At 73.8% G+C, this 57,102-nt stretch carries 52 protein-coding genes and 1 pseudogene (2 of these 53 cut by a window edge); 34 read left to right on the plus strand and 19 right to left on the minus strand.

All coding sequences use genetic code 11. From position 1 onward, the window contains the following. The 4 genes in view from lepB to EV376_RS11985 are tightly spaced (at most 58 nt apart) and all read left to right on the plus strand, a layout consistent with a single transcriptional unit that may run on beyond the window. Positions 1 to 232 carry the final stretch of a signal peptidase I gene (gene lepB / locus EV376_RS11970; RefSeq protein ID WP_130322684.1) on the plus strand. The gene continues 410 nt to the left of window position 1, outside the view, so only the last 232 of its 642 coding nucleotides appear in the window; its start codon lies off the left edge, out of view; its stop codon occupies positions 230 to 232. Positions 233 to 290: 58 nt separating this feature from the next. Then, positions 291 to 803, plus strand: coding sequence for an NUDIX hydrolase (locus EV376_RS11975; protein ID WP_130322686.1), 513 nt, complete (start codon positions 291 to 293; stop codon positions 801 to 803). Further along, complete coding sequence (locus tag EV376_RS11980; RefSeq protein WP_130322688.1) at positions 797 to 1,609, plus strand: ribonuclease HII; 813 nt, start codon at positions 797 to 799, stop codon at positions 1,607 to 1,609. Before EV376_RS11975 ends, EV376_RS11980 begins: the two co-directional genes overlap by 7 nt. Further along, complete coding sequence (locus tag EV376_RS11985; protein WP_007075222.1) at positions 1,606 to 1,929, plus strand: DUF2469 domain-containing protein; 324 nt, start codon at positions 1,606 to 1,608, stop codon at positions 1,927 to 1,929. Before EV376_RS11980 ends, EV376_RS11985 begins: the two co-directional genes overlap by 4 nt. 63 nt (positions 1,930 to 1,992) lie before the next feature. Here the strand turns inward: EV376_RS11985 and EV376_RS11990 are convergent, their stop codons facing one another. Further along, the gene (locus EV376_RS11990; protein WP_130322690.1) at positions 1,993 to 3,099 is read right to left on the minus strand and encodes a sulfite oxidase; all 1,107 of its coding nucleotides are present in this window, start codon (positions 3,097 to 3,099) and stop codon (positions 1,993 to 1,995) included. A gap of 120 nt (positions 3,100 to 3,219) precedes the next feature. Then, entirely contained in the window at positions 3,220 to 3,849 is a 630-nt protein-coding gene (locus EV376_RS11995) for a methyltransferase domain-containing protein (protein ID WP_130322692.1), read from the minus strand. Positions 3,850 to 4,005: 156 nt separating this feature from the next. On the opposite strand from EV376_RS11995, the gene EV376_RS12000 reads away from it, so the two are divergent. Next, positions 4,006 to 4,665: a M23 family metallopeptidase gene (locus EV376_RS12000; protein WP_130322694.1), complete on the plus strand. Its 660-nt coding sequence runs from the start codon at positions 4,006 to 4,008 to the stop codon at positions 4,663 to 4,665. Positions 4,666 to 4,805: 140 nt separating this feature from the next. On the opposite strand, the gene EV376_RS12005 is transcribed toward EV376_RS12000, so the two are convergent. From EV376_RS12005 to EV376_RS12015, 3 genes are all read right to left on the minus strand, one after another. Next, the gene (locus EV376_RS12005; RefSeq protein WP_130322696.1) at positions 4,806 to 5,987 is read right to left on the minus strand and encodes an aminotransferase class V-fold PLP-dependent enzyme; all 1,182 of its coding nucleotides are present in this window, start codon (positions 5,985 to 5,987) and stop codon (positions 4,806 to 4,808) included. 152 nt (positions 5,988 to 6,139) lie between these two features. Continuing rightward, positions 6,140 to 7,168 (minus strand): tyrosine recombinase XerC, encoded by a 1,029-nt coding sequence (locus EV376_RS12010; RefSeq protein WP_130322698.1) that lies wholly within the window; start codon positions 7,166 to 7,168, stop codon positions 6,140 to 6,142. Next, a complete protein-coding gene (locus EV376_RS12015; RefSeq protein ID WP_130322700.1) occupies positions 7,165 to 7,401 on the minus strand; it encodes a hypothetical protein in 237 nt (78 codons plus the stop codon). Before EV376_RS12015 ends, EV376_RS12010 begins: the two co-directional genes overlap by 4 nt. Before the next feature lie 149 nt (positions 7,402 to 7,550). Here EV376_RS12015 and EV376_RS12020 point away from each other — a divergent pair, with 149 nt between their 5' ends. Then, positions 7,551 to 7,886: a hypothetical protein gene (locus tag EV376_RS12020; RefSeq protein WP_130322702.1), complete on the plus strand. Its 336-nt coding sequence runs from the start codon at positions 7,551 to 7,553 to the stop codon at positions 7,884 to 7,886. 14 nt (positions 7,887 to 7,900) lie between these two features. Here the strand turns inward: EV376_RS12020 and EV376_RS12025 are convergent, their stop codons facing one another. Genes EV376_RS12025 through EV376_RS12035 form a run of 3 tightly spaced genes read right to left on the minus strand, consistent with a single transcriptional unit; the run spans position 7,901 to position 11,096 of the window. After that, the gene (locus tag EV376_RS12025; RefSeq protein ID WP_130322704.1) at positions 7,901 to 9,145 is read right to left on the minus strand and encodes a DNA-protecting protein DprA; all 1,245 of its coding nucleotides are present in this window, start codon (positions 9,143 to 9,145) and stop codon (positions 7,901 to 7,903) included. Between the two features lie 58 nt (positions 9,146 to 9,203). Continuing rightward, a complete protein-coding gene (locus tag EV376_RS12030; RefSeq protein WP_130322706.1) occupies positions 9,204 to 10,724 on the minus strand; it encodes a YifB family Mg chelatase-like AAA ATPase in 1,521 nt (506 codons plus the stop codon). Between the two features lie 15 nt (positions 10,725 to 10,739). Further along, positions 10,740 to 11,096 (minus strand): YraN family protein, encoded by a 357-nt coding sequence (locus EV376_RS12035; RefSeq protein WP_130322708.1) that lies wholly within the window; start codon positions 11,094 to 11,096, stop codon positions 10,740 to 10,742. 318 nt (positions 11,097 to 11,414) lie between these two features. On the opposite strand from EV376_RS12035, the gene EV376_RS12040 reads away from it, so the two are divergent. From EV376_RS12040 to EV376_RS12075, 8 genes are all read left to right on the plus strand, one after another. Next, positions 11,415 to 12,383: a tetraspanin family protein gene (locus EV376_RS12040; RefSeq protein ID WP_130322710.1), complete on the plus strand. Its 969-nt coding sequence runs from the start codon at positions 11,415 to 11,417 to the stop codon at positions 12,381 to 12,383. Between the two features lie 269 nt (positions 12,384 to 12,652). Next, a complete protein-coding gene (rpsB, locus tag EV376_RS12045) occupies positions 12,653 to 13,477 on the plus strand; it encodes a 30S ribosomal protein S2 (protein ID WP_130322712.1) in 825 nt (274 codons plus the stop codon). A 136-nt stretch (positions 13,478 to 13,613) separates the two neighbouring features. Beyond that, positions 13,614 to 14,441, plus strand: a complete 828-nt coding sequence (tsf, locus tag EV376_RS12050; protein WP_130322714.1) for a translation elongation factor Ts — start codon at positions 13,614 to 13,616, stop codon at positions 14,439 to 14,441. 157 nt (positions 14,442 to 14,598) lie between these two features. Then, positions 14,599 to 15,366: a UMP kinase gene (gene pyrH / locus EV376_RS12055; protein ID WP_130322716.1), complete on the plus strand. Its 768-nt coding sequence runs from the start codon at positions 14,599 to 14,601 to the stop codon at positions 15,364 to 15,366. Between the two features lie 68 nt (positions 15,367 to 15,434). Continuing rightward, positions 15,435 to 15,992, plus strand: a complete 558-nt coding sequence (frr, locus tag EV376_RS12060; protein WP_130322718.1) for a ribosome recycling factor — start codon at positions 15,435 to 15,437, stop codon at positions 15,990 to 15,992. 304 nt (positions 15,993 to 16,296) lie between these two features. Next, positions 16,297 to 17,598 (plus strand): phosphatidate cytidylyltransferase, encoded by a 1,302-nt coding sequence (locus EV376_RS12065; RefSeq protein WP_130322720.1) that lies wholly within the window; start codon positions 16,297 to 16,299, stop codon positions 17,596 to 17,598. Between the two features lie 104 nt (positions 17,599 to 17,702). Beyond that, complete coding sequence (gene rlmN, locus EV376_RS12070; protein ID WP_130322722.1) at positions 17,703 to 18,851, plus strand: dual-specificity RNA methyltransferase RlmN; 1,149 nt, start codon at positions 17,703 to 17,705, stop codon at positions 18,849 to 18,851. A 31-nt stretch (positions 18,852 to 18,882) separates the two neighbouring features. Then, complete coding sequence (locus EV376_RS12075) at positions 18,883 to 19,923, plus strand: DivIVA domain-containing protein (protein ID WP_130322724.1); 1,041 nt, start codon at positions 18,883 to 18,885, stop codon at positions 19,921 to 19,923. A gap of 65 nt (positions 19,924 to 19,988) precedes the next feature. Here the strand turns inward: EV376_RS12075 and EV376_RS30845 are convergent, their stop codons facing one another. Further along, on the minus strand, positions 19,989 to 20,210 hold the full coding sequence (locus tag EV376_RS30845) for a DUF2631 domain-containing protein (RefSeq protein ID WP_486482601.1): 222 nt from the start codon (positions 20,208 to 20,210) through the stop codon (positions 19,989 to 19,991). Between the two features lie 92 nt (positions 20,211 to 20,302). Between EV376_RS30845 and EV376_RS12085 the strand changes: the two genes are divergently transcribed. The 3 genes from EV376_RS12085 to EV376_RS12095 all read left to right on the plus strand — a co-directional run bounded on the left by EV376_RS12085 (position 20,303) and on the right by EV376_RS12095 (position 23,586). Then, complete coding sequence (locus EV376_RS12085; protein WP_130322728.1) at positions 20,303 to 21,169, plus strand: tetratricopeptide repeat protein; 867 nt, start codon at positions 20,303 to 20,305, stop codon at positions 21,167 to 21,169. A 112-nt stretch (positions 21,170 to 21,281) separates the two neighbouring features. Continuing rightward, on the plus strand, positions 21,282 to 22,862 hold the full coding sequence (locus tag EV376_RS12090; protein ID WP_130322730.1) for a Rieske 2Fe-2S domain-containing protein: 1,581 nt from the start codon (positions 21,282 to 21,284) through the stop codon (positions 22,860 to 22,862). Positions 22,863 to 22,926: 64 nt separating this feature from the next. Beyond that, positions 22,927 to 23,586 carry a TMEM175 family protein gene (locus EV376_RS12095; protein WP_130328623.1) on the plus strand — a complete coding sequence of 220 codons (660 nt, stop codon included), beginning with the start codon at positions 22,927 to 22,929 and terminating at the stop codon, positions 23,584 to 23,586. A gap of 14 nt (positions 23,587 to 23,600) precedes the next feature. Here EV376_RS12095 and EV376_RS12100 read toward each other — a convergent pair whose 3' ends face one another. Continuing rightward, entirely contained in the window at positions 23,601 to 25,202 is a 1,602-nt protein-coding gene (locus EV376_RS12100; protein WP_130322732.1) for a phytoene desaturase family protein, read from the minus strand. A gap of 136 nt (positions 25,203 to 25,338) precedes the next feature. On the opposite strand from EV376_RS12100, the gene EV376_RS12105 reads away from it, so the two are divergent. Both EV376_RS12105 and EV376_RS12110 read left to right on the plus strand, forming a co-directional pair. Then, positions 25,339 to 27,516, plus strand: a complete 2,178-nt coding sequence (locus EV376_RS12105; RefSeq protein ID WP_486482602.1) for an MMPL family transporter — start codon at positions 25,339 to 25,341, stop codon at positions 27,514 to 27,516. Positions 27,517 to 27,587: 71 nt separating this feature from the next. Further along, on the plus strand, positions 27,588 to 28,745 hold the full coding sequence (locus EV376_RS12110) for an alkaline phosphatase PhoX (RefSeq protein WP_130322734.1): 1,158 nt from the start codon (positions 27,588 to 27,590) through the stop codon (positions 28,743 to 28,745). A gap of 76 nt (positions 28,746 to 28,821) precedes the next feature. Here EV376_RS12110 and EV376_RS12115 read toward each other — a convergent pair whose 3' ends face one another. Beyond that, positions 28,822 to 29,676: a YhjD/YihY/BrkB family envelope integrity protein gene (locus EV376_RS12115; protein WP_130328625.1), complete on the minus strand. Its 855-nt coding sequence runs from the start codon at positions 29,674 to 29,676 to the stop codon at positions 28,822 to 28,824. Positions 29,677 to 29,726: 50 nt separating this feature from the next. On the opposite strand from EV376_RS12115, the gene EV376_RS12120 reads away from it, so the two are divergent. Beyond that, positions 29,727 to 30,275: a GNAT family N-acetyltransferase gene (locus EV376_RS12120; RefSeq protein ID WP_130322736.1), complete on the plus strand. Its 549-nt coding sequence runs from the start codon at positions 29,727 to 29,729 to the stop codon at positions 30,273 to 30,275. Between the two features lie 49 nt (positions 30,276 to 30,324). Here EV376_RS12120 and EV376_RS12125 read toward each other — a convergent pair whose 3' ends face one another. Continuing rightward, complete coding sequence (locus EV376_RS12125; RefSeq protein ID WP_207228136.1) at positions 30,325 to 30,942, minus strand: tyrosine-protein phosphatase; 618 nt, start codon at positions 30,940 to 30,942, stop codon at positions 30,325 to 30,327. A 169-nt stretch (positions 30,943 to 31,111) separates the two neighbouring features. On the opposite strand from EV376_RS12125, the gene EV376_RS12130 reads away from it, so the two are divergent. The 4 genes from EV376_RS12130 (at position 31,112) to ispG (ending at position 35,421) form a co-directional block, all read left to right on the plus strand. After that, a complete protein-coding gene (locus tag EV376_RS12130) occupies positions 31,112 to 31,552 on the plus strand; it encodes an Hsp20/alpha crystallin family protein (RefSeq protein ID WP_130322738.1) in 441 nt (146 codons plus the stop codon). Between the two features lie 225 nt (positions 31,553 to 31,777). Next, positions 31,778 to 32,989, plus strand: coding sequence for a 1-deoxy-D-xylulose-5-phosphate reductoisomerase (dxr, locus tag EV376_RS12135; RefSeq protein WP_130322740.1), 1,212 nt, complete (start codon positions 31,778 to 31,780; stop codon positions 32,987 to 32,989). Beyond that, positions 32,989 to 34,239: a site-2 protease family protein gene (locus EV376_RS12140; protein ID WP_130322742.1), complete on the plus strand. Its 1,251-nt coding sequence runs from the start codon at positions 32,989 to 32,991 to the stop codon at positions 34,237 to 34,239. The genes dxr and EV376_RS12140 overlap by 1 nt, the downstream gene beginning before the upstream one ends. A 9-nt stretch (positions 34,240 to 34,248) precedes the next feature. Beyond that, positions 34,249 to 35,421 carry a flavodoxin-dependent (E)-4-hydroxy-3-methylbut-2-enyl-diphosphate synthase gene (gene ispG, locus EV376_RS12145; RefSeq protein ID WP_130322744.1) on the plus strand — a complete coding sequence of 391 codons (1,173 nt, stop codon included), beginning with the start codon at positions 34,249 to 34,251 and terminating at the stop codon, positions 35,419 to 35,421. An 89-nt stretch (positions 35,422 to 35,510) separates the two neighbouring features. Here the strand turns inward: ispG and EV376_RS12150 are convergent, their stop codons facing one another. Then, on the minus strand, positions 35,511 to 36,071 hold the full coding sequence (locus tag EV376_RS12150; protein WP_130322746.1) for a PadR family transcriptional regulator: 561 nt from the start codon (positions 36,069 to 36,071) through the stop codon (positions 35,511 to 35,513). A gap of 174 nt (positions 36,072 to 36,245) precedes the next feature. On the opposite strand from EV376_RS12150, the gene EV376_RS12155 reads away from it, so the two are divergent. Both EV376_RS12155 and EV376_RS12160 read left to right on the plus strand, forming a co-directional pair. Then, on the plus strand, positions 36,246 to 37,085 hold the full coding sequence (locus EV376_RS12155) for a DUF4081 domain-containing GNAT family N-acetyltransferase (RefSeq protein ID WP_130322748.1): 840 nt from the start codon (positions 36,246 to 36,248) through the stop codon (positions 37,083 to 37,085). Between the two features lie 171 nt (positions 37,086 to 37,256). Next, on the plus strand, positions 37,257 to 40,760 hold the full coding sequence (locus EV376_RS12160; protein WP_130322750.1) for an ABC transporter ATP-binding protein: 3,504 nt from the start codon (positions 37,257 to 37,259) through the stop codon (positions 40,758 to 40,760). Between the two features lie 13 nt (positions 40,761 to 40,773). On the opposite strand, the gene EV376_RS12165 is transcribed toward EV376_RS12160, so the two are convergent. From EV376_RS12165 to EV376_RS12185, 6 genes and pseudogenes are all read right to left on the minus strand, one after another. Beyond that, entirely contained in the window at positions 40,774 to 41,841 is a 1,068-nt protein-coding gene (locus EV376_RS12165; protein WP_130322752.1) for an NADH:flavin oxidoreductase/NADH oxidase, read from the minus strand. A gap of 66 nt (positions 41,842 to 41,907) precedes the next feature. Beyond that, positions 41,908 to 43,203 (minus strand): dicarboxylate/amino acid:cation symporter, encoded by a 1,296-nt coding sequence (locus EV376_RS12170; RefSeq protein WP_130322754.1) that lies wholly within the window; start codon positions 43,201 to 43,203, stop codon positions 41,908 to 41,910. 341 nt (positions 43,204 to 43,544) lie between these two features. Beyond that, entirely contained in the window at positions 43,545 to 44,135 is a 591-nt protein-coding gene (locus EV376_RS30850) for an HNH endonuclease signature motif containing protein (RefSeq protein WP_486482890.1), read from the minus strand. 21 nt (positions 44,136 to 44,156) lie between these two features. Beyond that, positions 44,157 to 45,085: pseudogene (locus EV376_RS30855) on the minus strand (DUF222 domain-containing protein); the annotation flags it as partial. A 389-nt stretch (positions 45,086 to 45,474) separates the two neighbouring features. Then, on the minus strand, positions 45,475 to 46,248 hold the full coding sequence (locus tag EV376_RS12180) for a DUF998 domain-containing protein (RefSeq protein WP_486482603.1): 774 nt from the start codon (positions 46,246 to 46,248) through the stop codon (positions 45,475 to 45,477). Further along, on the minus strand, positions 46,241 to 47,206 hold the full coding sequence (locus tag EV376_RS12185) for a glutathione S-transferase C-terminal domain-containing protein (protein WP_130322756.1): 966 nt from the start codon (positions 47,204 to 47,206) through the stop codon (positions 46,241 to 46,243). Before EV376_RS12185 ends, EV376_RS12180 begins: the two co-directional genes overlap by 8 nt. 107 nt (positions 47,207 to 47,313) lie before the next feature. On the opposite strand from EV376_RS12185, the gene pcaF reads away from it, so the two are divergent. The 8 genes from pcaF to EV376_RS12225 form a co-directional block, all read left to right on the plus strand. Next, a complete protein-coding gene (gene pcaF / locus EV376_RS12190) occupies positions 47,314 to 48,519 on the plus strand; it encodes a 3-oxoadipyl-CoA thiolase (protein WP_130322758.1) in 1,206 nt (401 codons plus the stop codon). Positions 48,520 to 48,859: 340 nt separating this feature from the next. Next, the gene (locus EV376_RS12195) at positions 48,860 to 49,678 is read left to right on the plus strand and encodes an SAM-dependent methyltransferase (protein ID WP_130322760.1); all 819 of its coding nucleotides are present in this window, start codon (positions 48,860 to 48,862) and stop codon (positions 49,676 to 49,678) included. A 5-nt stretch (positions 49,679 to 49,683) separates the two neighbouring features. Then, positions 49,684 to 51,846 (plus strand): EAL domain-containing protein, encoded by a 2,163-nt coding sequence (locus EV376_RS12200; RefSeq protein WP_130322762.1) that lies wholly within the window; start codon positions 49,684 to 49,686, stop codon positions 51,844 to 51,846. A gap of 52 nt (positions 51,847 to 51,898) precedes the next feature. Further along, a complete protein-coding gene (locus tag EV376_RS12205; protein WP_130322764.1) occupies positions 51,899 to 52,399 on the plus strand; it encodes a DUF456 domain-containing protein in 501 nt (166 codons plus the stop codon). Positions 52,400 to 52,752: 353 nt separating this feature from the next. Continuing rightward, positions 52,753 to 54,324 carry an amino acid permease gene (locus EV376_RS12210; protein WP_130322766.1) on the plus strand — a complete coding sequence of 524 codons (1,572 nt, stop codon included), beginning with the start codon at positions 52,753 to 52,755 and terminating at the stop codon, positions 54,322 to 54,324. A 60-nt stretch (positions 54,325 to 54,384) separates the two neighbouring features. Continuing rightward, on the plus strand, positions 54,385 to 55,293 hold the full coding sequence (locus EV376_RS12215) for an FCD domain-containing protein (RefSeq protein ID WP_207228138.1): 909 nt from the start codon (positions 54,385 to 54,387) through the stop codon (positions 55,291 to 55,293). Between the two features lie 57 nt (positions 55,294 to 55,350). Further along, the gene (locus tag EV376_RS12220; protein ID WP_130322768.1) at positions 55,351 to 56,715 is read left to right on the plus strand and encodes a glutamine synthetase family protein; all 1,365 of its coding nucleotides are present in this window, start codon (positions 55,351 to 55,353) and stop codon (positions 56,713 to 56,715) included. 105 nt (positions 56,716 to 56,820) lie between these two features. Further along, positions 56,821 to 57,102 carry the beginning of an aldehyde dehydrogenase family protein gene (locus EV376_RS12225; protein WP_130322770.1) on the plus strand. The gene runs 1,074 nt beyond the window's last position, so only the first 282 of its 1,356 coding nucleotides appear in the window; its start codon is at positions 56,821 to 56,823; the stop codon falls past the right edge of the window.

Consider the following 57,102-nt stretch of genomic DNA (forward strand, 5'->3'; position numbering starts at 1 on the left):
GGACTTCGACGTCACCGTGCCGCCGGGCCGGCTCTGGGTGATGGGCGACCACCGGTCCGCCTCGGGCGACTCGCTGCAGCACTGGCAGCAGTCCGGGCAGGACGTCAACGAGGCGACGATCCCCGAGGACGACGTCGTCGGGCGTGCCTTCACCGTCTTCTGGCCGCTGAACCGCGCGCGCTGGCTGAGCGTGCCCGAGCAGTACGACGGCATTCCCGAGCCGCGGTCCTGAGCCGGCCGGCCGCGATGGGGGCGTGGGCGTTGTCGGCGGCGTCTGGCAGGCTGTCACGGTGACCGTCTACACCCCTCGTCGCGCCGCCCGGGTGCTGCTCGTGGACGCCGCCGGCCGCATCCTCCTCTTCGAGGGCACCGACCCGGCCCGTCCCGGTCACCGGTACTGGTTCACGCCGGGGGGCGGGCTCGACCCGGGCGAGAGCCCGGCGGCCGGGGCCGCCCGGGAGCTCGCCGAGGAGACCGGCCTGCGGCTGAGCCCGGCCGATCTCGGCGCACCGGTGTGGTCGGAGACGGTCGAGTTCCCGTTCGACGGCGTCTGGTACCGGCAGGAGCAGGAGTTCTTCCTGGTCCGGGTGGCCGGGTGGGAGGTCGACACGACCGGCTTCAACGCTGTCGAGCGGGCCAGTGTCGCCGGGCACCGCTGGTGGTCGCCGGCCGAGCTGGCGGCCAGCGGCCAGCGCTACTATCCGCCGGATCTGCCCGCGGTGCTGGCCCACGCTCTGGCCGCCGCACCACCGGCGGCCGGTCCCGCCGCGCTGCCCACCACGGACGGCGGTGCGCCGTGCTGACGCCGCCGCGCACCGTCGTGCGCCGCGACGGTGGCCTCTACGCGCTGGAGCGCGCCCTGCAACGGCGCGGCTTCCGGCACGTGGCGGGCGCCGACGAGGCCGGCCGGGGTGCCTGCGCCGGCCCGCTGGTGGCCGCCGCCGCGATCCTGCCGGAGGGGCGGCGCGGTGAGATCGACGGCCTCGCCGATTCGAAGCTGCTCACCCCGGGCAACCGGGAGCGGGTGTACGAGGAGGTCGTGGCCCGCGCCCTGGCGTACGCGGTGGTGGTGATCCCGGCGGACGAGGTCGACGCCCGCGGCCTGCACGTGTGCAACCTCGCCGCGCTGCGGCGGGCGCTGGCGTCGCTGGGCACCCCGCCCGAGTACGTGCTCACCGACGGCTTCGGCGTGGACGGCCTCGACGTGCCGGGGCTGGCGGTGTGGAAGGGTGACCGGGTGGCGGCCTGCGTGGCCGCGGCGAGCGTGCTGGCCAAGGTCACCCGGGACCGGATCATGGTCGAGCTGGACGAGGCGTTCCCCGGCTACGGGTTCGCGGAGCACAAGGGCTACATCACCCCGGAGCACTCGGCGGCGTTGCGGGAGCTGGGCCCGTGCCCGGAGCACCGTTTCTCGTACGTCAATGTCGCTACCGTGTCGGGCCGGCACGAGGTCCCGCGCCGGGCCCGTCGGCCGCTGGGTGCAAGGCCGGACGAGCCGATGGAGCGCTCCGGCGCGCCAGAGGGTACCGTCGGCGTGGCGTTGGGCGAGCCGCCTCGGCCCTCGACGCCGGTGGGGGAAGATGTGGTCATGGAAGGCGGAGTGGGATGAGCGCGGAAGATCTCGAAAAGTACGAGACAGAGATGGAGCTGCAGCTCTACCGGGAGTACCGCGACATCGTCCGCCAGTTCTCCTACGTGGTGGAGACCGAGCGCCGCTTCTACCTGGCGAACCAGGTCGACCTGCACGTGCGCAACTCGGACGGCGAGGTCTACTTCGAGGTCGAGATGCACGACGCCTGGGTATGGGACATGTACCGCCCTGCCCGGTTCGTCAAGAACGTCCGCGTGATGACGTTCAAGGACGTCAACGTCGAGGAGTTGGAGAAGCCGGACATCTCACTGCCCGCCGACTCAGGCTTCGGCGGCTGATCCCTTCGCCCGGCCGGCGGCCCGCCGCCGGCGCGCGGACACCACGGTCCCCCACCGTGCCCGTCAGCCCCCCAGCACCACCACCTCGACCCGCTGGACGAGGTTGTTCGCGAAACCGCCCCGGTTCCACGGCTGCTCCACGGGCTGCGTCCGGCCCGAGGCGTCCGTGGCGCGGGCGCTCAGCACGTACCGGCCTGGCGTCGCCGCCCAGGTGTGGCGCCAGCGTCGCCACGCGTACGGGCCGTCCGGGTCCCCGTCCAGGTCCGCCGCCGTCCAGGTCTCGCCCCCGTCGGTCGTCACCTCCACCGAGACCACCGGGGCGTGGCCGGACCAGGCGCGGCCGTCCAGGGTGCACGGGCCCGGGCGGAGTACCCGGGTGCGGGACATGAAGTCCGGGAAGCCGGGCGGGCGGACCAGGGCACGCGGCTCGATCCGGGTCACCGGCACGCCGGGATCCTCGGCGTCCTGCCGCAGCCGGTAGGCCACCGCGTTCTGGTAGCCGGTGAACTCCTCGGTCAGCACGCTGACCGTCCGCAGCCACTTGACGTGCGCCATCCCGTACCAGCCGGGCACGATCAGCCGCAGCGGCGCGCCGTGCTGCGGCAGCAGCGGGGCGCCGTTCATCTCGTACGCGAGCAGCACCTCCTCGCGCAGCGCCTCCGCCACCGGTAGCGCCCGCTGGTAGTCCTGCTCGACGCCGCGCTCCACCCCGTGGTCGGCGCCGGTGAAGACCACGTCCACGGCGTCGGCCGGCAGCCCCGCCTCCCGCAGCAACGGCGCGAGCGGCGTACCCGTCCACTCCGCGTTGCCGACCGCCTCCACCAGCCACGGCTGGCTGACCGGCCGCGGCTGCAGCAGGGCCCGCCCGTTGCCGGCGCACTCCAGCGTCACCCGGTGGCTGACCCGGGGCCGGGCCCGCAACTCGGCCAGGTCGACCGTCAGCGGCCGGTCGACCGCACCGTCCACGGTCAGGACATGGGTCGCCGGGTCGACGTCCGGGATGTCGTAGTGGATCAACAGGTAGTGCAGACCAGCCGGGGTGACGTCGTAGCGCAGCGCCTCGAGCGGGATCCCGTGGTTGCGGGCGGCGAGCTGGAGCTCCTCGACGCTGATCGCCTCGTCCGGCTCGGCCAGCCGCGACGGACGGCTGACATCATCCACTGTGGTCATCCACTCTCCCCGACCCGGACGGCGGCGTTCCCGCCGTGACCGGACCCAGCCTAGAGCCGCCCGGTCCGACCGTCATGGCTGCTCCTGCCGCCCCGGTCAGGGCTGCTCCCGCCGCCCCGGCTACCGGTCGAACCCGAACATCGTCACGCCCGCCGGCAGGGGACGCGACGCGGTGCGGAGACGGTGCACACCCACGCCCACCCGCTCCGCCGGTGTGCTGACCGCCACCTGCTCGAACCCGGCCTCCGCGAACCAGTCGCAGATCGCCGGCACCAGGTCGGGAGTGCCCCGGTGCCGGGTCCAGATCACCGTGCCACCGGCGGCGCAGAGGGCCGCGCAGTGCCCGACGGTGGCGCGGATGTCGGCCTCCGGGACGTTGCCGAAGACCCCGCAGACCAGGACCAGGTCGGCCGGGGTGAGATCGGCGTACGCGTCGGTGCGTGCGGCATCACCGACGACCACCTCGACCGCCGGCAGCCCGGCCGCCGCCGCGGCCGAGCGGGCGACCTCGGCGTTGCGGGGATCCAACTCCACCAGCCGGGCGGTCACGTCCGGCCCGCGGCGATGCCCCGCGAGGACGGGCACGAGATCCCGCCCCTGACCGGCGCAGAGGCTGATCGCCCGCAGCGGGCCGGGCGGGGCCTGGTCCAGCGCGTCGGCGACGCGGCGGCGCACCTCCACTAGCCGGCGGGACAGCGGTGAGCCGGGATCGTCGTAGTCCGCGTGCCAGTCGTACCAGTCCTTGGTCATCCGGCCAGCCTAGGCAGCAGGCCGCGGCGCCGCTGTCCCCGGCAACCGCATAGCAGATCAAATCCGCCCGCGGGGTCTGTCCACAGGGCGGCCGTCGTCCACAGGTCGCCGCCCACGGGGTGGCGGCCGGGCGGCACGACCGGAAAGGGTGCCGGCATGGAACCCTCGCCGATCCTCGCCGGCGTGCTCGGCGTCGTGCTGGCCGCCGCACCCCCCGCCGCCGTGTCCGTGCCGGTCGTTGTCCGGTCGGGTGCGTCGTCCGCGCCGGGCGTCGCGGTGCGGTCAGTCGTCGTGTCCGTGCCGGTCGTCGTCCGTCCGGGTGCGGCGTCCGCGCCGGCCGTCGCCGTACCGGTGCCGGCTGTCGTGCCGGACGGGGCGAGTGTCGCCGGGTCCGAGTCCTTCCGGTGGCCGCTGCCCACGACGCCACCGGTGGTGCGGCGGTTCGACCCGCCGCCGCAGCCCTGGCTGCCCGGTCATCGGGGCGTCGACCTGGCCGCCGCCCCAGGCACGCCGGTGCTGGCCGCCGGCCCCGGCACCGTCACCTTCGCCGGGGTGGTCGCCGGCCGGCCGGTGGTCGCCGTGGCACACGCCGACGGCCTGCGGACCACCTACGAGCCGGTACGGCCCGGGCTCGCGGTGGGCGCCCAGGTGCCCGCCGGCGCGCCGATCGGCCACCTGCTGGCCGGGCATCCGGGCTGCGCTGCCGCAGCCTGCCTGCACTGGGGGCTGCGCCGAGGCGACCCGTACCTCGACCCGCTGGTGCTGCTCGGCCGCGGGCCGGTGCGGCTGCTGCCGCTCGACGGCGTGCTCCGGTAACGCGGCTCCCGTGCCACGTGGCTGCCGCTCAGCGTGCCGCCACCCGGTGGTGTGTGCTCCGGTGGGCCCACTGCTGGCCGCCGCTCGACGCGCGGCCGGTCGGTGGCATCCGGCGGCGCCGGCTCGCGACGGGCCGCGGCTCAGCGTTGGGCGAGCAGCGGAGGCAGGGACACCGCGAGCCGCTCGTACTCCGCCGCCGAGTTGTACACCTGGCCGCACAGCCGCAGCCAGCCCCGCCCGTCCCAGGTCATCACGGCCACCTCGGCGGCCAGCCGCTCGGCGATCCGGGCGCGCAGGGCCCGCGCCGCCTCCAGCGTGGTGGCGAGCCCCGGTGGCAGCGGAACGATCCGCATGGCGACCCCCGGCCCGCCGGGGTCGGGCAGGTCGGCCGGGCGCACCCCGAGCGCGTCCCCCAGCACCCGTTGGCCGTACGCGGCCAGCGCGGCGTTGTGCGCCCGTACCCGGTCAAGGCCGAGGCTGCGCAGCGTGAACACGCCAACTGGCGCGGCCAGCCACGGGGTGTAGTCCCCGGTCGCCTGCCACTCCACCCGGCCGGGAAAGCCCGACTCCTGCTCCCACGAGACAGCCAGCGGCTCGATGCGCTCCCGCCACGGCGGGGCCACCACGAGCGCGGCGGTGCCGCGCGGCGCGTACGCCCACTTGTGCAGGTTGCCGACCCAGAAGTCGGCGCCGATGCTCGCCACCGGGGTGGGCAGCATGCCCGGTGCGTGCGCCGCGTCGACCAGGACCGCCACCCCCGCCTCCCGGGCGACCCCCGCGATCGCGGCGGCCGGGAGGAGCCGGGCGGTGGGGGAGGTGAGCTGGTCCACCACGAGCAGCCGGGTGCGGCCCGGGCGCAGCCCACCCCGGACGATCTGGAGCACCTCCTCGTCGGTCGCGCCGAGCGGCACTCGCAGCGTCCGGGTGACCGCCCCGGTGCGGCGGCACGCCCGGTCGACGGAGAGGCGCACGGCGCCGTACCCGTGGTCGGTGGTCAGCACCTCGTCGCCCTCGCGAAGGCCGATCGACTGGAGCACCACCGCCACCCCGGTCGTGGCGTTCGGCACCAGCGCGGTGCCGTCCGGGTCCGCACCCAGGAAGCCGGCCAGGTGCCGGCGGGTGTGCGTGATGCGGTCGACCAGCCCGGCGGTGAAGAAACGCAGCGGGTTCGATTCCATCTCGTCGCGCAGCCGCTGCTGGGCGCGCTGCACCCCGATCGGCACAGCACCGAACGACCCGTGGTTGAGGTGGCTCACCGCCGGATCGAGGGAGAACAGCAGGCGCGCGCCCGGGATCGGCTCGGGCGGCTGCACGACACTCACCTGATGATCGTAACCGTCCGTCGATCTCCCGCCGGCGGTCGACGGCGAGCCGGTGCGGTCGTCGTCGGCGGCGGACTGGCGGGGTCGGGCTGGTGCGGTCGTCGGCGGCGGTGGGCTGGCGGGGTCGGCTGGTGCGGTCGCGGGCCCGGCGGTCAGGCGCGGGGATGGGCCTGCCGGTACGCCGCCCGCAGCCGCTCGACCGACACGTGCGTGTAGATCTGGGTGCTGGCCAGCGAGGAGTGGCCGAGCAGCTCCTGCACCGCCCGCAGGTCGGCGCCGCCTTCGAGCAGATGGGTCGCGGCCGAGTGACGCAGCCCGTGCGGGCTGATCCGCGGCAAGCCGGCCGCCTCGGCGTACGCACCGACGATCCGCCGCGCGGTCGTCGGGTTGAGCCGACCACCCCGTGCCCCGAGCAGCAGCGCATCTTTGGAACGCGGCCCGGCCAGGTTCGGGCGGCCGTGCCGGAGCCACGCGTCGAGCGCCCGTTGCGCCGGTACGCCGTACGGCACGGTGCGTTCCCGGCCGCCCTTGCCGAGCACCCGGAGCACCCGCCGGCCCGGGTCCACGTCGGCGACGTCCAGCCCGCACGCCTCACTGACCCGCACCCCGGTCGCGTAGAGCAGTTCCAGCAGCAGCAGATCCCGCAGCCGCACCGGGTCGCCGTCGCCGGTCACCGTTGTCGACCCGGTGCTCGCCGGCGGCGAGCCTCTCCCCGGCGGCGCTCCGCCCGCCGGCCGGTCGCCGGGAGCGCGAGCGGCGGTCGCGAGGAGAGTGGCGGCCTGGTCGCTCCGGAGGACCGCGGGGAGCTCCCGGTGCGCGCGCGGACTGGCCAGCGGCGCGGCGACGTCCGCCGGCAGCAGGCCGCCGCGGTGCGCCCAGGCGCTGAAGGTGCGGGCGGCCGCGGCGCGACGGGCGAGCGTGGTCCGGGCCGCCCCCATCGTCCGTTGCCGGGCGAGCCAGCTGCGGATCACCGTGAGGTCCAGGTCGGCAGGGCTGCGGCCCCCGGCCCGGACGGCGTGGTCGAGCAGGGAAACCACATCCGTGACGTACGCCCGGACGGTGTGGGCGGAGCGGTTGCGGACCTGGGCCAGGTGCGTGGCGAACTCGTCGACCGCCTCGCGCATGGCCGGGGGCAGGGCCGCGTGCAGGACCCGGGTGGCCCGGCTGTCCCGCCGGCTCATCGGTCGACCCCGTTCCAGGCCGACCAGGCCCGGCCGGTGCCGCCCCGGGTGGTGCGGCTGTCCCGCCGGCTCATCGGCCGACTCCGGCCCAGGCCAACCCCGTCGCGGCCGGTGCCGCCCCGGGCAGCCCGGTTCGGGGCGCCGTTGTCCCGGCCGGCCTGGTTCGGGTCGGTGCGGTTCCGGCCGGTCGCCGTGCCCGCTAACGCGGCTGCGGACTGCTTGTCGGCGCGCACCCGTTCAGCTTACGGTCGCTGCAACCGCCGCCGACGGTGCCGGCGGTCGCTGATGGGCGTGCGCCAAGCCGTGCGTCCATCCGGGACCGTGCGGGCACGGCCTGCCGCGCGGTCCGGCGCGAGGTCGGACGCGAGGGGTGGGGGCAGCCGTGGGACTGGATGTGGTTCTCTACCGGGCGTTGCGGGCGAGCAGCCGTCGCGTCTCGTACGTGCCCGTCCAGGTGGTGCCGGACGACGAGGACACGCTGCGCCAACTCCTGGACCGGACCCGGGGCGGCGGGCGCACGCCGCTGCTGGATCGGCTGGATCGGGTCGGCGAACAGGCCTTCGACGCGCAGTCGGCGCCACTCCTCCTCACCGAGCTGTGCAGCCTCGCGGAGGTGGCCGGATCCGAGTCGGAGGCGGCTCACGTCCGCGACGTCGTGGCGCTCGTCCGGCGCTGCCAGCAGGAGGCGGGCACCGAGCTGCGGTTCGAGGGCGACTGACGCCCGGGCTGAGGTCATTCCCCTCCGGCACCCGCCGACGCTGCTCGTGGCCCCGCCTCGCCGCGTGTGCTGAGGAGTGCGTACCCGGTGCCGCGCCGGACCACGAACCCCAGCTCCTCGAGCAGGGCCAGCTTGCGCAGGACCGTCCGTACCGCCACCCCGGACCGGGCGGCGAGCTCGTCCACGCCGGTCACCCCCCGGCGAGGCAGCGACTCCAGCACCGTCGTGGCGTCGTCGTCGAGCCGGTCCCTGGGCCGCTCGGGTCCCCGGGCCGGCGGCGCCAGGTCGCCGCCGATGCGGCCCACCTCCTCCAGCACGTGCGCGACGGACGCGACCAGCCGCGCGTGCGGGTGCTCCCGCAGCAGTTCGTGCGCTCCGACGGACATCGCCGAGGTCACCGGGCCGGGGACCACCATCGCCCGCCGCGCGATCGCCAGGGCCCGGTGCATCGTCTGCGTGGCGCCGCTGCGCGCCGACGCCTCCACCAGCACGCTGCCGCGGGTCGCGGCGGCGATCACCCGGTTGCGGATCAGGAACCGGGGTCGGAGCGGCTCCGCCCCGGGCAGCCACTCGCTGACCAGCAGCCCGGTGTCGGCGATCCGGTCGAAGAGGGCGGCGTTGCCCATCGGGTACGGCCGGTCCAGCCCGCAGGCGAGCACGGCGACGGTGCGGCCGCCCGCGTTGAGCGCCCCCCGGTGCGCGGCGGCGTCGATGCCGAACGCCCCGCCGGAGACCACCGTCCAGTCCCGCTCGGCCAGCCCGTACGCCAGCTCGGTGCCGACGTGGACGCCGTACCCGGTCGCGGCGCGTGCGCCCACCACCGCGACCGACCGGTCCAGCGCCTCGGCCAGTGGCCATCCGCCCCGGACCCAGAAGCAGAGCGGCGGGGCGGTCTCCCGGTCGACCTTGCGGGTCGCGTCGGGAAGGACCAGTCGGCGGAGGCTGTCCACCGAGGCCGGCCACTCCTCGTCGGCCGGCGTCACCAGCCGGGCGCCGAGGCGGTCGGCCCGCTCCAGCGCCTCGGCCGCCGCCGCCAACGGGTCACCGGCCGCCAGCCGCGTCGCCACGGTCTGCCGCAGGGAATCCTCCGGGGCGCCGCCGTCGCGCAGCAGCGCCAGCGTGTGGACCGGGCCGTGCCGCTGGACGAGCTGGAAGACCGACCGGGTGCCCGGCTCGGTGAGCCAGGTCAACGCCACCCGGGCGAGCCGGTCGTCGTCCGCTCCGGCGGCCCGCGGCGGTGGCACGTCGTGGATGGTCATGGCAGCCTCCTCGTGCGGGCCGGTCCGGTTCGCCGCGTGACGCCTTCCCGGAGCCCGGTCACAGCGCCTCCCCGGTGCGCAGGCCGATCGCCTCGCCGACGTCGTCCACGTCGGGACGGTCCCGGCCGTCCAGGTCGGCGATCGTCCACGCGAGCCGGAGGACCCGGTCGAAGCCCCGGGCCGAGAGGGAGCCGCGGTCGAGCCGGCCGCGCAGCTCACGGGTGACCCGGGCGGGAAGGCACCAGGGCGGCCGGCGCAGCACCGGGCCGGGCAGCTCCGCGTTGATCCGTCGGCCAAGACCCGACCAGCGGGCGGCCGCCGCCGCACGGGCCGCCGCCACCCGGGCGGCCACCACGGTGGACGGCTCGGCGCAGCTCGCCACCTCGGTCAGCTCGGCCGCGCGGATCGGCTGCACGGTGACCTGCACGTCGATCCGGTCGAGCAGCGGGCCGGAGAGGCGCCCCAGGTAGCGGCGCCGGGTCAGCGGCGTGCACTCGCAGGAGGCGTCCCCGGACGGCTTCGCGCACGGGCAGGGGTTGGCGGCGAGGACGAGCTGCACCCGGGCCGGATACTCGGTGGAGCCCCGGGCGCGGGCCAAGCGGACCCGGCCGTGTTCGAGCGGCTGTCGCAGGGCGTCCAGGGCGCCCTTGGCGAACTCAGGAGCCTCGTCCAGGAAGAGGACCCCGCGGTGGGCCAGCGAGACCGCGCCCGGACGGGCGAGACCGGAACCGCCACCGACCAGCGCCGGGACCGTTGCGGTGTGGTGCGGCGCCTGGAACGGCGGCCGGCGGATCAGCTGCCCGCCGGGCGGCGTCAGCCCGGCGATCGAGTGCAGGGAACTCACCTCCATCGCCGCGTCGTCGTCGAGCTCTGGCAGCACCGACGGGAGCCGTTCGGCGAGCATCGTCTTGCCCGCGCCGGGCGGCCCGAGGAGTGCCAGGTGGTGCCCGCCGGCGGCGGCCACCTCCAGCGCCCGGCGGCCCAGGGCCTGGCCGGCCACGTCGGCCAGGTCGGGTACGGCGGACGGTGCCACCGGGTCGGGTCGGGGTGGCTCGAGCAGCGGGCTGCCGTCGGTGACGAAGGAGACCAGCCGGTGCAGGGTGTCCACGGCGCGGACGCGTACCCCGGGGATCACGGCGGCCTCGGCGGCGTTGTCGATCGGGACGACCACCCGGTCGTGACCGGCGCGGGCCGCGGCGGCGACCATCGGCAGGACTCCGCGTACGGGGCGGACGGTGCCGTCGAGCCCCAGCTCGCCGAGGACCACCACCTTTTCCAGAGGCGCAAGCGGTAGTTCCCCGGCGCTGCCGAGCACCGCCGCGGCGATGGCCAGGTCGAACGAGGACCCGTACTTGGGGAGGGTCGCGGGGAGGAGGTTGATGGTGATCCGGCGGTTGGGCCAGCTCCGGCCGGAGTTGACGACGGCGGCGCGTACCCGGTCGCGTGCCTCGTGCAGGGCGGTGTCGGGCAGGCCCGTGATCGCCACGGTGGGCAGGCCGGGGGCGAGATCCGCCTCCACCTGCACCACGTGCCCGGTCACCCCGACCAGGCCGACGCAGAACACCCGCGCGTAGCTCACCGGCGCGCTCCCATCTCAGAACGCCCCCTTGACGTGTTCGACCTGCGCCGGTCCGCCGGTGAGCCGGACCGCGAGGACGTCGAACCGCACCTCCGCGGCGGTCGTCCCGGTCTCCGCGAGCCAGCGGGCCGCGAGGCCCCGCAGCCGGCGGGCCTTGGCCCGGACGACCGCCTCGGCGGGGGTGCCGAAGTCGTCGCTGCTGCGGGTCTTCACCTCACAGAAGGCGAGGACCGGACCGTCCCAGGCGATGATGTCGATCTCGCCGCCGGGGCAGCGCCAGTTGCGGGCCACGGGCCGCAGGCCCGCCGCGATCAGGTGCCGAAGGGCGCAGCGCTCCCCGTACGCGCCGACCGCCTGGTTCCGTGTGGTCATGCCCGGCACGGTGCCCCGTTGCCGGAGACCGCCGCCGCCCCGGTCCGTGGCGCTGTGGACAACGAAGGCCCCTGTGGACGACCGGACGATCATGCCCCGCGTGTGCTAGGGAGCGTGCCGTCGTCCCAGGTCGAGTCGATATCGATGCTCGACGACGGATGGCGTCGGCGCGACCGACGCGACGAAAGCCGCCAACGAAGCCGGCACGACGGCCTGCGGGCGGAGGCGGCGGAGTGGATGGGCCGGTTGGCGACGGAGGGTGACGTCCGGCTGAGCACTGTCGAAGGATCGGCCCAGGTTGGCCGGGTCCACCGGTGAATGGCGTGGTTGCGGCCGGTCGCATACGGTGCCCGCGTGGACGAACGACGGAGTTTTCCCGAAGATCAGGAGTCGCGCTGGTACCCCGGTGACCGGGAGCGGGGCTACGGGGAGCCGGCCTGGCGGGCCGCCGGCGAGAGCCGCTACCGCGAGGACGATCTCCGCGTACCCGAGCAGGGCGGCGCGGACGCCCGCTACGGCGACCCGGTGGGCGCCGCACGCCACTTCCCGAACCCGGAGGAGTCCGGTGCGTTCCGGATCGGCGAGGATGATTCGGGGCGTTTCGCCACGTACGGCGATGGTCGGGGCGAGGCGGACGGATATCGGGTGAGCCGGTCCCGACGGGCGGAGACGGACCCGGACGTCTCCGGCGAGCTGCCGGGGCGGCGGTCCCGGGAGGGGCGCGATCCGCTGGCGTCGTCCAGCGCCGACGCGCTGGGCGGGGCCGGTCCGGTCACCGACCCGTCCCGGCCGGTGGGGCTGGGTGGGTACCCGATCGTGGACCCGAGCCGCCCGATCGCGGAGCCCAACCGACCGCCGGCGGAGCCGAACCGGCCGGTCGCGGACGCGCCGAATCCGCTGGAGATGCCGACCGGGCCGATGCCGCCGGTCGGGCCTCGGGGTGACCTGCCGCCCGCGGCGGTGCCGGCTCCGGTGGTGGGCGACGGTGTCTACCGGACCCGTCGTCCGGCGTTGGCCGTGCTCTTCGCCCTGCTGGTGCTGGTCTTCGAGGTGCCGGCGCTGCGGGTGCTGCTCACCGGGGTGACCGGGGATCCGGTGTCGGCGGCGAACGTGGTCGCGGGGATCTTCCTGGTCTGCGGTCTGCCGATCTTCGCGATGGGCCTGTACGGGCTGCGGACCGGCGGGCTGGCGCTGGGCGATGGCGGTCGTGGCTGGCTGCGTCCGCCGACGGCCTACCTGACCGTCGGCCTGGTGCTCTTCGTCGCGGCGGCGCTCGCGGTGGGCTGACAGCTGTCATCAGGGGCCTCTTCTGCAACGCCCGGCGTTGACAAGGGGCCCTTCCTTGCTCCCGGGCACGGGGTGGTCGGGAGGGGGCGTACACTGGTCGACTGGCGACCGCCTCGTGCGGTCGACCTCGCGCGCCTTCTTCATGTTCAGTCGTGGAGCGACGGCCTCCCTGGTCCCGATCTTGGTCGGGCCCACCATGGCCGGCGACCGGGCGCCAGGACGCCCGGCCGCCGGCCGGGCGGGACAACCAGGGACGCAAGGAGTAACCCATGGCCGTCGTGACCATGCGCCAGCTGCTGGAGAGCGGTGTCCACTTCGGGCACCAGACCCGGCGCTGGAACCCGAAGATGAAGCGTTTCATCTTCACCGAGCGCAATGGCATCTACATCATCGACCTGCGCCAGACGCTCGACTACATCGAGAAGGCGTACGACTTCGTGCGCGGGACGGTCGCCGAGGGTGGCTCGATCCTCTTCGTCGGCACCAAGAAGCAGGCCCAGGAGGCGATCGCCGAGCAGGCGACCCGGGTCGGCCAGCCGTACGTGAACCACCGCTGGCTCGGCGGCATGCTGACCAACTTCCAGACGGTGTACAAGCGGCTCCAGCGGATGAAGGAGCTGGAGGCCCTGGGTGACCTGAGCGGCACCACCGCCGGCTACACCAAGAAGGAGACGCTGCAGCTCTCCCGCGAGAAGGAGAAGCTGACCCGCACCCTCGGTGGTCTGCGGGACATGCAGAAGCTCCCGGCCGCGATCTGGGTGGTCGACACCAAGAAGGAGCACATCGCCGTCGACGAGGCCCGCAAGCTGGGCATTCCGGTCATCGCGGTCCTCGACACCAACTGCGACCCGGACGAGGTCGACTACCCGATCCCGGGCAACGACGACGCGATCCGGTCGGCCGAGCTGCTGACCAAGGTCGTGGCCGCCGCCGTCGCCGACGGCCTGATCGCCCGTTCCGGTCGCCGCCGGGGCACCGACGAGAAGCCGGAGGCGGGCGTCGCCTCCGACGAGCCGCTGGCCGAGTGGGAGCGCGAGCTGCTCGAGGAGCCGAAGAAGGGCGACGAGCAGCCGGCGGCCGCCACCGCGGAGTGACCCCGCGCCGCGTTCCCGCCGTCCGGCCCGTCCGGGCGGCGGGGTGCGGCGGACCGGCCGGGCAGATCCGGCCCGGATCCGGGTAACCGGCACCTCAGACCATCCCACCCGCCGTCTCAACACCGAAGAGAGAGCCATGTCCAACTTCACCGCCGCGGACGTCAAGAAGCTCCGCGACCTCACCGGCGCCGGCATGATGGACAGCAAGAAGGCGCTGACCGAGGCCGAGGGCGACTTCGACAAGGCCGTCGAGATCCTGCGCGTCAAGGGCGCCAAGGACGTCGGCAAGCGGGCTGGCCGGACGGCCGCCAACGGCCTCATCGCGCACTCCGGCAAGGCGCTGCTGGAGCTCAACTGCGAGACCGACTTCGTCGCCAAGAACGAGAGCTTCATCGCGCTGGCCCAGCAGCTCGTCGAGCACGGCGAGCGCAGCGGCGTGACGAGCGCCGAGGAGCTGCTCGCGTCGGAGCTCGACGGCAAGACCGTCGCCGACCTGGTCCAGGAGCAGTCGGCCAAGATCGGCGAGAAGCTGGTGCTCAGCCGCTTCGCCAAGCTCGACGGCAACGTCGCGGTCTACCTGCACCGCAAGGCGCAGGACCTGCCGCCGGCCGTCGGCGTGCTGGTGCAGTACGCCGGCACGTCCGACGAGGCGGGCGACGCCGACGCGCGCGGTGCCGCCATGCAGGTCGCCGCCATGCGTCCGCAGTACCTCACCCGGGACGAGGTCCCGGCGGAGGTCGTCGAGTCCGAGCGGCGCATCGCCGAGCAGACCGCCCGCGAGGAGAACAAGCCCGAGGCGGCGCTGCCGAAGATCGTCGAGGGCCGGGTGAACTCCTTCTTCAAGGACTACGTCCTGCTGGAGCAGGCGTCGGTCACCGACAACAAGAAGACGGTGCGGCAGGTGCTGGCCGAGGCCGGCATCGAGGTCACCCGCTTCGTCCGGTTCGAGGTCGGCCAGGCCTGAGCCGCACCGCGGGCGGGCAGCCGTCCGCGGGAGGGAACGTGGACGAGGAGGTCGCCGGTGTACGTGTCAGGCACCGCGGCCTCCTCGTCACATAGGGTCGGTCACGGCAGTTTCGCGGTACGCGGCGCGGGGCGCCGCATGGTGAAGGGCGGGGCGGATGACGCAGGTTGTGAGTGACCGGAGTCTGGCGGCGGACGATCCGACGGCGCCGCCCCCCGGTCGGGCCCGCCGGGTGGTGCTGAAGCTCTCCGGTGAGGTGTTCGGCGGGGGCGCCATCGGCGTCGACCCCGATGTCGTCCAGGCCATCGCCCGGCAGATCGCGACCGTGGTCCGGCGCGGCGTGCAGGTGTCCGTGGTGGTCGGCGGCGGCAACTTCTTCCGCGGCGCCGAGCTGCAGAAACGCGGCATGGACCGGGCCCGGGCCGACTACATGGGCATGCTCGGCACGGTGATGAACTGCCTCGCCCTCCAGGACTTCCTGGAGAAGGAGGGCATCGAGACCCGGGTGCAGAGCGCCATCACGATGGCCCAGGTCGCTGAACCGTACATTCCGCTGCGCGCCATCCGGCACCTCGAGAAGGGCCGGGTGGTGATCTTCGGCGCCGGCGCCGGGATGCCTTACTTCTCCACCGACACCGTCGCCGCCCAGCGCGCGCTGGAGATCCGGGCGGACGTGGTGCTGATGAGCAAGAACGGCGTGGACGGCGTCTACACCGCCGATCCGCGCGTCGATCCGACCGCCAGCAAGTTCGACTCGATCACCTTCTCCGAGGTGCTCCGGCGCAACCTGCGGGTCGCCGACGCCGCCGCCTTCAGCCTCTGCATGGAGAACGGGCTGCCGATGCTGGTCTTCGGCGCCCAGGGCGACGACACCATCATCCGGGCCGTGGGCGGCGACAAGATCGGCACCCTGATCACCACCTGAGCGAGCCGACCTCGACGGTCCTCCGACACGACCAGCCACGACGAGCACAGAAGGAGGCGAGGAGACCGGTGATCGACGACACCCTCCTCGAGGCGGAGGAGAAGATGGAGCGTGCCATCGAGCACGCCAAGGAGGAGTTCGGCGCCATCCGTACGGGTCGCGCCAACGCCGCCATGTTCTCCAAGATCATAATCGACTACTACGGCAGCCCGACCCCGCTGCCGCAGATGGCGTCCATCGGCGTGCCCGAGCCGCGCATGGTCATCATCAAGCCGTACGACAACTCGCAGACCAACGCCATGGAAAAGGCGATCCGCGACTCCGACCTCGGCGTGAACCCGAACAACGAGGGCAACCAGCTGCGCATCCTGCTCCCGCAGATGACCGAGGAGCGGCGCCGCGAGATGATCAAGGTTGCCCGGCACAAGGGCGAGGAGGGCAAGGTGGCGGTCCGCAACATCCGCCGCAAGGCCAAGGAGGAGCTGGACCGGCTGGTCAAGAACGGCGAGGTCGGCGAGGACGAGGGGCGTCGCGCCGAGAAGGAGCTGGACGACCTGACCCAGCGCTTCGTCGCGACCATCGACGAGCTGGTCAAGCACAAAGAGGCCGAGCTGCTCGAGGTCTGACCTCGACGCCCGACCGCTGGCGCGGCACCGGTCCACGGCCCCTCGTCGGGGGCGTGCGCCGGTGCCGCCCTCGTATCCGCCCCGTTGTCGCGCGCTCCGTACGGGGGCGCGGTCGTCCCGCCAACGGTCCCGGGTGGGCCGGCGGTGGGTGCAGTAGGCTCGGCACGATTCCCGGGCCACCCGGCGGTGAACGGCGGGGATCGACCGGCCGACGGGCCGGTGAACCGGAGGAGAGTCACTCGGGTAGGGGAATGGTCTTGGTTGTGCGTCTGGTCGGTTCCATGTCACGCCCCGCCGGTGCGTGATGTCCTCCGTCGACCCCTACGGCAGCGCCGAACCCCGCAACTGGGACCGACCGGACCGGCCCGCACCCGCCCTGCCCTGGCCTGACCGGGACGTTGAGCCCGGAGCCTGGACCACCGGTTCCGCTGTCGCCCCCGACCACTACGCCGACCCGCGCGCCCGGCCGCCCGCCGACCTCGGCGCGGCGTACCCGGGGTATGACGACCGCGGCGGCGCGGGACCGATCCGCGAGCCGGGCCGCCCGGGCGACCCGGCCTACCGGCGGGCGCCGGCGAACGGGCGCAACGGCCACCGCGGCCCCGACGACGCGGCGGACTACCCCACCGCGCAGCTGGAACCGGTCCGGGACGACCCGGCCGGGGCGGAGTACCCGACGGCCCAGCTCCAACCGGTCCGGGACGATCCGCCCCCGGCCGCGCAGGAGCCGCCACGGGGCCGCCGCCAGCCGGGGCGACGCCGGGCCACGGGCGCCCGACAGCAGCCGTCCGGGCGGGCCGGGCGCAACCTGCCGGCGGCGATCGGGGTCGGGGTCGCCCTCGGTGCCCTGATCCTGCTGCCGCTGTTCCTGTATCCGTTGGCATTTCTGCTGGTCATTGCGGGTGCGGTGGCCGTCGGCTGCTGGGAGATGGCGCGGGCCGTCGGTCGCGCCGACGCGCACCCGCCCCTGGTTCCGCTGATCGCCGGCGGGGTGCTCACGGTCGGGCTGGCCTGGTTCGCCGGGCCCGACGCGCTCACCCTCGGCCTGGCCGTCACGTTGCTCGGCACGCTGGTGTGGCGCCTGGGCGACGGTCCGGCCGGACTCCGGCGGGACGTCACCGCCGCCACCCTCATCGCCGTCTACGTGCCGTTCCTTGGCGGTTTCGCCGCGCTGCTGACGGCTTCGCCGGACGACGGGCCGCTGCGGGTGCTGGTGACCCTGGTCGCGGTGGTGCTCTCCGACACCGGCGGGTACGCGGCCGGCGTCAACTTCGGCAAGCACCCGATGGCCCCGACGATCAGCCCGAAGAAGTCCTGGGAGGGCCTGGCCGGGTCGCTCGGGGCGGCGGCGCTGGGCAGCGCCCTGCTGATCTGGCTGCTCTTCGACGTGGCGCCCTGGTGGGGGGCGCTGTTCGGCGTGGCGGTCTCCGCCGCGGCCGTCGTCGGCGACCTCGCCGAGTCCATGCTCAAACGCGACCTGGGCGTCAAGGACATGAGCAACCTCCTCCCCGGGCACGGCGGCCTGATGGACCGGCTCGACTCGATCCTCTTCGCCCTCCCGACGGCGTACCTGCTGCTCGCGGTCTTCGTCCCGACGGCGGGCTGAGTCGTGAATCACCCTCCGGCGGTGCCGTCGTCCGTGCGGTCAGGCTGGATTCGGCACCTCCGGACGGGTGCGTCCCGCCCCAGGCGTGACAGACTGGACACGCCATGACGAGCCTGCCCCTGACCCCGGTCAACCTCGACGCCCCCGCACGCCGTGCGGCGATGCCCCCGCAGCACCTCGCCGATCTCGACCTCGCCGGCCGCCAGGCGCTGGTCGCCGAGCTGGGCGAGCCAGGGTTCCGGGCCCGGCAGGTGTCCACCCACTACTTCGGCCGCCTCGTCCGGGATCCCCGGCAGATGACCGACCTGCCGGCGGCCAGCCGGGAGACGCTGGCCGGGCGGCTGCTGCCCACGCTGCTGACCCCGGTACGGGAGCTGGCGTGCGACGACGGCGCCACCCGCAAGGCGCTCTGGCGCCTGCACGACGGGTCGCTGGTCGAGAGCGTGCTGATGGGCTACCCGGACCGGGTGACGGTCTGCATCTCCAGCCAGGCGGGCTGCGGGATGGCCTGCCCGTTCTGCGCGACCGGCCAGGCCGGGCTGACCCGCAACCTCTCGACCGCCGAGATCGTCGACCAGGCGGTCTACCTGGCCGGCGTCGCCGCGTCCGGAGCGGTCGCCGGCTCCCCGCCCCGCCTGTCGCACGTGGTGTTCATGGGGATGGGCGAGCCGCTGGCCAACTACAACCGGGTCCTGGCGGCCATCCGGCGGCTGGTCGCGCCCGCCCCCGAGGGGCTGGGCCTGTCCCAGCGCCACATCACCGTTTCCACAGTCGGCCTGGTCCCGGCCATCCGCCGACTGGCCAGCGAAGACCTCTCGCTGACCCTTGCGTTGTCGCTGCATGCCCCCGATGATGAGCTGCGCGACGAACTCGTGCCCGTCAACCAGCGCTGGAAGGTGTCCGAGGTGCTGGATGCGGCCTGGGAGTACGCGGCCCGCACGGGACGTCGTGTGTCGATCGAATACGCGATGATCAAGGACGTGAACGACCAGCCGTGGAGAGCCGATCTGCTCGGGCGGCTGTTGGCCGGCAAGCTGGCCCACGTGAACCTGATCCCGCTCAACCCCACTCCGGGCAGCCGCTGGGATGCGAGCCCGAAGCCGGTCGAGCGGGAGTTCGTCCGGCGGTTGCGCGACGCCGGGGTGTCGACGACGGTGCGCGACACCCGGGGGCGCGAGATCGACGGGGCGTGTGGCCAGCTCGCCGCCGCGGCGGAGGGCAGTGAGACCGTTGGGACCGGGGAGACACCGTGACCCGGCGTAGCGAACGAGACCAGGAGACATAGTGGCGAGTCAGGGTCAGCGTTTCCGGCGTAAGGCGCTGCGCCGGGGATACAAGGTCGACGAGGTGGACGCCTTCCTCGACCGCGTCGAGGCCACGCTGGCCGGGCAGCCGGTGGGCGCGCCCGTGTCCTCGCAGGAGGTCCACGACGTCGTCTTCCGGGTCCGGTTCAACGGCTACGACGAGTGGCAGGTCGACCTGCACCTCGACCGGGTCGAGCGACAGCTGGCCGAGCTGGAGGAGCGCGGCGGCATGGCCGGCCGCGACCCCCGGATGGCGGACCGGCTCGGCCCGCCGGAGCGCATGGGCCCGCCGATGCGCGACGACCGGGGCATGTCGCCGGTGCCCCAGCCCATGCCGCCGCGGGTCATGCCGGCGCAACCCGGCCCGCCCGACCGCTACGGCCGGTACGACGAGCCCACCGGTGCCTTCGCGGGTGGTTACGACGCACCCCGGGGCGGCTACGAGCCGCCGCGCGGCCCGGGCGGCCCGGGTGCGCCGATGGGCCACGGCGGCCCGCCGCGCGGCCTGCCGGCCGGTCCGGGCGGCTACGGTCCGGAGGGTCCGGGCGGTCCCGGCGGCTACGGGCCGGACGAGCGGTTCGACGGCTTCGAGGCCGGGCGGCACGGGCGTACCGACATGACGGCCGAGATCCGGATGCCGGAGCGGGGCCGGGGCATGGGCGGCCCGCCGCCCCAGCCGCAGAGTGGCTTCGGTGGCGGTCCCGCGGGCGGCCCGCCGGCCGTGCCCGGCCCGCCGGCGATGGCCGGTCCGCCCATGGCCGGTCCGCCGGGCAGTGACCTCTACCGGGTGGACCAGATCCGGCGCAGCTTCCAGGTCCGGCGCTTCGGCAGCGGGTACGACCCGGACCAGGTCGACCGGTTCTTCGAGAGCCTGCTCGGCGGGATGCAGGGGCGCAACCCGATGCCGGTGAACCCCCGCGACCTGGACACGCTGCGCTTCGGCCTGGTGCAGGGTGGCTACTTCGAGGCGGAGGTCGACGCCGCCCTCAAGGACGTGCAGGACATCCTGCTCGGCCGCTGACGGGTACGTGCGAGGGCCCGCTCCCGGCCGGGAGCGGGCCCTCGTGCGTCGCCGGGTGCGCGGACCTACGACCGCAGCCCGTTGCGCCGCAGCACGACGTCGCCGATGACGATGGCCAGCAGCAGAAGGGCGAGGCCGACCAGCCAGAGGTCCTCGATCCTGCCCTCGTGGTTGCCGCAGATCATCGCCAGCAGTGCCAGCGCGACGACCACCGCGCCGATCCGCCCGGACTTGCGGTGCCCCGGCTTGTGCTGGTCCGGAGCGGTAACCGGCTCGCTTCCTGCCACTGTCGGTCCTTCCCTCGCGATCGGATCTCCGGTTAGTCTGGCACGCCCCCTACCGGGCCCGGCGCTGGGTCCGACCACCTGAGGAACAGGCGATGCCGGAGGACGACGGTCGCAAGCTGCTGAAGCGCGCATACGAGGCGTGGGATGCCCGGAACTGGCCGGTCGCCGCTGACGGGCTGGCGGAGCTCGCCCGCCGCCACCCGGGCCATCGCCACGCGGGGGTCTGGTGGTACGACGCCGCCCTGGCCCACAAGTTCCTGCGGAACTGGGCCAAGGCGTACGAGTTGGGCCGCGAGGCGGCCGCCCGGGCCGAGCGGGGCACCGAGGACCCGGCGTACTGGAACCTGGGGATCGCGGCGACGATCATGGGTGACTGGGCCACCGCGCGGGACGCCTGGCGGGGGTACGGGCTCACGCTGCCCGACGGCGAGGGTGAGATCGTCGAGGACTTCGGGGTGACCCCGGTCCGGCTCGACCCGGCCGGCCGCGCCGAGGTGGTCTGGGCGCGCCGGCTGTGCCCGGCCCGCGCGGAGGTGCTCAGCGTGCCGACGCCGGAGTCCGGCCGCCGGTTCAAGGAGATCGTCGTGCACGACGGCGTCCCGAACGGGGAGCGCCTGATCGACGGCCAGAGCTTCCCGGTGTTCGACGAGTTGCTGCTGTGGCGCGAGTCCACGCTGCCGACCAGCACCGCCCGGGTGACGGCCGCGACGGCGGACGACCTGCGGGCCCTGGTGGCCGTCTTCGCCGAGCGCGGCTACGGGGCCGAGCCGGCCAGCGGCGTGCGGGCGCTCTGCGCCTGCTGCAGCGAGGGCAGCGTCGCCGGCAACCCGGACCACGCGACGCACGGGGAGCAGTGGGTGAGCCTCGCCGCGCCACCGGACGAGATCCCCGGGCTGCTGGACGCCTGGCGAGCCGGCGCGCCGGAGCGGCGTTCCTGGACGGAGCCGTCGCAGGTCTGAGCGGTCGACCGGACCGGTGCATCCGGACTACCGGCGTCGGCGGGCGGCGGTCCGAGTGGCTCCGGTAGCGTTTCGGCGTACGCCTTGTTCGTCGTCCTGAGGGGGAACTGCGGTGCGAGTGACCGGTACCGGGCACGCCAGCATGCGGATCGACACGCCTGCGGGCAGCATCCTGTGCGACCCGTGGGTCAATCCGGCTTACTTCGCGTCGTGGTTTCCGTTCCCCGACAACTCCCGGCTCGACTGGGAGGCGCTCGGCGACGTCGACTACCTCTACGTCTCCCACCTGCACCGGGACCACTTCGACGCGGCGCACCTCAAGCGGTACGTGTCGAAGGACGCCACCGTGCTGCTGCCCGCCTTCCCGACCTCGGAGATGGAGGACGAGCTGCGGGAGCTGGGCTTCACGAAGTTCCTGAAGGCGCCCAACGAGGAGGTCGTCGAGCTGGACGGCGGCCTGAAGGTCATGATCCAGGCGCTGACCAGCCCGACCGACGGCCCGATCGGCGACTCGTCGCTGTGGGTGGAGTACGACGGCGTCCGGCTGCTCAACCAGAACGACGCCCGGCCCACCGACCTGAGCGTCTTCGCCGAGCTCGGGCACGTGCACGCGCACATGCTCCAGTTCTCCGGCGCGATCTGGTACCCGATGGTCTACGAGCTGCCGCAGGCCGCCAAGACCGCCTTCGGCAAGCAGAAGCGGGAGCGGCAGTTCGACCGCACCTGGCGGTACATCAACGACCTGAAGGCCGACCACGTCTTCCCGATCGCCGGCCCGCCGTGCTTCCTCGACGACTCGCTGTGGCAGTTCAACGACATCCACGGCGACGAGGGCAACATCTTCCCCGACCAGTCGGTTTTCCTGTCCGAGTACGCGAAGGTCGGTGGGACCAACGGCGTCGTGCTGCTGCCCGGCAGCGTCGCCGAGATCACCACCGGGTCGTGCGAGACCACCCACCCGGTGCCGGTGGCGGAGTTCTTCGCGAACAAGGTCGCCCACCTGGCGGAGATGCGGGAGCGCAAGCGTCCGATCATCGAGGCGGAGAAGGCGTCCTGGCGGCACCCGGAGGTCGACGTCCTCAAGGAGATGCAGCGCCGGATCGAGCCGCTGCTGGACGAGTCGATCTACCTGGCGAAGGGGGTCGGCGGTCCGGTCCGCTTCGACCTGGTCGGCTACGACGGCGAGAGCGTCGAGTCGATCGTGGTGGACTTCCCCGGCAAGCAGGTGCGCCCGTACGCGGACGAGAAGGTGCGCTACCGCTTCCGGACCGAGCGGGCGCTGATCGAGCACCTGCTGCACATCGGCGAGGTGGACTGGGTCAACTCGCTCTTCCTGTCCTGCCGCTTCTCGGCGGCGCGGATCGGCCAGTACAACGAGTTCGTCTACTCCTTCTTCAAGTGCCTCTCCGAGGAGCGGCTCCAGTACGCCGAGGGCTGGTACGACGAGCACGAGCGCGCGGTCGACGCCGAGGACATCACGATCGGCGACTGGGTGGTGCAGCGCCGCTGCCCGCACCTGAAGGCGGACCTGAGCCGGTTCGGCATCGTGGAGGGCGACCAGCTCACCTGCCAGCTGCACGGCTGGCGGTTCGACCTCGCCAGCGGCCGCTGCCTGACCAGCGTGGGCCACAAGATCCGCGCCCACCGGGTGGACGAGCAGGCCCCGGCACCGGCGGGCGAGACGCTCACCTGACGGTCGGGGCGTGACGGGGGCGACGGGGGAGGAGAAGGAGTACCGGTACGGGCCCGGCCGGGAGATGGGCCGGGACGCGTCCCGCGTCGAGACCTTCAGCGACGGGATCTTCGCGGTCGTGGTGACCGTGATGGCCGTCGAGCTGCTCCAGAACGGCCCGGCCCGGGTGACCGGACGGGAGGTTCCCGACGCCCTCGTCCACGCCTGGCCGGCCTACCTGGCCTACGTGATCACCTTCGGGATCGCCGGGCAGATCTGGCTCGGTCACCACAACATGTGGCGGTACGTGGTCCGGGTGGATCAGCCGCTGCTCGTGTTCAACCTGCTCCAGCTGCTCTTCGTCGCCACGATCCCGTTCACGGCGGATCTGCTCGCGGACAACCTGCGGGGCAGCCCGACGGAGCAGCGGCTGACCGCCGCGCTCTACGTCGGCACGGTGGTCGGCGAGTCGAGCTTCTTCAACCTGGCGTGGTGGTGGGCCCGTCGGCGCCACCTGCTCCACCACGACCTGGACCCCCGGCTGACCCGGGCGATCGCCCGCCGGCTGCGGCTGCGCCCGCTGCTCTACCTGATCGCCTTCGCCTTCGTCTTCGTCAATCCGATCCTCAGCCTCGTCCTCTACCTCGTCCTCGTGGGCATCTTCCTCGTCCGCCGTCCCGGCGACCTGCCCAGCTCGGCGGACGGCGATGTTGGGAGGGGCCCCTCGGACTACCCCGCGCGCTAAGGAGGGGCTCTTCCTCACCGGCCGAGGTCGGCGAGGATGCGTTGGGCGGCGTTGTGGCCCGCGGCGCCGATGACGCTGCCCGCGGGGTGGCAGCCGGCGCTGCCCGCGTAGACGCCGTCGACGCCGGTCGCGTAGGGCATCCGGTCGGTGAACGACACGGTGTTGTCGACGTGGTGGATGTGGCCGCCGGTGATGCCGAAGTGCGCCTCGATGCCCGGTGGGGCCAGCGGCACGGCGTCGGCGATCAGGTCGGCGGTGCCCGGTGCGTACCGCTCGCAGATCGCCACGAGCTTGTCCACGTACCCGGGCAGCGCCTCGTCCCAGGTCGTGCCGGCCAGCTCGTACGGCACCGACTGCACGAACAGCGCCGACGAGTGGTGCCCGGCGGCGTCGGAGAGCGACGGGTCCACCGTCGTGTGCAGGTACCACTCGATGGTCGGCTCCTCCGGCAGCCGTCCGGCCTGCACGTCGGCCCACATCGCCCGCAGCGCCGCCATCGGCGCCTCGCCGCCCTCGCCGCACAGCGAGGCCGAGCCGGGGAGCAGGTGGATGGTCGACCCGAACGGGCTCGGCGCGTCCTCGGGCAGGCAGGAGAACCGGGGCAGCCCGGTCAGCGCCAGGTTGAGCTTGAGCGTGGTGCCGGGGCGGCGGACCGCCGCCATCCGCCCGGTGAGCGGTGCCGGGAGCGCGCCGTCGGGCAGCAGCTCCATCAGCCGGTACGGGTCGCAGGCCCCCAGTACCACGGACGCGCCGATCTCCCGCCCGTCGGCGAGCACCACCCCGGACGCGGCGCCGCCGTCGAGGGTGATCCGGGTGACCGGCGTACCGGCGAGGATGGTCGCGCCGGCGGTGCGCGCGGCGTCGGCGAAGGTCCGGGAGACCGTGCCCATGCCGCCCTCGGCGATCATCCAGGTGCCGTCCGAGCCGGGCAGCCGGCACATGTTGTGCACCAGGAAGTTGTGCCCGGTGCCGGGGTCGTCGGGGCCGGCGTTCAGCCCGGACAGGCCGTCGGTGACGGCGTACATGCTGACCAGCAGTTCGGAGCGGAACTCGAAGCGGGCCAGGTGGTCGGCGACCGAGCCGCGGACCAGGTCGACGAAGACCTGCCGCAGCGCGGGCCGCACGTACCGCTCCGCGGTCTCCTCGACCGGCAGCGGCTCGGCCAGCCAGGCGGGCGCCAGGTCCTCGCGCAGCGCGGCCAGCTCGGCCTGGAGCGCGTCGTCGGCGGCCGCGTCGGCGGGGGAGAAGAACTCCGCGAGCTGCTTGCGGGTCGCGGCGGTGTCGCTGCCGAAGAGCAGGTACGGCGAGCCGAGCCCGCCCGGGGTGGGCAGGAAGTAGTGCGGGTCCCGGCGCAGCACGGGAATGCGGACGTCGAGCGTGCCGAGCAGCTCCGGCGGCATCAGCCCGAGCAGGTACGACCCGGTGGAGTGCCGTAGTCCCGGCACCTTCGGGAACGGCGACTCGGTGCGCGTCGCGCCGCCGATGACGTCGGCGGCCTCCAGCACCAGCACGTCCAGCCCGGCACGCGCCAGCAGGATCGCCGACACCAACCCGTTGTGTCCCGCGCCCACCACGACAACATCCGCCCGCGCGGGAACCCCCTGCTCAACACCCATACCCGGAACCCTAACGTGCTCCCGGTCACAGCTGCACCCCGCTGATCATGAAGTTGTTGCCGCGACACGCCGGGCCGGATCGCTATAACTTCATGATCGACGGCGGTGGGCGCCGGGACGGCGGCCGGTGAGGGGGATGCGGGTGTTCGGCTGGTGGGGGCGGGCGGTGGTGCGGCTTCGCTGGGCGGTGCTCGCTGCCGCAGTGGTGCTGGTCGCGGTCGGCTCGACCTGGGGAGCCGGCGTCTTCGGGCAGCTGACCGGGGGTGGCTTCGACGACCCGGCGAGCGAGTCGAGCCGGGCGGCCGAGCGGATCGCCGACGAACTGGGCCCACAGGGCGCCGACCTGATCGTGCTCTGGTCCAGCGACACCGCGACCGCCGACCAGCCGGCCTTCCGGGACGCGGTCGGCGCCACGGTCGCCGGGCTGCGCGCCCACGCCGCGGTCACCAGCGTCGTGACCTGGTACGACACCCAGGCTCCCGGGCTGCTCTCCACCGACCGCCGGGCCACCTACGCCGCCGTGCGGCTGCGCGCGGACGACGAGGACGGCAAGACCGCCGCGTACCAGGCGCTGCGGCCGGCGCTCGACGTGCCAGGGCTGCGCACCGAGGTGGGCGGCAATGTGGCGTTCCTGCACGAGGCGAACGAGCGCACCACCGAGGACATCACCCGGGCGGAGCTGCTGTCGGCGCCGGTGCTGCTGGTCCTGCTCGTGCTGATCTTCGGAGGGCTGGTCGCGGCGGCCACCCCGCTCCTGGTGGGCGGGCTGGCGATCCTCGGCGCGTTCATCGCGGTCCGCCTGGTCAACCTGGTCACCGACATCTCGATCTTCGCCATCAACATCATCACGCTGATCGGTCTCGGCATGGCCGTCGACTACGCGCTGTTCGTGGTCAGCCGGTTCCGCGAGGAGCTGGCCGCCGGCCACGACACCCCGGAGGCGATCCGGCGCACGATGGCGACCGCCGGGCGCACCGTGCTCGTCTCCGGCCTCACCATCGCGCTCGCCCTCGCCAGCCTGCTGATCTTCCCGCAGGCGTTCCTGCGGTCCATGGGCCTCGGCGGGATGGCCGCGGTGCTGGTCGCCATGCTGGCGGCGCTGACCGTGCTGCCGGCCCTGCTCGCGGTGCTCGGCCCGAGGATCGACGCGGTGCGCGTACCGCTGCCGTGGCGGCGCCGGGTGGCGCGTGGGCGGCGGCCGGCGGTGGCCGGGTCCGGCGGCGCCTGGGCCCGGATCGCGCGGAGCGTGATGCGCCGCCCGGTGCCCTACCTGGTCGGTGTCGTCGTGCTGCTCGGGCTGCTCGCCGTGCCGTCGCTGCGAATGGCGTTCGGCGGCTTCGACGAGCGGGTGCTGCCGGCGGACGCCGCGCCCCGGGTGGTCGCCGAGCGCATCGCCGACGGGTTCCCCGGCGGGACGGTCGCCCCGGTCGAGGTGCTGGTCTCAGGCGCGCCGCCGGACGCCGTACCGGCCCTCGCCGAGCGGGTCGCGGCGGTACCCGGCGTCACCGGAGTGCAGATCGGCGCCCAGCGGGACGACTCGACCCTGCTCACCGTCAGCTACCCCGGGGAGCCGACCGGCGAGGTGGCCCAGGACATCGTCCGCGAGCTGCGCGCGCTGCCCGCGCCGGCCGGAGCGGAGCTGCTCGTCGGTGGCCGGCCCGCCGCCGACCGGGACCTGCTGGACAGCCTCGGCGACCGGCTGCCCTGGATGGCGCTGCTGATGGCGGCCGCCATCCTGACCCTGCTCTTCCTGGCCTTCGGCTCGGTGGTGTTGCCGGTCAAGGCGGTGCTGATGAACCTGGTCTCGATCGGCGCGTCGTTCGGCGTGGTGGTCTGGATCTTCCAGGACGGCCACCTCGCCGGCCTGCTCGACTTCACCCCCACCGGCTTCATCGAGCCGAGCAACCCGATCCTCATGCTGGCCGTGCTGTTCGGCCTGGCCACCGACTACGAGGTGTTCCTGCTGTCGCGGGTCCGCGAGGAGTGGGACCGCACCGGCGACAACACCGCGTCGGTCGCCGCCGGCCTCCAGGCCACCGGACGGATCATCACCGCCGCCGCGCTGCTGCTGATCGTCGTGGTGGCCGGCTTCGCCACCGGCGGGATGGCGTACATCAAGCTGATCGGGGTCGGCATGATCGTGGCGATCGTGGTGGACGCGACGCTGGTCCGGGTGTTGCTGGTGCCGGCGACGATGCGGCTGCTGGGCCGCTGGAACTGGTGGGCGCCGGGACCGCTGGGCCGGGTGTACCGGCGGTACGGCATCCGGGAGGGGGACGGGCCGGGCGGCCGTCATCCCGCGCTCAGCGAATAGTGGCTTCCGTCGATGCCTCGTCGGCTCTACCGTCGACGGGGCATCGACCGTTAGCCCCGGGAGGTTGTCCGATGGACCGTCGTACCGTCCTGCGCGCCACCGTCGCCGGTGGCGCCGCCTTCGCCGGCAGCCTGTGGGCCGGCGCCGCACTGGCCGCCCCCGCCCAGCCCGGCCCCGGCCCGTACGGCGAGCTGCTCGCCGCCGACGCCAACGGCCTGCAACTGCCCGCCGGGTTCAGCAGCCGGGTGATCGCCCGCTCCGGCCAGCCCGTCGCCGGCTACCGGTGGCACTTCGCGCCCGACGGCGGAGCCTGTTTCCCGGCCGGTGACGGCTGGATCTACGTCTCCAACTCGGAGATCCCGCTGGTCGGGGGCGCGTCGGCGGTGCGCTTCCGGGCGGACGGCTCGATCGCCGCCGCCTACCGGATCCTCGGCGGCACCAACGTCAACTGCGCCGGTGGGGCGACCCCGTGGGGCACCTGGCTGTCCTGCGAGGAGGTGCCGCTCGGGCGGGTCTTCGAGACCTGGCCGGACGGCAGCCGGCCGGCCGAGGAGCGCACCCGGATGGGTCGCTTCACGCACGAGGCCGCCGCCTGCGACCCCGACCGGCGGGTGGTCTACCTGACCGAGGACGAGGGCGACGGATGCTTCTACCGGTTCGTCCCGGACACCTGGGGCGATCTGCGCACCGGCCGGCTGCAGGTGCTCTGCGCCCCGGCCGACCAGACCGCCGGGCCGGTGAGCTGGCGGGACGTCCCGGACCGGGACGGCTTCCCGATCCCGACCCGCTGGCAGGTCGGCGCCGCGAAGCACTTCGACGGCGGCGAGGGCTGCTGGCACGACCGGGGCACCTGCTGGTTCACCACCAAGGGCGACAACCGGGTCTGGGCGTACGACGCGGTGAACCAGCGGATCGACCTCGCGTACGACGATTCGCTGGTACCCGCCGGGGCGGCCCCGCTGACCGGGGTGGACAACATCACCGGCACCCCGGGCGGGGACCTCTACGTCGCCGAGGACGGCGGCAACATGGAGATCTGCGTGATCACGCCGGCCGGGGTGGTGGCCCCGTTCCTCCGCCTGCACGGCCACCCGGAGTCCGAGATCACCGGCCCGGCGTTCGCCCCGGACGGCACCCGTCTCTACTTCAGCTCCCAGCGCGGCACCACCGGCGAGCGCACCGGCAGCGCCGGGGTGACCTACGAGGTCTTCGGCCCCTTCCGCCGCTGACCCGGTCTCCGGCCCGCCTTCGTCGATCGTGGAGTTGGCGGCACGGATGCGCCGTCCCGGGGCGCCAACTTCATGATCAACCGGGCTCGGGGCCGGGGCCGGGGGTGGTGCGGCGGGTGCGCCAGCGGGACAGCGCCAGGGTGGCCGAGTAGCCGGCCAGGACGATCACGTGGAACAGGTAGAGCCACAGCAGGACGGCCACGCCGGCGCCGATCGTGTCGAAGCCGCCGAACGGCACCCCCAGGTCGATCGGGAGCGACGCGAAGAGCACGAAGCCGTGCAGGAATCCGGACAGGTTCGCCGCCGTGAACGACCCCACGGCGAGGGTGGACAGCCAGTCCGGCGACGCCGGCCCGACCACCCGGAACACCCACATCAGCACCGGGGTCAGCACCAGCCAGACGGCCAGGAACGACAGCACCACGCCGAGAGCGCCCAGCCAGCCACCCTGCCGCACCAGCCGGGTGGTGGTCGGCAGCGCGAGCAGGATCGAAAGCAGCAGGGCGGGGGCGGGCGCCAGCAGGGGGAGCAGCAGCAGCCGCCCCCGCCAGCCCACCAGCGACTCGTCGTGGCGCGCGTAGGCCACCGAGACGAACGCCCGGCGCAGCCCCTCGCCGTACAGCGACGCCGGCAGCAGCGACGCCAGCGCGAGCAGCGGGGTGAGGGTCACCCCGGCGTCGACCAGGGCGGCCACCGCCCGGGGTGCACCGATCTCGTCCGGCAGCGTCCGGACGGCGTACGACGTGAGCCGGTGCACCCGCTCGGCCCCCGCCACCAGCGAGGTGAGCCAGACGGCCAGCAGGGCCACCGGCACCACGGCGATCGCGCCGTAGAACGTGATCGCGGCGGCGTGCAGGGACAGGTCCCGCCCGCGTACCGGCCGGAACGCGGCACGCGCGATCCGCTTCACCCGTTGCAGTCGGCCGCCCATCGCGTTCCAGTTCCCCACCGCCTGCCCGGTCACTCCTAGACTCGGCCGCCATGACCCTTCCTACGACCGACCGCCTGGTGATCCGGGAGTGGACCGAATCCCCGACCGACCTGGACCGGATCTACGACATCTACTCGCGCGACGAGGTCATGCGCTGGTTGGGCGGCGGTGCCGGCACCCTGACCGACCCGGCGCAGGCAGTCGAGCGGGTGGCCGCCTGGCGCGAGCGCTACGCACCGTACGACGGCCGGTACGGCCTCTGGGCGATCGAGGTGCGCGGGACCGGGCGGGTCGCCGGGAGCGTCCTGCTCAAGCCGCTGCCGGGCGCCGACGGCGTGACCTTCACCGACGACATCGAGGTCGGCTGGCACCTGCACCCGGACTCCTGGGGCCACGGCTATGCGACCGAGTCCGCGAGGGCGGTGGTGGCCCGCGAGTTCGCGGCGGGCAGCCGCGAGATCTACGCGGTGGTGACGCCCGGCAACGACCGCTCGATGGCGGTGTGCCGCCGCCTCGGGATGTCCCATCTCGGCCGCCGCACCGACTGGTACGGCGGCACGGAGGTGGAGGCCTTCCTCCTGGCCGCCCCGCCGGCGTGACGCGTCCGGCCGGGGGTGCTCGTCGCCGTGCCGTCCAATCGGGGTGGAGCTAGGACACGAGCCGGTCGCGCACGGCTGCCGGGACGGTCGGCGGCACACCCGCGGCGGCGAGGTACGGCCCGGCGCCCCCGTACCGGGCGTCGAGGTGCGCCAGCGTGTTCTGCATCGGCAGCGGGGTGCAGCCCTCGGTGCGGGCGTAGTCGGCGGCGATCTCCGCCGGGCCGACGCCGGCCAGCGCGAGCAGCAACGCGACCAGCACACCGGTGCGGTCGCGGCCGGCGTGGCAGTGCACCAGGACCGCCCCGGGCGGGGCCGCGGCCACCAGCCGGACGGCAGCGGCGATCCGCCGGGCGTTGTGGTCGAGCATCGGGCCGTAGCTGTCGGCGGGCGGGTCGTAGCCGAGCGGATCGGCGAGCAGGGGCGCGTGCCGGTAGACCGGGTCGGCGGCGAACGGGCTCGGGTCGCGGTCACACTCCCGCGCCAGCCGCAGATCGAGGATCCGGGTGATCCCGGCGGTGCGGGCGGCGGGCACGTCGGCGGGTGTGAGCCGGTCCGAGCGCCGCAGGGCGCCATGGCGGATGCGACGCCCGTCGGTGGTGGGCGTTCCGCCGAGGTCGCGGATGTTCCGGCACCCGGGCCAGCTCAGGATTCCCCCGTCGATGAACACCGGCCCATCTCACCGGCCGGCCCCGCTCGAGGCAAGCGGCGCCCCCGCATCGATTCGCATGATCCACTCGCCCATCGTCCGGCTGGACGCGCCAGGGCCGAGGTTAGGCGGCTGGAATGGCGGGTAGCCGTCCCGGGCGTGAAATCGCGCATCCCGGGGAAGGAGCATCATGGCGCTACCTGTGTTGAATCCGGTGGGTCTGTGGGACCCGGTACGGGAGTTCGACGACCTGCACGACCGGATGAGCCGCCTCATGACATCGGTGCTCGGGCCGACGGACGGGGCGGCCTGGACGCCGTTCGCTGACGTGATCGAGACTGACGACGCCTACCTGGTCCAGGTTGAGACGCCGGGGATGCGGCGTGAGGACATCAACGTGGAGGTGAGCGGCAACGAGCTGATCATCTCGGGGGAGTGCAAGGAGTCCGAGCAGCGGGGGAAGGTGCGCAGCCGCACCCGGCGGACGGGCCGCTTCGAATACCGCACGACCCTGCCGAGCACCGCGAACACGGACAACATCAGCGCGGAGCTGTCCGACGGGGTGCTCACGGTGCGCGTGCCCAAGCGGGAGGGGGCCAAACCGCGGCGTATCTCGATCGATACGCGCTAGCCCGCCCCGAAGACCGTCCGAGGAATTCGTCGACCAGATGGCAGCCCCTTGGCGCGGGCTGCCATCGGCACGTCGTGCGGCGGGCGGTCACGTTCACGATGACCCAGCCGTTCGCCTTCTCCGTCGACCCCGCCGACCTTCGCGACGAGTCGGCGCCGGAGGAGCCAGGCGTCGACGGCTGAGGCTCCCGGAGGGCGGCGGGCGGGGCTGGGGAAGAATGGCGGCGTGACTTCTCCCCGGGACCTGGTCCTGCTCGGCTCCACCGGCTCGATCGGTACGCAGGCCATCGACATCGTGCGGCGCAATCCGGACCGGTTCCGGGTGGTCGCGCTCGGCGCCGGCGGCGGCAACGTCGAGCGGCTCGCCGCGCAGGCCCTCGAGCTCGGCGTCGAGGCGGTCGGCGTGGCGAAGGCGTCCGCCGCGCAGGACCTCCAGCTCGCCTTCTACGCGGAGGCGAGCCGCCGGGGGTGGGCCAGCGGCGACTTCAAGCTCCCGAAGATCATCGCCGGCCCGGACGCGATGACCGAGCTGGCCCAGTGGCCGTGCGACGTCGTACTCAACGGGGTGGTCGGCTCGCTCGGCCTCGCGCCGACGCTGGCCGCGCTGCGCGCCGGGCGTACCCTCGCGCTCGCCAACAAGGAGTCGCTGGTGGCCGGCGGCCCGCTGGTGCGGGCCGCGGTGACGCGGCCGGGGCAGATCGTCCCGGTGGACTCGGAGCACTCGGCGCTCGCCCAGTGCCTGCGTGGCGGGTCCCGCGGTGAGGTGCGGCGGCTGGTCGTCACCGCCAGCGGTGGCCCGTTCCGGGGGAAGCGGCGGGAGGAGCTGACGCGGGTCACGCCGGAGCAGGCGCTCGCGCACCCGACCTGGAACATGGGGCCGGTCGTCACGATCAACTCGGCAACCATGGTCAACAAGGCGCTCGAGGTGATCGAGGCGCACGAACTGTTCGACGTGCCGTACGCCGACATCACCGTGATGGTGCACCCGCAGTCGGTGATCCACTCGATGGTGGAGTTCACCGACGGCTCCACGATCGCCCAGGCCAGCCCGCCGGACATGCGCCTGCCGATCGCCCTGGGGCTCGGCTGGCCGGACCGGGTGCCGGCCGCCGCCGCCGCGGTCGACTGGACGACCAGCCACACCTGGGAGTTCCTGCCGCTGGACGACGAGGCGTTCCCGGCGGTCGCCCTGGCCAAGGCGGCCGGCGCGGCGGGCCGCTGCCGGCCGGCGATCTACAACGCGGCCAACGAGGAGTGCGTCGCCGCCTTCGTGGCCGGACGGCTGCCGTTCCTCGGCATCGTCGACACTCTGGAACGCGTGCTGCGGGACGCTCCCGACTTCGCCGAACCAGGTACCGTCGAGGACGTGCTGGCGGCCGAGTCGTGGGCCCGCCGGCACGCGCAGACGATCATCGAGGCGGCGGTGGAAGGAGCTTGATGGCATACCTGCTCGGGGTGACCCTGTTCGCCCTCGCCATCCTGATCTCGGTGAGTCTGCACGAGGCGGGGCACATGCTCACCGCCAAGGCCTTCGGCATGAAGGTCACCCGCTACTTCGTCGGCTTCGGTCCGACCCTGTGGTCGTTCAAGCGGGGCGAGACGGAGTACGGGATCAAGGGCATCCCGCTCGGCGGTTTCTGCAAGATCGTCGGGATGACCCCGCAGGACGACGACGTGGACCCGGCCGACGAGCCCCGCGCCATGTGGCGGTACCCGGTCTGGAAGCGGACGATCGTGATGTCGGCGGGCTCGGTCACCCACTTCGCCCTGGCGCTGGTCGCGCTCTGGGTCATCGCGATCACGGCCGGCCTGCCCAACCCGAACTTCCCGACCACCGAGGAGCAGGTCCGGCAGGAGCCGGCGGTGATCCAGCTCGCTGACTGCGTCGTGCCGGAGAACGCCGCCCGGGCCTGCACCCCGGCCGACCCGGCCAGCCCCGCCGGTCAGGCCCAGCTGCGCGACGGCGACCGGATCACCGCGGTCAACGGCACGCCGGTCGCCACCTACGGGGACCTGCTGGTCGCGCTGCGCGCGCTCAAGCCGGGGGAGACGGCGCGGATCGCGTACGTCCGGGACGGCCAGCCGGGCACCACGTCCGCAACCCTCGCGCAGACCCAGCGCCCGCCGCTGGACGACCCGCGGGGCACCGTGGGGCCGGTCGCCGCGCTCGGCGTCGGGCTCATCCCCAGCACGCCCACCCGGATCGAGTACGGCCCGGTCGCCGCGATCGGCGCCACCGGCGACTTCACCGGCACCATGGCAGTGAACACGTACGAGGCGATGAAGCGGATCCCGCAGAAGGTCCCGGCGCTGTGGACCGCCATCACCGGCGGCGAGCGCGACGTGGACACCCCGATCAGCGTGGTCGGCGCGAGCCGGCTCGGCGGCGAGGCGGTGGAGCACAACGCCTGGCTGCTGTTCTTCATGCTCTTCGTCTCGCTGAACTTCTTCATCGGCGTGTTCAACCTGCTGCCGCTGCTCCCGCTGGACGGCGGGCACATCGCCATCGCCTGGTTCGAGCGGGCCCGCTCCTGGGTGTACGCGCGGCTGCGGCGCCCCGACCCCGGCCGGGTCGACTACTTCAAGCTCATGCCCTTCACGTACGCCGTGATCCTGATCGGTGGCGCGTTCACGCTGCTGACCATCACCGCGGACGTCGTCAACCCGATCACGCTCTTCTCAAGGTGAGTGCCTGAAGTGACCGCTGTCAGTCTCGGTATCCCCGCCGTACCGCCTCCGCCGCTCGCACCCCGCCGGGCGAGCCGCCAGATCATGGTCGGCCCGGTTCCGGTCGGCGGCGGCGCGCCGGTGTCCGTGCAGTCGATGACCACCACCCTCACGGCCGACGTCAACGCCACGCTCCAGCAGATCGCCGAGCTGACCGCGTCCGGCTGCCAGATCGTCCGGGTCGCCGTGCCCAGCCAGGACGACGTGGCGGCGCTGCCCGCGATCGCCCGCAAGTCGCAGATCCCGGTGATCGCCGACATCCACTTCCAGCCGAAGTACGTCTTCGCCGCGATCGACGCCGGGTGCGCGGCGGTCCGGGTGAACCCGGGCAACATCCGGCAGTTCGACGACAAGGTCAAGGAGATCGCCAAGGCCGCCGGTGACGCGGGCGTGCCGATCCGGATCGGCGTCAACGCGGGATCGCTGGACAAGCGGCTGCTGGCCAAGTACGGCAAGGCCACCGCCGAGGCGCTGGTCGAGTCGGCGCTGTGGGAGTGCTCGCTCTTCGAGGAGCACGGCTTCCGGGACATCAAGATCTCGGTGAAGCACAACGACCCGGTGGTCATGATCCGGGCGTACCGGCTGCTGGCCGAGAAGTGCGACTACCCGCTGCACCTGGGCGTCACCGAGGCGGGCCCGGCGTTCCAGGGCACCATCAAGTCGGCGGTGGCCTTCGGCGCGCTGCTCGCCGAGGGGATCGGCGACACGATCCGGGTGTCGCTGTCGGCCCCGCCGGTCGAGGAGATCAAGGTCGGCGCCGCGATCCTGGAGTCGCTGGGCCTGCGCGAGCGCGGCCTGGAGATCGTCTCCTGCCCGTCCTGCGGCCGGGCCCAGGTGGACGTCTACAAGCTCGCCGAGGAGGTCACCGCCGGCCTGGAGGGGCTGCCGGTGCCGCTGCGGGTCGCCGTCATGGGCTGCGTGGTGAACGGGCCCGGCGAGGCCCGCGAGGCGGACCTCGGTGTCGCCTCGGGCAACGGCAAGGGCCAGATCTTCGTGAAGGGCCAGGTCATCAAGACCGTGCCGGAGGGGCAGATCGTGGAGACGCTCATCGAGGAGGCGCTCCGCCTCGCCGAGGAGATGGGCGCCGAGCTGCCCGAGGAGCTGCGCGACCTCGCCGGTGGCGCCACCGTGACGGTGCACTGAGCCACCCGTACCCACTGCCCGCGAAAGGGGGGCGTCCGCACGGGACGCCCCCCTTTCTTTCTCGGGCCGTTCTCTCGGGCCGCTGCCGGTCACTCCGACTCGGCGAGGATCGCGTACAGCTTGCGGCGGGTCTCGTCGAGCACCTGTGCGGCGCGTTCCCGCTGCTCGTCGGTGCCGGTCAGCATGACCTGCCGCAGGGCGTGCACGACCTGCGCGCCGGCCTCCCGCACGTCGTGCCAGTTGGTGACCGTGCTCTCGGCGACCTCGGCCCACGGCGGGGTCTGCGCCGCCTCGTCGGCCTCGGACCGGCCCTGCTCGGTGAGCGCGAACCGCTTGCGGCCGCCGCCCTCCCCGCTGGCGGCGATGACGCCCTCGTCCTCGAGGAGCTGGAGGGTCGGATAGATCGACCCGGGGCTCGGCCGCCAGGCCCCGCCGGTGCGGGAATCGATCTCCTGGATCATCTCGTAGCCGTGCATCGGCCGTTCGGTGAGCAGGGCCAGCACCGCGGCGCGGACGTTCGGCCGGCGACCCCGGCCACGGCCGCCGCGTCCGCGCCCGCCGTGGCCGTGCGGCCCGTGCGGGAACGGCGGGAACCCGAACCCCCGCATCCGGCCCTCGTGCAGTGCGTGCATCCGTCGGTGGAATCCCATTCGAAACTCCTCTGTCACGTTCGTATCGTCGATGCATCAACGATATATCGCCAACACATCGCCGACAAGCACCTCCAGCGATCCGGTCGGCACGCCAGGACCGTCCGGGTGGGTCACCCGTCGGCTGCGGCGGTCGACCGGCACCGCCCGCGCCGATCTGGCAGGCTGGTAGTCGTGCTGACGGCACCGGTACGGCAACTGGGGGAATCGGAGCGCCGCGCGGTCGAGCGCCTGCTCGACCTCGACCCGTACGCGGGTGCGCAGGTCGCCGAGCGAATCGCCGCGCGCGGGCTCGCCTGGTGGCGCGCCGAGGGGCGGGTCCTCGGCTACGGCAGCCGCCGGCACCTGGAATCGGTCTGCTGGCTGGGCGGCAACCTCACGCCGGTGCTCGCCAGCGAGCCGGCCGTCGCCGCCTTCGCCGACCTCCTCGCCGGCGAGGAGCGGCTCTGCTCGTCGATCGTCGGTCGGGCCGACGCGGTGCTCGGGCTGTGGGACCGGCTCTCGCCCACCTGGGGCCCGGCCCGGGACGTCCGGCCCAACCAACCCCTGCTCGCCACCGACACCAACCCCGCCGTCGCCCCCGACCCGCAGGTACGCCGGGTGCGCCGCGGCGAGGTGGACCGGCTCTTCCCGGCGGCGGTGGCGATGTACACCGAGGAGGTGGGCGTCTCGCCGCTCCTCGAGGACGACGGCCGCGGGTACCGCCGTCGGGTCGAGGACCTGGTCCGGGCCGGCCGGGCGTACGCCCGCTTCGTCGACGGCCGGGTCGTGTTCAAGGCCGAGCTGGCGGTGGTGACCCGGCGTACCGCGCAGGTGCAGGGCGTCTGGGTGGCTCCCGAATGGCGGGGCCGGGGGATCGCCACGGCGGCGATGGCGGCCGTCGTCCGGGACGCGCTGCGGCGGGTCGCACCGACCGTGAGCCTCTACGTCAACGACTTCAACCTGCCCGCCCGCCGGGTGTACGAGCGCTGCGGCTTCCGCCCGGTCGGCACCCTGGCCACCGTCCTGTTCTGAGCCGTCGGCCAGGCCCTTTGGTGACCCCTTCGGTAGCGGGAAGGGGCCCGGTCAACAGGACACGTCCCGTCACCGGACGGCGACGCATCGACGCGTAAATGCGTTGAGCGACCCGCCCGGGTCAGGCGAGGCTGGACCCACCGCCACCGCCTGCCGTTAGGGGTCCCCGCCGTGCGTCTGCTCCGCGACATGTGGGCCACCGCGCCCCGCCGCATGGCGGTCGTGGCCGTCCTGGTCGTGCTCGGGGCCGGCGGCCAGGCGGCCGCGGCGGCACTGGCCGGGCCGGTCCTGCTGCACCGCTCAGGCGGATACTTCACCGTCCTCGCGGTGGCACTGGTCGCCGCCGTCCTCAGTGACCTCGTGGTCAGCCTGGCGATGGCGGGGGTGACCGCCGACTGGTCCGCCGCCGTCCGGCGCCGGCTCTGCCGGGTGGCCTTCGGGCAGGACCTGCCCACCCTGGAGACGACACCGGTCGGTGAGCTGCTCGACCGCATCGACGGCGACGTCTACCAGGTCGCCGCCGCGGTCCGGGCACAGGGCGTCCGCATCGCCCAGTCGCTGGCGGTGGCGGTGCTGTCGATAGCCGTCGCGATCGGCGTCTGGTGGCCGGCCGGCCTCACCATGCTGGTGCTCGCCGGTGGACTGGTACTCGGCCTGCGCCGGCCCGCGGCGCGGATCGTCCCGGCCCGGATGGCGGAGGAGGAGGCCTGGTCCGATCTGGCGGCGGTGATGGAGGAGTCGATCCACGGCCAGGACGACGTCCGTACCAGCCTCGCCCAGCCGTACGTGCTGCGGCTGTACGCGAAGCGGGCGGCGGCCGTGCTCTCCCGCGGGATGCGGGTGTGGCGGATGTCCGCGAAGGTCACCACCGTGGCCGCCGGCGTCACCCGCGCCGGGATCGCCGCCGTGGTGCTGACCGGGGCCTGGGCGCTGGCCACCGGCCGGATGGACGGCGCCCGGCTCACCGCCGTGTGGCTGCTGGCCATCGCCTACGGCGCCACCGTCGAGCACGTCAGCCGGATGGTGCCGGAGCTGCAGTACGCGCTGGGCGCGTGGGGCCGCGTCCAACTGCTGGCGGACTCCCCGCAGGAGCCCGTCGGCGGGCTGGCTCCGGTCGACGGTGACCTGGAGGTGCGGGCCCTCACGTTCCGCTACCCGGCCGCCGACGGCACCCGGGGGCCGGCGCTGCGCGACATCCACCTGACGTTCACCCGGGGCCGCTCGTACGCGCTGGTGGGCCGGACCGGCTCGGGCAAGTCGACGCTGGCCAAGGTGCTCACCCGGGCGGTGGACCTGCCGCCCGGCACCGTCCTGCTCGGTGGCCGCGACCTGCGTGACGTCGACGTGGAGCAGCTGCGCAGATGGGTCGCCGTGGTGCCGCAGCGCACCGAGATCCTGGCCGGCACGCTCGCCGAGAACGTCGCCCTCTTCGACCCGGACCTGCTCGACGACGCGGCCGGCGCGCTGCACGAGCTGGGCCTCGCCGGCTGGATCGCCGAGCTGCCCGACGGGCTGCACACCCGGCTCGGCGAGGGCGGGCACGCGCTCTCCGCCGGCCAGGAGCAGCTCGTCGCGTTCGCCCGGATCCTGGTGCGCGACCCGCACGTGGTGATCCTGGACGAGGCGACCGCCCGGCTCGACCCGGTCACCGAGGCGCGCGTGCAGCGGGCCACCGAGCGGCTGCTGCGGGACCGGATCGGCATCGTCATCGCCCACCGGCTCTCGTCGGTGCGGCACTGCGACGAGGTGGTGGTGCTGGCCGACGGCGCCGTGGTCGAGGCCGGGCCGCTGCGGGAGTCGGAGCGCTTCGCCGAGCTGCTCGCCACCAGCCACACCGCCGCGTACGCCCGCACCGGCGCCCGCGCCGGTGGCGGTGGAGGGCTGGACCTGCTCGAGGGACCGGAACCGGAGCGGCCGGCCGATCCGGTCACCGCGCCGGCGGACCGTACGCCCGCGCCCGCCGGCCCGGCGGAGGAGCTTGCGCCACCGCCGTCGGCCAGCCCCGGTCGGACGCTGCGGGAGATCGTGCGGCTGGTCGCCAACGACCCGCGGTACGGGCTCGCGGCGCTCGCCCTGTTCATGGTGCTGGTGCTGGTGGGTCTGGACGGTCCGCTGCTGCCCTGGCTCTGGGCGGACGTCGTCGACGGTGTGGGGAACCCGTGGCTGCCCGCGCTCGGCATCGCCGCCGGGCTGCTGGTCACGCTCCCGATCCCCTGGTACACGAGCATCTGGTTCCCCGGTTGGTGGGTCCGGCAGATGCTGCGGATCAGCCTGCGCCTGGTGCACGGGCAGACCGGTCCCCGGCGGGTCAGCACGCACACCCCGGCGGAGGTGGTCGCCCAGGGCGGCGACACCGAGCGGGTGGTGCAGCTGGCGGACAACCTGCTGGACCAGGCGGCCGCCGTCATCCTGCTGGTGGCGATGACGGCGATCTCCGGCAGCTTCGTACCGGGGCTCTTCTTCGCCGGGACGATGGTGATCTCCGGGCTGGCGGCGACGCTGTTCGGCCCGCGCCTGGAGCGCACCGCCCGGGAGACGGTGGCGGCCCGGGCCGCCTTCGCGACCGCGCTGGTGTCCTCGCTGTCCGCGGCGCGGACGGTCAAGCTGGCCGGCGCGACCCGGCCCGTGCTGGGGCACCTCGCCGACCTGGACGTGACGCGCAGCGAACTCCAGCGGCGGGAGATCTCCGTGCAGGTGTGGTCCCGGTCGACGCCGTCGCTGGTCAGCGGGCTGCTGCCGATCGGAGCGTGGGCGCTGTACCTGGCCGGCGGGCTGTCGGCCGGGGCGACCCTGGTCGCCGTGTCCACCCTGGCGGCGGCACGGTGGTTCGCCTGGACCACCGCCTCGCTGATCTCGCAGGTGCCCTCGGCGCGGGTGTGGACCCACCGGACGGTGGCGATGACCGGCGTGCCGGCTTACTCGACGGCGGTGCCCGGCGTGGACCTGGCCGCCGGGACGGCCCCGGCACCGCCGGTGCCGCCCCGCCACCCGCTGCGCCGGCTGGAGTTGTCCGGCTTCGGCGTCCGGCACGCCGACGGCGTGCCGGCGGTCCGGGACGTCGACCTGACCGTGGAGCGCGGCCAGCTCGTGCTGGTGGTCGGCCAGGTCGGTTCGGGCAAGTCGTCGCTGCTGCGGGCACTGGCCGGGATCGTGCCGCACACCGGTCGGCTGACCTGGAACGGCGAACCGGTGACCGAGCCGGAGCTGTTCCTGCGGCCGCAGCAGGTCGGCTACGTCGGCCAGCTGCCCCGGGTGCTGTCCGGGACGGTCGCCGACAACATCACCCTCGGGCACCCGGTGGACGCCGCCGCGGCCGTGTCGACCGCCCAGCTCGACCACGATCTGGCGGCGTCCGGGTCCGGTCTCGGCCTGGTCATCGGCCACAAGGGCACCCGGCTGTCGGGCGGGCAGCTGCAGCGCCTGGCGCTGGCCCGCGCGCTCGCGCCGCGTACCGAACTGCTGGTCGCCGACGACGTGTCGTCGGCGCTGGACGTGACGACGGAGCTGGCGCTGTGGGAGGCGCTGCGCCGCCACGGCGTCACGGTGGTGGGCTCGACGTCCAAGCGGGCGGCACTGGTCCGCGCCGACCACGTCGTGGTCCTGGAGAACGGCCGGGTCGCCGCCCAGGGGCCGTGGCGCGACCTGGAACCGGCCTGGTCCCACCTGGCCGGCTGACCCCGGCCGGGGGTCAGGTGGCGCGGAGGTACTGGGCCGGCCAGGTGGGCGCGGTGCCCAGCTTGGCGGCGGCGCGGTGCGGCCAGTACGGATCCCGGAGCAGCTCACGGCCGAGCAGCACCAGGTCGGCCGCGCCGGTCGCCACGATCTGCTCGGCCTGCTCCGGCTCGACGATCAGGCCGACCGCGCCGGTCGTGACCCCGGCCTCGCGGCGGATCCGGGCGGCGAGCGGCACCTGGTAGCCCGGTCCGACGGGCACGCTCGCGTCGGGCGACGCCCCGCCGGACGAGCAGTCCACCAGGTCGGCGCCCGCGCGGGCCAGCGCACCGGCGAGAACCACGCTGTCCTCGACGGTCCAGCCGCCGTCGACCCAGTCGGTGGCGGAGACGCGGACCAGGACCGGCAGGTCCGCGCCGACCGCCGTACGGACCGCCCGCGTCACGGCGAGGGTGAGGCGCATCCGTCCGGCGCGGTCGCCACCCCAGCCGTCGGTGCGGTGGTTGGTCAGCGGCGACAGGAACTCGTGCAGCAGGTAACCGTGCGCCGCGTGGATCTCCACGGCCCGGAAACCGGCGTCCACGGCCCGGCTCGCCGCCGCCGCGAACGCCTCGATCACCCCGGCGATGCCGGCCTCGTCGAGCGCGGCCGGGCGGCGGTAGTCGGCGACGAACGGTTCGCTGCCGGGGCCGACCGGCGTCCAGCCGCCCTCGGCGTCGGGCACGCCGCCCCGCCGCGGCGCCCACGGCCGGTACGTCGAGGCCTTGAACCCGGCGTGCGCCAGTTGCACCGCCGGCACCCCGCCCCGGGCGGCGACGAACGAGGTCACCGGTCGCCAGGCGTCGACGTGGGCGCCCGACCAGAGCCCGGTGTCCTGTGGGCTGATCCGCCCCTCGGGCACGACGGCGGTCGCCTCGGTCAGCACCAGGCCGGCGCCGCCGACCGCACGGCTGCCGAGGTGGACGAGGTGCCAGTCGGTGGGCAGGCCGTCGGGGCCGGCCGAGTACTGGCACATCGGCGCGAGGGCGACCCGGTTGGGCAGGGTCACCGCGCGCAGGGCGAGGGGGGTGAAGAGGGCGCTCATGGGGGTCATCCTCCAGACGGTGCGACGGAGGGCACCGGGGAGGTGCCCTCCGTCGCGTACGGGTGCTCAGGCCGGGGCGGGAGCCAGGGCCTCGTCCCGGATCCGCTCATCCGGGGTGCGCCCGTCCGGGGCGCGCCGGCCGGCCGAGTCGTACGCGGCCCGGTCGAGAGTGCCCTCGCGGGCGGCGACGATCGTCGGCACGAGTGCCTGACCGGCGACGTTGGTCGCCGTCCGGACCATGTCCAGGATCGGGTCGATGGCCAGCAGCAGGCCCGCACCGGCCAGCGGCAGGCCGAGCGTGCTCAGGGTCAGGGTCAGCATCACGATCGCGCCGGTGAGGCCGGCGGTCGCCGCCGAGCCGACCACCGAGACGAACGCGATCAGCAGGTAGTCGGTGACGCCCAGGTCCACCCCGAAGACCTGCGCGACGAAGATCGCCGCCAGGGCCGGGTAGATCGCCGCGCAGCCGTCCATCTTCGTGGTCGCGCCGAACGGCACCGCGAACGAGGCGTACTCGCGGGGGACGCCGAGGCGCTCGACGGAGCGCTGCGTCACCGGCATGGTGCCCACCGAGGAGCGGGAGACGAAGGCCAGCTCGATCGCCGGCCAGGCGCCGGCGAAGAAGCGCAGCGGGTTGAGCCGCCCGGCCGCCAACAGGAGCAGCGGGTAGACCGCGAACAGCACGATCGCGCAGCCGACGTACACGGCGGTGGTGAAGCGCGCGAGCGGGGCGACCAGATCCCAGCCGTACGAGGCGACGGCGTTGCCGATCAGGCCGAGCGTGCCGATCGGGGCGAGCCGGATGACCCACCAGAGCGCCTTCTGGACGATCTCCAGCAGCGCACGGTTGAGCTCGACGAACGGCTCGGCGGCCGTGCCGACCAGCAGCGCGGCGGCGCCGATGACGAGCGCGAGGAAGACGATCTGCAGGACGTTGCCCTCGACGAACGCGCCGACCGGGTTGGTCGGCACGATGCCGGTCAGGAAGTCCGTCCAGGAACCCGTCCGCTTCGGCTCGGTGGCCGCGGCGGTGTCCAGCGTGACTCCGCGTCCGGGGTCGGTGAGCAGGCCGAGGCCGATGCCCACGCTCACCGCGACGAGCGCGGTCGCGCCGAACCAGAGCAGGGTCTTGAGCGCCAGCCGCGCGGCGTTGGCCACCCCGCGCAGGCTGACCACGCTGACCACGATGGCGGTGAACACCAGCGGCGGCACGGCCAGCTTGAGCAGCTGGACGAAGAGGCTGCCGACCGTGTCGAGGGTGCTGGTCAGCCAGCTCAGCTCGGCGGCGCGGGCGACGAAGCCGAGCGCCACGCCGAGGACGAGACCGAGCAGGATCTGCACGGAAAAGGGGATCTTGCGCATGAAAGGTCCAAGTCTGAAAGGAGGTCGGTCAGGGCGGCGTCAGGGGTGCAGCCGCGCCGGACAGACACCGCTGGCCTGCCGTCGGAGATCGACGTACAGGCGGACGGTGAGATTCCAGACGTTGGTCATCGCCGATCGACGCTACGCCGGCCGACCCCGAGCCGGAAGGAGTGAACCCGGTGACGCTCCTTACAGGGACGGGTGTCCTCTGCGGCAGGCCGGGTGGCGCCAGCCCTGCCGCAGCGCGCCTGCCGGCTGGCTTGCCGGTGTCTCGCGCCAACCGGCCGGTCGCTCAACCGGTCAGCTCGGCCGCGTGCCTCGGTCGCACGGGATCGCGGCCGTCACGGCGGTCGAGGACGGGCTGACGGTCGGCCCGGAGGTCGGGTGGAGGTCCTCCTGTCCGCTGCCGTCCCGCTGCCTGCTGCCGTCCTGGCAGCCGGGGACCCGGCTCGGGCCGTCGCCGCCGTGCCGCCGTGGGTCGTCGCCGACGTCGCTGCGTCGACGGGGACAACGACGTGGTCTGGTGTTGTCGCGCCGACTAGGCAATCGGATGCTGCCGGGATGGGGAGCGCCCGGTTCGCTGTCGGGTCGGCAGGACGCGGGGATCCGGCGGTGGCGGCAGGGGCGAAATGCGGGGTGCGGGGGTGCGGGCGGTGGTGGTGGTTGCGGCGGGGGCGGCGTTCGGGGTCGAGCCAGGCAGGTGGGAGGAATTCGGGTAGGCCGTCGGTGGCGAGGCGGACCTGCCAGTGGTGGTGGTGGATTTGGCGGTGGTGGTGGCGGCAGAGCAGGACGGCGTTGGTGAGGCTGGTTGTGCCGCCGTCGGACCAGTGGTGGAGGTGGTGGCCTTCGCACCAGCGGGGTGGGCGGTCGCAGCCGGGGAAGGCGCAGCCGCGGTCGCGTAGGACGAGCGCGCGGCGTAGCGGGCCGGTGATGAGGCGGCGCTGCCGGCCGACGTCGAGGACTTGCCCGGCGCCGCCGAGGACGGCGGGAAGGATGGCGGCGTCGCAGGCGAGGCGGCGGACGGTGTCGGCCGGCAGAAGGAGGCCAGTGTCGAGGGTGCCGGTGCTGAGTTGAGCGGTGAGGGCCTCGTAGGTCGTGGTGACGACGAGCTGGGTGGGGTCGCCGCCGTGCTCGGGTGCTGGCCGGTGCGGAGGGTGAGCTGGCACAGGTCGGCGAGGGCGTCGTGGCGGCGTTGGCCGGGGGTGCGGGTGTCGTCGGGTCCGGAGGGTCTTGTGAGGGGGTCGAGGGCGGCGCGGAGCAGGGCGGCGGTTTCGGGGTCGAGGTTGCCGGTGAGGCGCAGGCGGCCGTCGCCGTGGTGGGCGAGGGTGAGGTGACGGTCGCGGTTGGCGCGGGCGGCCTCGGCGGCCAGTGTCTTCTCGGTGGCGCGTTCGGCCACTTCGGGGGCGACGTGGTCGAGAATCCGGGTGCCGAGCCGGCGCAGGAGACCGGCGTCGAACTCGCCGGCCCAGTCGACGAGCAGGTCGGCGGCCTGGTCGGCGGCCTCCGGACCGGCCTCGGCGCGGACCGTGGCGACCGTCTCGGCGATCACCCGCGCCTGCGCGACATCGACCCGACCGTCGGCGAGAGCGGCACGGACCCCGGCGAACCCGGCTCCCGGGGAGGTCGACCCCGGCGATGCCCCGGCGGCAGACGAGCCACCCGGCCCGGCGTCCAACACGACGGCGAGCTCGACCACCCGCCGTGCGTTACGCACCGGCAACCGCAGCCGGTCGCGCAGCCACACCGCGGTCGACGTGGCTCCCTGCGCCACCGCCGTGCCGCGCCCATCCAGCTCCCGCACCAGCGCCAGTTTCAAGGCGACGACCCGCTGCTCCAACCGGTGCACTGCCTCAAGAGCGTCGATCAGCCGCGTCTCGGGCATCGACCACACGGCCGCCTCCACGCACGACCGCGTCGCCTCGTCCGCCCGCGCCAGATCCTCCAACACACGGTGATCCTAGAACGGGTGTACGACAATCTGGCCAGCTTCGCCGTCCATCCTGGTCCGGCTCCCGGCCCGCTTCTCCGCGCCGGTCAGGTCTCCCGACCGCCTGCCCCGCCTTTCGGCTCCGGCCTGCGGGCCCTGCCGGGCTGTGCCGCGGTCCGGTTTCGCCCTGCTTGTTTCGGTCCCGGCGTGGCCCGGCTCCGGCCTGATCCAGCTTTCGCTGCTGCAACAGTCCCGGCTCGGCTCACAACCGTCGGCGCCGGTTGTTGGCCCGTGGTGGCCCCGCTGGTGGAGCCGGCGATCCAGCCTTGGGCGTCGCGTCCCCCTTACCGGTTCCTCAGGGCGATGGTTGCGGCGGTGGCGGTGCCCCAGAGCACGCAGACCAGCAGGAGGAGCCGTTCCAGCAGTGCGAGCAGGCCGCCCCGCCCGACGGCGAGCAGGGCGACCGCCGTCACGCCGGACAGCGGCAGCGCGATGCCGGCCCCCACGGCGGCGAGGCGGCGCAGGGCCCGCGGCGCGTCGCCGGTGAGCGCGGCCGCCAGCATCCCGAGCACCACGGCACCGACCGCCGCGATGCTCGCTCCGCCGTGGACCAGGTCGGCGGTCGTCGCCTGCTCGTACGGTGGCAGCGGGCAGCCCGCGCTGCAGGCCACCGCGCCGGAGACCAGCGCGAACGCGCTGCCGGCGACCAGCAGGCCGGCAGCGAGGCGCAGCACCGGTGGCAGCGCCGCGGCGAGCAGCAGCACGCCGGCGGCCAGGGCGAAGACCCCGATCCGGTACGCGGGCGCATAAGCACTGTCGGTGACGCCGGCCTCGCTCACGTACCCGGTCAGCCCCGGACCGGGGCCGGCGACCACGGCGACGGCCACCGCCACCGCGCCCGCCAGGATGCTGACCGCGGCACCGCCGGCGGCGGCCCGAGCAGCCCCCGCGGTTACCCGCCGCCCGGTCTCGCCAGCGCGCCGTCCGCCATTGCGCCGCCCGGTGCCGGCGGGCGGGCGGCCGGGGTCGGCGGCGGCCCGGCGAGTGTTGCCGTTGGCCCCGTGCCCGGAGCCGGCCGCGGGTTGCTCGGTTCCGGCCGTGCGGCGGGGGTCAGCCACGCCCGTGCGGCGTTGTCCAGCCGGAGAGATCCGGGCCGAGCGGGACGATCCCGGTCGGGTTGATCATCTTGTGGGTGGTGTAGTAGTGCCGCTTGATGTGGTCGAAGTCCACCGTCTCCCCGAAACCCGGCGTCTGGAACAGGTCCCGGGCGTACGACCACAGCACCGGCATCTCGGTCAGCTTGTGCCGGTTGCACTTGAAGTGCCCGTGGTACGCGACGTCGAAGCGGACCAACGTGGTGAACAGGCGCACGTCCGCCTCGGTGATCGAGTCCCCCATCAGGTACCGCCGGCCCGCCAGCCGCTCGGACAGCGCGTCCAGCCGGGCGAACAGCGCCCGGAACGCGTCGTCGTACGCGGACTGGGAGGTGGCGAACCCGCACCGGTAGACGCCGTTGTTGACGTCCCGGTGGATCTCGGCCATCAGCGCGTCCATCTCCGGCCGCAACTCCTCCGGGTAGAGGTCCGGCGCGCCGGGCCGGTGCAGCGATCGCCACTGCGTCGACAGGTCGAGCGTGAGCTGCGGATAGTCGTTGGTGACCACCTGGCCGGTGAGCGTGTCCACCAGCGCCGGGACGGTGACCCGGCCGGTGTAGTCGGGGTCGGTCGCGAGGTACGCCTCGGAGAGGTAGCCGATGCCGAGCACCGGGTCGAACCCGTCCGGGTCGAGGCTGAACCGCCAGCCCTTCTCGTCCCGGATCGGGTCGACGGTGCCGAGCGAGATCGCGTCCGTCAGCCCGAGCAGCCCTCGTACGATCCGGGCCCGGTGCGCCCACGGGCAGGCCCGGCACCAGATGAGCCGGTACCGGCCCGGCTCCAGCGGCCAGCGGCCCTGCGCGTCCGGCCCGCCCCCGGGCGGCGAGTCGGAATCGGGGGTGACCCGGCCGGTGAACCGGTTGGGTTGGCGGACGAACTCGCCCTTGCCGCTGGTCTCTGCGCTGAACTGGGCCCCGGCCATGCCGTCAACCTATCCGTTCCAAGCGCGGATATCCTGTCGTCGAAGCGTCACCCGCCGACCTGGCGGGCGCGTCCACCCCGCCTTCCCACCCCCGAAGGACTCTCGCGATGACCGTGGCATACCTGGTGGCCGGTGTCCGCACCCCGATCGGCCGGTACGGCGGTGCGCTCGCCGGTGTCCGGCCCGACGACCTGGCCGCGCACGTGATCCGCGAGTTGGTCGCCCGGCACCCGGCGGTGGACTGGGCGCGCACCGACGACGTGATCCTGGGCTGCGCGAACCAGGCCGGCGAGGACAACCGCAACGTGGCCCGGATGGCGGCGCTGCTCGGCGGGTTGCCGGAGCAGGTGTCCGGCAGCACGGTCAACCGGCTCTGCGGCTCCGGCCTGGACGCCCTCGCCACCGCCGCCCGGTCGATCGTCGCCGGCGAGGCCGACCTGGTGGTGGCCGGCGGCGTGGAGAGCATGAGCCGGGCGCCGTTCGTGCTGCCCAAGGCCGAGACGGCCTTCTCCCGCACGGCCGGGATCTACGACACCACGATCGGCTGGCGGCTGGTCAACCCGCTGATGGAGCAGGGGTGGGGCACCGACTCGATGCCGGAGACCGCGGAGAACGTGGCCGCCGAGTACGGGGTGGACCGCGCCGCCCAGGACGAGTTCGCGTACCGCTCCCAGCAGCGCGTGGCGAAGGCGCAGGCGGACGGCCGGCTCGCCGAGGAGATCGTGCCGGTGACCGTGCCCGCCGGCCGCCGGGAGACGAAGCTGGTCGAGGCGGACGAGCACCCGCGGGAGACCTCGCTGGCGAAGCTGGCCGCCCTGCCCACCCCGTTCCGGGCCGGCGGCACGGTCACCGCCGGCAACTCCTCCGGCGTCAACGACGGCGCGGTGGCCCTGCTCGTCGCCTCCGCGGCGGCGGTCGCACGGTACGGCCTGACCCCGCTGGCCCGGGTCTCCGGTGCCGCGACGGCCGGCGTGCCACCGCGGATCATGGGCGTCGGCCCGGTGCCGGCCACCCGCCGGCTGCTCGACCGGCTCGGCCTGGGGCTGGGCGACGTGGACGTGGTCGAGCTGAACGAGGCGTTCGCCGCGCAGGCCGTGGCGGTGCTGCGGGAGCTGGGCCTGCCCGAGGACGCCGAGCACGTCAACCCGAACGGCGGCGCCATCGCCCTGGGGCACCCGCTCGGTGCCAGCGGTGCCCGGCTGGCCCTGACCGCCGCGTTGGAGCTGCGCCGGCGCGGCGGCCGGCGCGCGCTGGCCACGATGTGCGTGGGTGTCGGCCAGGGCATCTCGCTGCTGCTGGAATCCGCCGACTGACGCGTGCCCCGAGCGGACCAGCCGCCCGGCGGGGGCGACCAGGCTGCCCGGATCGGCCTGCGGCGGGCGCGACGAGGCCGCCCCCGGATCGGCCCGCGGCGAGCGCGTCGATCCGGCCGGCCGGGCACTGTGGTCGATCGGCTTCGGACGGTGAACGCGGGCGGTCGGTCATCCGACGTGCGGGCCGGAAGGGGGGCGGTCGACTCTCCCGATCGCGGTGAGCCGCGCCTAGAGTGGTGAGGACCACACGATCCGCGGGTCGGCCGGTGGGCCTCCGCGTGCCCGCACGCCCGGCACCGGTTCCCTCCCGCACCGCGGCGACGACTTGGGGTGCAGCACAGTGCAGATGCCGGACGGACTTCCCACCGAGATCGACCTCTCCCGGCCGAGCGCGGCCCGGGTGTACGACTACTTCCTCGGCGGGGCCCACAACTTCGAGATCGACCGGCAGCTCGCGGAGCAGATCGCGAGCATGACCCCGAACCTCGCGGCCACCATGCGTGCCGGCCGCGAGTTTCTCCGCCGTGCCGTGCGGGCTCTGCTGGACGCCGGCATCGACCAGTTCCTCGACATCGGCTCCGGCATCCCGACCGTCGGCAACGTGCACGAGGTCGCCCAGTCCGCGAACCCGAAGGCGCGGGTGGTCTATGTGGACATCGACCCGGTCGCGGTGGCCCACAGCCGGGAGCTGCTGGTCGGCAACGACCTGACCGGCGTCATCCACGCCGACCTGCGGGAGCCGGCGCGGATCCTCGCCGAGGCCCGGGAGTCCGGGTTGATCGACTTCGACCGGCCGCTGGGCATCCTGCTCGCCGGGGTGGTGCACTTCATCCCGGACGCGGACCGCCCCGGTGACCTCCTGGCCACGCTGCGGGCGGCCGCCGCGCCCGGCAGCTACCTGGTGATCTCCCACTCGACGTACGAGGACCAGCCGCAGGAGATGCTCGACGCGCAGCGGCTGTCGTCGCGTACCGACACCGAGATCACGCTGCGCTCCCGCGCGGAGGTCACCGGCTTCTTCGGGGACTGGACGATCCTGGAGCCGGGCGTCGTCCACATGCCGCTGTGGCGGCCCGACTCGCCGGCCGACGTGGATGACAAGCCGGAGCAGTTCGGGGCCTTCGGCGGCGTGGCCCGGTACGACCGGCCGGCCGGCTGATCGAGGTGGCCGCCGTCCGGGAGCCGGGCGGGCGCGACGTCGGCCGGGGCGACGCCCGGGGGTACGCGGCCGAGTGGACCCGCGCGGTACGCCGGCTCGGCTTCGTGCCCCTCAGCGCGGGCGAGACCGAGCGGCTGCTGCATCTGCACACCGTCCAGCTGGCGCAGGCACTGCTGGCCGAGCCGTTCTCGGCCGGTCCGGGTGCCGAGGTGGGCCGGGCGCTGGTGGAGGCGCACCTGACCGAGCCGGGCGCGCTCGACTGGTCGGTGCAGGCCCTCGGCGACCGCTTCCTCGACCGGGTGCTGCCCGACCTTCCGCGTACGCAGCGGACGGGGGAGCGCGTCGCGGCGTTGCAGGGCGCGCTCGCCGCCGGGTTCGCCCGGGCGCTGCGCGACCGCACCTTCGCCCAGCAGGAGCGGATCGCGCGGTCCGCCTGGCAGGCACGCGACGACGTGGAGCAGGCGCTGCGGGACAGCGAGGCACGTTTCCGGGCCGTGTTCACCGGCGCGGTCATCGGGATCGGCATCGCCGGTGTGGACGGGCAGGTCCTCGACGTCAACCAGGCGTTCGCCGACATGCTCGGCTACTCGATCGAGGAGCTGCGGCAGATCAACGTGTCCGCGCTGTTCCACCCGGACGACGCGGAGGGGATGTGGGAGTTCTACCAGGAGTTGATCGAGGGCAAGCACGACTCGGCCCGGGTGGAGAAGCGCTACTACCGCAAGGACGGCAGCGTCGTCTGGACCGACCTGGCGGTCTCGCTGATCCGGCACGACGACGGGCGTCCCCGGTTCACCGTCGCCATGATCGAGGACATCACCGAGCGGTACGAGCTGCAGAAGCGACTCCGCTTCCAGGCGTTGCACGACCCGCTCACCGGCCTGCCGAACCGGACTCTCTTCTTCGAGACGCTCAACCTGCTCTTCGAGACGGCCGACGCCGAGCGCCGGATCGGGGTCTGCTTCCTCGACCTCGACGGGTTCAAGGCGGTCAACGACAGCCTCGGGCACGACCTGGGTGACCGGCTGCTCGTGGCGATCGCCGATCGGCTGGCCGACTGTGTCGCCGGGCGCGGCCATCTGGTCGCCCGGATGGGCGGTGACGAGTTCGTCGTCCTGGTCGAGGACGGCGAGGAGATCGACGACGTGGTGGGGGTCGCCGAGGCCGCGCTGGCGGCCGTCTCCGCGCCGGTCCGGATCGGCGAGCACCAGGTCACGGTCTCGGCCAGCGTCGGCATCGTCGAGTGCCCGGTGGCCACGACCGACGCGTCGGAGCTGATGAAGGCCGCCGACACCACCCTGTACTGGGCCAAGGCCGAGGGGCGGGGCCGGTGGGCGGTGTGGGACCCGGAGCGCAGCGCACAGGACATCGCCCGCTCGGCGCTGGTCGCCGGGCTGCCGGCGGCCCTGGACCGGGGCGAGTTCGTGCTGCACTACCAGCCGATCGTGTCCCTGCTGGAGGGTTCGATGCTGGCCGTCGAGGCGCTCGTCCGTTGGCAGCATCCTGAGCTGGGCCTGGTCGGTCCGGACCGCTTCATCGGGCTGGCCGAGGAGACCGGTCTGATCGTCCGGCTCGGCGAATGGGTGCTGCGGCAGGCGTGCCGGGACGCGGAGGCGTGGCGACGCGAGTTCCCGGACGCCCGCCTCGTCGTCAGCGTCAACCTGGCCGCCCGGCAGGCGGAGGATCCGGCCATCGTGGACACGGTCGCCGACGCGCTGGCGCGCAGCCGGCTCCCCGCCGACCTCCTGCAGCTGGAGTTGACCGAGAGCGCCGTGATGGGGACCGCCGGGGAGCCGCTGCGGTCGCTGTACCAGCTCGCCGGGCTGGGGGTACGGCTGGCGATCGACGACTTCGGCACCGGGTACTCGAACCTGGCGTACCTGCGTCGGTTGCCGATCCACTGCCTCAAGCTGGCGGGACCGTTCGTGGAGGGGATCCGCGAGGACGCGGCGGACGCGGTGACCGGTCACCGGGACGAGCGGATCGTGGACGCCCTGGTGCGGCTGGCGCACGCCCTGGAACTGTGGGTCACCGCCGAGGCGGTGGAGACCGCGGTGCAGGCCGAGCGGCTGCGGGCACTGCGCTGCGACACCGGTCAGGGCCGCTGGTTCGGCCCGCCGGTGCCGGCCGGTGAGATCACCGCCCGCCTTCGCGGGACGGCGGCGTGACGGCGGTTGCCCGGGCGGCGGTGCCGGCGGGCGTTGACGGGGGAGGGCCGACGTGGGGCTGACCGACACGGAGACGGTGGTGTCCGTGGTGGCCGGGCTGGCCATCGTGGCCGGGCTGGCGGGCGTGGTGGTGCCCGGGCTGCCGGCGTTGCCGCTGTGCTGGGGCGGGGTGCTGGTCTGGGCGCTGTTCGGCGGCGCCGGCGCGGGACGGTGGCTGGTGCTCGTCCTCGCCACGGTGGTCGCGGGCGGCGGGGCGGTGGTCAAGTACGCCTGGCCGGGGCGCAACCTCAAGCAGAGTGGCGTGCCCACGTCGTCGCTGCTCGCCGGCGGGCTGCTCGGCCTGGTCGGTTTCTTCGTCGTACCGGTGGTGGGGCTGGTGCTCGGCTTCGTGGGCGGGGTGTGGGGCGCCGAGCGGCTGCGGCTGGGCAGCAACGGCCTCGCCTGGCCGTCGACGGTGCACGCGCTCAAGGCCGTCGGGCTCTCGATGCTGGTGGAGTTCCTCGCCGGGTTGACCGTGGCCGCCCTGTGGGTGGCCGGTCTGCTGTTCGCCTGAGCGGCGGCGGAGGCCGGGTGACGGCGGCGGCGCGGGGGACCGGTCGGACACGGCGGAGCGCCGTGTGTGAGAGAGAGATGGTCGGTGCCCCGCGCCGCCGCGGGCCGGGCGTTGCCGAGCGCCCGGCGGTGGCCCGTCGCGATCGGGCCTGGTCACGACGTCAAGCATGCGGCCGACGCGGGCGGGTCGGCAACGCATTTCGGGTCGGCAGCGCTGCTGCCGCATCGGTTAATGGTCTGATCCTGAGCGATTTTCGGTCGATCTCCATTGACCTGCTTGAGTCGGTGGGCTCATCATCCCGTCAGGCGGTGACGTAGGTCACAGTCCATGCCCTTCGTCCAAGGGAGACACCGATGGCCTCGACGATTCAGGACGGAGTACCCCAACCACCTCCGGTGACGGACGAGGAACGGCTCGCCGAGCTGGGCTACAAGCAGGAACTGCGCCGCAAGCTGTCCGGCTTCTCCAACTTCGCGGTCTCGTTCTCGATCATCTCCATCCTGGCCGGCGCGATCACCTCGTACGGCATCGCCATGACCGCCGGCGGCCCGACGGCGATCACCCTGGGCTGGCTCTTCGTCGGTGTCATGGTGGTCTTCGTGGCGCTGGCCATGGCCGAGATCTGCTCGGTCTACCCCACCGCCGGCGCCCTGTACTGGTGGGCCGCCGCGCTCGCCAAACGGAACAAGGCGGCGTGGGCGTGGTTCGTGGGCTGGTTCAACTTCCTGGGCGAGGTGGCGGTGACCGCCGCGATCGACTTCGGCGCGGCGATCACCACGTCGGCGTTCCTGGGCCTCGCGTTCGACATGGAGGTGACCGCCGGGCGCACCTTCCTGATCTTCCTGCTGATCATCACCGCGCACGGGCTGCTCAACACCTTCGGCGTCAACCTCGTGCGGGTCCTCTCGGACGTCAGCGCGTGGTGGCACCTGGTCGGCGTGGCCGTCATCGTCGCCGTGCTCGCGATCGTCCCGGACCAGCACAAGCCGGTCTCCGAGGTCTTCCTCGAGGTACGCAACGAAACCGGCTTCACGTTCGCCGGCGCGGCCGGGTACGCCGTCCTCATCGGTCTGTTGATGGCCCAGTACACCTACACGGGCTACGACGCCAGCGCGCACGTGGCGGAGGAGACCCACGACGCGTCCCGCTCGGCGCCGCGCGGGATCGTGATGTCGGTCGTGGTCTCGGTCGCCGCCGGCTTCGTGCTCCTCTTCGCCATCACCTGGTCCATCCAGGACTACGAGGCGGAGCGGACCACTGAGCTGGGCCTGCCGCCGGCGCAGATCTTCATCGACGCGGCGGGGCGCGACCTCGGCACGTTCCTGCTGTTCATCTGCGTGGTCGCCCAGTTCTTCTGCGGCATGGCATCGGTCACCGCGAACTCGCGCATGGCGTACGCGTTCAGCCGCGACGGCGCGCTGCCCGGCTCCCGGATCTGGAAGCGCGTCAACCCACGTACCGGCACACCGACGAACTCGATCTGGCTCTGCGTGGTGTGCTCGTCGCTGCTGGTAGTGCCGTCGCTGTGGAACACCACCGCCTACCTGGCGGCCACCTCCATCGCGGTGATCGGCCTCTACATCGCGTACGTGGCGCCGGTCTTCCTGCGCCGGCGCACGCCGGAGTTCCAGGTCGGACCGTGGAACCTCGGTCGCTGGAGCGGGCCGGTCGGGTGGATCGCGATCGTCTGGGTCGCCCTCATCTGCGTCCTGTTCGTGCTGCCGACCAGCAGCCCGATCACGCCCAGCACCTTCAACTACACGATCGTCGCGGTCGGCGTCGTACTCGGTGGGGCGTGGCTGTGGTGGCTGCTGAGCGCCCGGCGCTGGTTCACCGGCCCGCGCCACAACGTGCCGGATCCGGTGATCCCCAAGCCGGCGACGGGGGTCGAGGCCGTCCCCGAACCGACGGCCGACCAGGGCTAGGTTGCCCGGGTGGTGGGCGCCGACGGGCGCCTGCCACCCGGCCGCTGGGAGGGACAGCCGATGACGATCCATGCCGCCGCCCGGGACGCCGCCGCACCGGCGTCGAACGATGCCTCCGCACCGGCGGTGAACGAGGCCGCCGCACCGGCGGTGAACGAGGCCGCCGCATCGGCGGTGAACGAGGCAGCGCCCCGGAGCCGGGACGCGGCGTCGGGTGCGGCCCCCGACGGGCGACCGGCGCCGGGGGTGCCCGCGCTGCCGGCGTGGCGGCCGGTCCGGGGCGGCAACGCCTTCGAGATCACCGTCGCCCGGCTGGCACAGGCGATCAAGCTCGGCATGGTCCGGGCCGGCGAGCGGTTGCCGGCGGAGCGCGAGCTGGCCGAGCGGTTGCAGGTGAGCCGGGTGACCCTGCGGGAGGCGATCGCGGCGTTGCGGGACGCGGGTTACCTGGAGTCCCGGCGCGGACGGTACGGCGGAACCTTCGTCCTCTCGGCCCGGCCGGCACCGGCTCCCGGCAGCGGTCGTCCGGACGCCGGGGAGCTGGCTCGCGAGATGGGCGAGCGGCTGCACGACGCGCTGGACTTCCGCCGGGTGCTGGAGTCGGGCGCGGCGGCCCTGGCGGCGAACCGGAGCCTGTCAGCCGGCGAGCGCCAGCAGCTGGTCGCTGCGCTGGCCGCCTCCCGGGACCGCGACCCGCTCACCCGCCGCGTCTCGGACTCCCGGCTGCACCTGCTGATCGCCACGGCCAGCGGCTCTCCGTCGCTCGCCGCGGCCGTCGCCGACGTGCAGCTGACCCTCGACCGGCTCCTCGCCGCCATCCCGGTGATCACGAGGAACCTCGACCACTCCGACGCGCAGCACGCCCGCGTCGTCGAGGCGGTCCTGGCCGGTGACGCCGACGGCGCCCGCGCGGCGATGGAGGAGCACTGCGACGCGACCGCGGAGCTGCTGCGCGGCCTGCTCACCTAGCCGGGCATTGACGGATCCAAAGGTTCGGTAGTAGACCTTTTGCATGGAGGCTCGCAGATGAGGAAGGCTCCGCTCACACTGGAACAGCTGCGGGTCGCCGTCGCCGAGCGCGAGATCGACACCGTGGTGCTCGCCCTGGTCGACATGCAGGGGCGGCTGCAGGGCAAGCGGTTCCACGCGCCCTACTTCCTGGAACAGGTGGTCGCGCACGGCAGCGAGGGCTGCAACTACCTGCTCGCCGTCGACGTCGACATGAACACCGTCGACGGCTACGCGATGTCCGGTTGGGACCGTGGCTACGGGGACCTCGCGATGGTTCCCGACCTGGCCACGCTGCGCCGGGTGCCGTGGCAGCGGGGCACGACGATGGTCCTGGCGGACCTCGAGTGGCTGGACGGTTCCGGCCCGATCGTCGCCTCCCCCCGGCAGATCCTCCGCCGGCAGCTGGACCGGCTGGCCGCGCACGGGCTGACTGCGTACGCGGGCACGGAGCTGGAGTTCGTGCTCTACCGGGACTCCTACGAGGAGGCGTGGCGGCGCGCGTACCGGGACCTCACGCCGGCCAACCAGTACAACGTGGACTACTCGCTGCTCGGCACCGCGCGGGTGGAGCCGCTGCTGCGGCGGATCCGCACCGAGATGGCCGGCGCGGGGCTGGCTCCGGAGAGCGCCAAGGGCGAGTGCAACCTCGGCCAGCACGAGATCGCCTTCCGCTACGCCGAGGCGTTGACCTGCGCCGACAACCACGTCATCTACAAGAACGGCGCCAAGGAGATCGCGGCCCAGGAGGGCATGTCGATCACCTTCATGGCCAAGCCGAACGCGCGGGAGGGCAACTCCTGCCACATCCACTTCTCGGTGCGGGACGCGGAGGGACGGTCGGCGATGCGGGGCGACGGGCCGGCGCGCCTGTCCCCGACCGGCCAGCGGGTCCTGGCCGGGCTGCTCGCCACGATGCGGGAGTTCAGCCTGTTCTTCGCGCCGAACGTCAACTCGTACAAGCGCTACCAGCCCGGGTCGTTCGCGCCGACCGCGCTGCGCTGGGGCACCGACAACCGCACCTGCGCCCTCCGCCTGGTCGGCCACGGCGAGGGGATGCGGGTGGAGAACCGGGTGCCCGGCGCGGACGTCAACCCGTACCTGGCGATCGCCGCCCTGGTGGCCGGCGCCGTGCACGGCCTCGAACAGAAGCTGGAGCTGGGGCCGGAGTGCACCGGGAACGCGTACGACGACATGCGGGCCGAGCGGGTGCCCGGCACCCTGCGCGACGCGCACACGCTGTGGCGCGACTCGGTCCTGGCGCGCGACGCCTTCGGTGACGAGGTGGTCGACCACTACGCCAACCAGGCACGGGTCGAGCTGGCGGCGTTCGACGCCGCCGTGACCGACTGGGAGCTCTTCCGTGGCTTCGAACGCCTGTGACCCCACCCCCATTCGTGCCGATCATGGACTTGTGGTGGGCGGTTCAAGGTGGTTCGTGCCTTCCGCGGAGCACCACAACTCCATGATCGACGAGGAGGGGGGTCGGTGACCGAGGTCGTCAACCCGGCTACGGGGGAGGTCGTCGCGACGGTGCCGGCGGCGTCGCGCGCCGAGACGGATGCCGCGATCGCGCGGGCCGATCGCGCCTACGGCCCGTGGCGGGACGTCAACCCGGGGGATCGGGCGCGGTTGCTGCGGCGGTTCGCCGTCCTGGTGGACGAGCAGCTGGAGGAGCTGGCGCGGCTGGAGGTGCGCAACTCCGGGCACACCATCGGCAACGCGCGCTGGGAAGCGGGCAACGTCCGGGACGTGCTCGACTACTACGCG

This window comes from Micromonospora sp. CNZ295, assembly GCF_004217535.1.

Coding starts and splice junctions, on each gene's coding strand:
- EV376_RS11985 (WP_007075222.1), top strand. CDS start 1,606: ATGAGCGCGGAAGATCTCGAAAAGTACGAGACAGAGATGGAGCTGCAG.
- EV376_RS11990 (WP_130322690.1), bottom strand. CDS start 3,099: ATGACCACAGTGGATGATGTCAGCCGTCCGTCGCGGCTGGCCGAGCCG.
- EV376_RS11995 (WP_130322692.1), bottom strand. CDS start 3,849: ATGACCAAGGACTGGTACGACTGGCACGCGGACTACGACGATCCCGGC.
- EV376_RS12000 (WP_130322694.1), top strand. CDS start 4,006: ATGGAACCCTCGCCGATCCTCGCCGGCGTGCTCGGCGTCGTGCTGGCC.
- EV376_RS12010 (WP_130322698.1), bottom strand. CDS start 7,168: ATGAGCCGGCGGGACAGCCGGGCCACCCGGGTCCTGCACGCGGCCCTG.
- EV376_RS12025 (WP_130322704.1), bottom strand. CDS start 9,145: ATGACCATCCACGACGTGCCACCGCCGCGGGCCGCCGGAGCGGACGAC.
- EV376_RS12035 (WP_130322708.1), bottom strand. CDS start 11,096: ATGACCACACGGAACCAGGCGGTCGGCGCGTACGGGGAGCGCTGCGCC.
- EV376_RS12040 (WP_130322710.1), top strand. CDS start 11,415: ATGGCGTGGTTGCGGCCGGTCGCATACGGTGCCCGCGTGGACGAACGA.
- rpsB (WP_130322712.1), top strand. CDS start 12,653: ATGGCCGTCGTGACCATGCGCCAGCTGCTGGAGAGCGGTGTCCACTTC.
- tsf (WP_130322714.1), top strand. CDS start 13,614: ATGTCCAACTTCACCGCCGCGGACGTCAAGAAGCTCCGCGACCTCACC.
- pyrH (WP_130322716.1), top strand. CDS start 14,599: ATGACGCAGGTTGTGAGTGACCGGAGTCTGGCGGCGGACGATCCGACG.
- EV376_RS12065 (WP_130322720.1), top strand. CDS start 16,297: ATGTCCTCCGTCGACCCCTACGGCAGCGCCGAACCCCGCAACTGGGAC.
- rlmN (WP_130322722.1), top strand. CDS start 17,703: ATGACGAGCCTGCCCCTGACCCCGGTCAACCTCGACGCCCCCGCACGC.
- EV376_RS12085 (WP_130322728.1), top strand. CDS start 20,303: ATGCCGGAGGACGACGGTCGCAAGCTGCTGAAGCGCGCATACGAGGCG.
- EV376_RS12095 (WP_130328623.1), top strand. CDS start 22,927: ATGGGCCGGGACGCGTCCCGCGTCGAGACCTTCAGCGACGGGATCTTC.
- EV376_RS12100 (WP_130322732.1), bottom strand. CDS start 25,202: ATGGGTGTTGAGCAGGGGGTTCCCGCGCGGGCGGATGTTGTCGTGGTG.
- EV376_RS12105 (WP_486482602.1), top strand. CDS start 25,339: ATGCGGGTGTTCGGCTGGTGGGGGCGGGCGGTGGTGCGGCTTCGCTGG.
- EV376_RS12110 (WP_130322734.1), top strand. CDS start 27,588: ATGGACCGTCGTACCGTCCTGCGCGCCACCGTCGCCGGTGGCGCCGCC.
- EV376_RS12115 (WP_130328625.1), bottom strand. CDS start 29,676: ATGGGCGGCCGACTGCAACGGGTGAAGCGGATCGCGCGTGCCGCGTTC.
- EV376_RS12120 (WP_130322736.1), top strand. CDS start 29,727: ATGACCCTTCCTACGACCGACCGCCTGGTGATCCGGGAGTGGACCGAA.
- EV376_RS12130 (WP_130322738.1), top strand. CDS start 31,112: ATGGCGCTACCTGTGTTGAATCCGGTGGGTCTGTGGGACCCGGTACGG.
- EV376_RS12140 (WP_130322742.1), top strand. CDS start 32,989: ATGGCATACCTGCTCGGGGTGACCCTGTTCGCCCTCGCCATCCTGATC.
- EV376_RS12150 (WP_130322746.1), bottom strand. CDS start 36,071: ATGGGATTCCACCGACGGATGCACGCACTGCACGAGGGCCGGATGCGG.
- EV376_RS12165 (WP_130322752.1), bottom strand. CDS start 41,841: ATGAGCGCCCTCTTCACCCCCCTCGCCCTGCGCGCGGTGACCCTGCCC.
- EV376_RS12170 (WP_130322754.1), bottom strand. CDS start 43,203: ATGCGCAAGATCCCCTTTTCCGTGCAGATCCTGCTCGGTCTCGTCCTC.
- EV376_RS12185 (WP_130322756.1), bottom strand. CDS start 47,206: ATGGCCGGGGCCCAGTTCAGCGCAGAGACCAGCGGCAAGGGCGAGTTC.
- pcaF (WP_130322758.1), top strand. CDS start 47,314: ATGACCGTGGCATACCTGGTGGCCGGTGTCCGCACCCCGATCGGCCGG.
- EV376_RS12210 (WP_130322766.1), top strand. CDS start 52,753: ATGGCCTCGACGATTCAGGACGGAGTACCCCAACCACCTCCGGTGACG.
- EV376_RS12215 (WP_207228138.1), top strand. CDS start 54,385: ATGACGATCCATGCCGCCGCCCGGGACGCCGCCGCACCGGCGTCGAAC.
- EV376_RS12220 (WP_130322768.1), top strand. CDS start 55,351: ATGAGGAAGGCTCCGCTCACACTGGAACAGCTGCGGGTCGCCGTCGCC.